The organism is Neisseria sp. Marseille-Q1983, assembly GCF_018224585.1.
Taxonomy (GTDB): Bacteria; Pseudomonadota; Gammaproteobacteria; order Burkholderiales; family Neisseriaceae; genus Neisseria; species Neisseria polysaccharea.
Genome location: NZ_JAGTUI010000001.1, coordinates 85,720 through 126,714, shown reverse-complemented (window position 1 = coordinate 126,714; position 40,995 = coordinate 85,720). Strand labels below are relative to the sequence as shown.

General features: G+C 49.3%; 37 protein-coding genes and 3 pseudogenes. 18 read left to right on the top strand and 22 right to left on the bottom strand.

The annotated features are described in order from the left end of the window. Positions 1–167: 167 nt before the first annotated feature. From KEM39_RS00590 to KEM39_RS00575, 4 genes and pseudogenes are all read right to left on the bottom strand, one after another. Positions 168–663 (bottom strand): annotated as a pseudogene (locus KEM39_RS00590) (contact-dependent growth inhibition system immunity protein). Next, positions 664–840: a hypothetical protein gene (locus KEM39_RS00585; RefSeq protein ID WP_192886286.1), complete on the bottom strand. Its 177-nt coding sequence runs from the start codon at positions 838–840 to the stop codon at positions 664–666. A gap of 27 nt (positions 841–867) precedes the next feature. Beyond that, the gene (trpD, locus tag KEM39_RS00580) at positions 868–1,896 is read right to left on the bottom strand and encodes an anthranilate phosphoribosyltransferase (RefSeq protein WP_118996910.1); all 1,029 of its coding nucleotides are present in this window, start codon (positions 1,894–1,896) and stop codon (positions 868–870) included. A gap of 64 nt (positions 1,897–1,960) precedes the next feature. Further along, positions 1,961–2,551: an aminodeoxychorismate/anthranilate synthase component II gene (locus KEM39_RS00575; protein ID WP_118996911.1), complete on the bottom strand. Its 591-nt coding sequence runs from the start codon at positions 2,549–2,551 to the stop codon at positions 1,961–1,963. A 420-nt stretch (positions 2,552–2,971) separates the two neighbouring features. Between KEM39_RS00575 and znuD the strand changes: the two genes are divergently transcribed. The 3 genes and pseudogenes from znuD to KEM39_RS00560 form a co-directional block, all read left to right on the top strand. Further along, positions 2,972–5,248, top strand: a complete 2,277-nt coding sequence (gene znuD / locus KEM39_RS00570) for a TonB-dependent zinc receptor ZnuD (RefSeq protein ID WP_211709460.1) — start codon at positions 2,972–2,974, stop codon at positions 5,246–5,248. Between the two features lie 256 nt (positions 5,249–5,504). After that, the gene (gene yecR / locus KEM39_RS00565; RefSeq protein WP_115177754.1) at positions 5,505–5,960 is read left to right on the top strand and encodes a YecR family lipoprotein; all 456 of its coding nucleotides are present in this window, start codon (positions 5,505–5,507) and stop codon (positions 5,958–5,960) included. A 92-nt stretch (positions 5,961–6,052) separates the two neighbouring features. Next, positions 6,053–6,331: pseudogene (locus KEM39_RS00560) on the top strand (transposase); the annotation flags it as partial. 130 nt (positions 6,332–6,461) lie between these two features. On the opposite strand, the gene KEM39_RS00555 reads toward KEM39_RS00560, so the two are convergent. Beyond that, on the bottom strand, positions 6,462–7,202 hold the full coding sequence (locus KEM39_RS00555) for a phosphatidylserine decarboxylase (RefSeq protein ID WP_118858579.1): 741 nt from the start codon (positions 7,200–7,202) through the stop codon (positions 6,462–6,464). Positions 7,203–7,354: 152 nt separating this feature from the next. Here KEM39_RS00555 and uvrA point away from each other — a divergent pair, with 152 nt between their 5' ends. The 5 genes and pseudogenes from uvrA to KEM39_RS00530 form a co-directional block, all read left to right on the top strand. Continuing rightward, positions 7,355–10,204: an excinuclease ABC subunit UvrA gene (uvrA, locus tag KEM39_RS00550; protein ID WP_118996912.1), complete on the top strand. Its 2,850-nt coding sequence runs from the start codon at positions 7,355–7,357 to the stop codon at positions 10,202–10,204. 17 nt (positions 10,205–10,221) lie between these two features. Continuing rightward, positions 10,222–10,863 carry an Eco29kI family restriction endonuclease gene (locus KEM39_RS00545; protein WP_118996913.1) on the top strand — a complete coding sequence of 214 codons (642 nt, stop codon included), beginning with the start codon at positions 10,222–10,224 and terminating at the stop codon, positions 10,861–10,863. Positions 10,864–10,866: 3 nt separating this feature from the next. After that, on the top strand, positions 10,867–12,000 hold the full coding sequence (locus KEM39_RS00540) for a DNA cytosine methyltransferase (RefSeq protein WP_118996914.1): 1,134 nt from the start codon (positions 10,867–10,869) through the stop codon (positions 11,998–12,000). 106 nt (positions 12,001–12,106) lie between these two features. Beyond that, a complete protein-coding gene (locus KEM39_RS00535; RefSeq protein ID WP_240002715.1) occupies positions 12,107–12,640 on the top strand; it encodes an REP-associated tyrosine transposase in 534 nt (177 codons plus the stop codon). Between the two features lie 106 nt (positions 12,641–12,746). Next, a pseudogene (locus KEM39_RS00530) lies at positions 12,747–12,866 on the top strand (IS5/IS1182 family transposase); the annotation flags it as partial. 112 nt (positions 12,867–12,978) lie between these two features. Here KEM39_RS00530 and sucD read toward each other — a convergent pair. The 16 genes from sucD to metF all read right to left on the bottom strand — a co-directional run bounded on the left by sucD (position 12,979) and on the right by metF (position 32,732). Beyond that, positions 12,979–13,869, bottom strand: a complete 891-nt coding sequence (sucD, locus tag KEM39_RS00525) for a succinate--CoA ligase subunit alpha (RefSeq protein ID WP_118996917.1) — start codon at positions 13,867–13,869, stop codon at positions 12,979–12,981. Between the two features lie 10 nt (positions 13,870–13,879). After that, positions 13,880–15,094, bottom strand: coding sequence for an ADP-forming succinate--CoA ligase subunit beta (sucC, locus tag KEM39_RS00520; RefSeq protein ID WP_418029809.1), 1,215 nt, complete (start codon positions 15,092–15,094; stop codon positions 13,880–13,882). 20 nt (positions 15,095–15,114) lie between these two features. Continuing rightward, positions 15,115–15,405 (bottom strand): hypothetical protein, encoded by a 291-nt coding sequence (locus KEM39_RS00515; protein ID WP_108043609.1) that lies wholly within the window; start codon positions 15,403–15,405, stop codon positions 15,115–15,117. Between the two features lie 124 nt (positions 15,406–15,529). Next, positions 15,530–16,963, bottom strand: a complete 1,434-nt coding sequence (gene lpdA, locus KEM39_RS00510; RefSeq protein WP_118996918.1) for a dihydrolipoyl dehydrogenase — start codon at positions 16,961–16,963, stop codon at positions 15,530–15,532. Positions 16,964–17,223: 260 nt separating this feature from the next. Continuing rightward, positions 17,224–18,408 (bottom strand): 2-oxoglutarate dehydrogenase complex dihydrolipoyllysine-residue succinyltransferase, encoded by a 1,185-nt coding sequence (gene odhB / locus KEM39_RS00505; protein ID WP_118996919.1) that lies wholly within the window; start codon positions 18,406–18,408, stop codon positions 17,224–17,226. A gap of 99 nt (positions 18,409–18,507) precedes the next feature. Continuing rightward, a complete protein-coding gene (locus KEM39_RS00500; protein ID WP_118996920.1) occupies positions 18,508–21,336 on the bottom strand; it encodes a 2-oxoglutarate dehydrogenase E1 component in 2,829 nt (942 codons plus the stop codon). A 204-nt stretch (positions 21,337–21,540) separates the two neighbouring features. Next, positions 21,541–22,824 carry a citrate synthase gene (gltA, locus tag KEM39_RS00495; RefSeq protein ID WP_118996921.1) on the bottom strand — a complete coding sequence of 428 codons (1,284 nt, stop codon included), beginning with the start codon at positions 22,822–22,824 and terminating at the stop codon, positions 21,541–21,543. 111 nt (positions 22,825–22,935) lie between these two features. Then, positions 22,936–23,184 carry a succinate dehydrogenase assembly factor 2 gene (locus KEM39_RS00490; protein ID WP_002213764.1) on the bottom strand — a complete coding sequence of 83 codons (249 nt, stop codon included), beginning with the start codon at positions 23,182–23,184 and terminating at the stop codon, positions 22,936–22,938. A gap of 3 nt (positions 23,185–23,187) precedes the next feature. Continuing rightward, positions 23,188–23,895, bottom strand: a complete 708-nt coding sequence (locus KEM39_RS00485; protein WP_002241462.1) for a succinate dehydrogenase iron-sulfur subunit — start codon at positions 23,893–23,895, stop codon at positions 23,188–23,190. Positions 23,896–24,014: 119 nt separating this feature from the next. Continuing rightward, positions 24,015–25,778, bottom strand: coding sequence for a succinate dehydrogenase flavoprotein subunit (gene sdhA / locus KEM39_RS00480; protein WP_025457932.1), 1,764 nt, complete (start codon positions 25,776–25,778; stop codon positions 24,015–24,017). 2 nt (positions 25,779–25,780) lie between these two features. Continuing rightward, on the bottom strand, positions 25,781–26,122 hold the full coding sequence (sdhD, locus tag KEM39_RS00475; RefSeq protein ID WP_118996923.1) for a succinate dehydrogenase, hydrophobic membrane anchor protein: 342 nt from the start codon (positions 26,120–26,122) through the stop codon (positions 25,781–25,783). Next, entirely contained in the window at positions 26,116–26,493 is a 378-nt protein-coding gene (gene sdhC, locus KEM39_RS00470) for a succinate dehydrogenase, cytochrome b556 subunit (protein WP_014581112.1), read from the bottom strand. Before sdhC ends, sdhD begins: the two co-directional genes overlap by 7 nt. Positions 26,494–26,775: 282 nt before the next feature. Then, positions 26,776–28,179, bottom strand: coding sequence for a dihydrolipoyl dehydrogenase (locus tag KEM39_RS00465; RefSeq protein ID WP_118996924.1), 1,404 nt, complete (start codon positions 28,177–28,179; stop codon positions 26,776–26,778). 248 nt (positions 28,180–28,427) lie between these two features. After that, positions 28,428–29,165: a redoxin family protein gene (locus tag KEM39_RS00460; protein ID WP_002221128.1), complete on the bottom strand. Its 738-nt coding sequence runs from the start codon at positions 29,163–29,165 to the stop codon at positions 28,428–28,430. 276 nt (positions 29,166–29,441) lie between these two features. Continuing rightward, entirely contained in the window at positions 29,442–31,718 is a 2,277-nt protein-coding gene (gene metE / locus KEM39_RS00455; protein WP_118996925.1) for a 5-methyltetrahydropteroyltriglutamate--homocysteine S-methyltransferase, read from the bottom strand. A gap of 135 nt (positions 31,719–31,853) precedes the next feature. Next, complete coding sequence (gene metF / locus KEM39_RS00450; RefSeq protein ID WP_111727101.1) at positions 31,854–32,732, bottom strand: methylenetetrahydrofolate reductase; 879 nt, start codon at positions 32,730–32,732, stop codon at positions 31,854–31,856. A 198-nt stretch (positions 32,733–32,930) separates the two neighbouring features. On the opposite strand from metF, the gene KEM39_RS00445 reads away from it, so the two are divergent. Further along, a complete protein-coding gene (locus KEM39_RS00445) occupies positions 32,931–33,206 on the top strand; it encodes a type B 50S ribosomal protein L31 (protein ID WP_019271952.1) in 276 nt (91 codons plus the stop codon). After that, entirely contained in the window at positions 33,206–33,331 is a 126-nt protein-coding gene (gene ykgO, locus KEM39_RS00440; RefSeq protein WP_002213788.1) for a type B 50S ribosomal protein L36, read from the top strand. The genes KEM39_RS00445 and ykgO overlap by 1 nt, the downstream gene beginning before the upstream one ends. A 106-nt stretch (positions 33,332–33,437) precedes the next feature. Here ykgO and KEM39_RS00435 read toward each other — a convergent pair whose 3' ends face one another. Beyond that, positions 33,438–33,638: a protein MIGRI gene (locus KEM39_RS00435; RefSeq protein ID WP_211709459.1), complete on the bottom strand. Its 201-nt coding sequence runs from the start codon at positions 33,636–33,638 to the stop codon at positions 33,438–33,440. Between the two features lie 146 nt (positions 33,639–33,784). Here KEM39_RS00435 and metX point away from each other — a divergent pair, with 146 nt between their 5' ends. From metX to KEM39_RS00395, 8 genes are all read left to right on the top strand, one after another. Continuing rightward, positions 33,785–34,924, top strand: coding sequence for a homoserine O-succinyltransferase MetX (metX, locus tag KEM39_RS00430; RefSeq protein ID WP_211709458.1), 1,140 nt, complete (start codon positions 33,785–33,787; stop codon positions 34,922–34,924). After that, the gene (metW, locus tag KEM39_RS00425) at positions 34,921–35,502 is read left to right on the top strand and encodes a methionine biosynthesis protein MetW (protein WP_115118814.1); all 582 of its coding nucleotides are present in this window, start codon (positions 34,921–34,923) and stop codon (positions 35,500–35,502) included. The genes metX and metW overlap by 4 nt, the downstream gene beginning before the upstream one ends. A gap of 578 nt (positions 35,503–36,080) precedes the next feature. Beyond that, positions 36,081–37,289, top strand: coding sequence for a replication initiation factor domain-containing protein (locus KEM39_RS00420; RefSeq protein ID WP_211709457.1), 1,209 nt, complete (start codon positions 36,081–36,083; stop codon positions 37,287–37,289). A gap of 20 nt (positions 37,290–37,309) precedes the next feature. Further along, positions 37,310–37,621: a hypothetical protein gene (locus KEM39_RS00415; RefSeq protein WP_002212531.1), complete on the top strand. Its 312-nt coding sequence runs from the start codon at positions 37,310–37,312 to the stop codon at positions 37,619–37,621. A gap of 3 nt (positions 37,622–37,624) precedes the next feature. Next, positions 37,625–37,825 carry a hypothetical protein gene (locus KEM39_RS00410; protein WP_002212530.1) on the top strand — a complete coding sequence of 67 codons (201 nt, stop codon included), beginning with the start codon at positions 37,625–37,627 and terminating at the stop codon, positions 37,823–37,825. Between the two features lie 238 nt (positions 37,826–38,063). Beyond that, positions 38,064–38,294 (top strand): hypothetical protein, encoded by a 231-nt coding sequence (locus KEM39_RS00405; RefSeq protein WP_211709456.1) that lies wholly within the window; start codon positions 38,064–38,066, stop codon positions 38,292–38,294. 27 nt (positions 38,295–38,321) lie between these two features. Then, entirely contained in the window at positions 38,322–38,624 is a 303-nt protein-coding gene (locus KEM39_RS00400; protein ID WP_211709455.1) for a hypothetical protein, read from the top strand. Positions 38,625–38,972: 348 nt separating this feature from the next. Beyond that, positions 38,973–40,598, top strand: coding sequence for an IgG-binding virulence factor TspB family protein (locus KEM39_RS00395; RefSeq protein WP_211709454.1), 1,626 nt, complete (start codon positions 38,973–38,975; stop codon positions 40,596–40,598). Positions 40,599–40,995 lie beyond the last annotated feature (397 nt).

The following is a 40,995-nucleotide window of genomic DNA, read 5'->3' as shown; positions in this document are numbered from 1 at the left end:
ATCGATACTCATCAAGTATGATATCTTTATTTGCATTAAATTTATTTCTGATAGCAGCTGATGGTATGAGGTAGTACCGATAATTCCAAATTGCCATTTTTATTTACTCCTATATTTATTATCTAATGAAACCAATTCCCGGCTTTCAGACGACCTTTTATCAAATATTATCGGCAGCGGCTCAATGCCAACTTTAAACCTGCTCCGATTTCTTCAGGGCTGTTATCCAATGATAAAATTACATCGTCTGCATCAATGGCATCCCACGCTTCCAGCTTGACATGGCGGCTCGGGCTGATTTTCAGGCAGCCGTTGTGCAGCCAAATATCCACGCTCATCATGTTTTTAAATAGGGCGCGTCTGGTTTTATAGCCCAAGTTCCCGCATAGCTTGGCAACCCAATCCTCATAGCGTTGCCGAATTTTTTCGGTATCAAAAAAATCTTGGTCTTCTGGACTGTCATAAACGAAAGTCCTGCTGTTTGCCAACGCTTGCAAGACCGTCGTGCCTAAAGTTTCATTGTCGGTATCCAATGGCAGGATATGGGGGGGGATATAGGTGGTCTGGAGCATATCGCCCAAATCCTGACCATGTTTGAACAATCAAGGCTCTTTCATTTGCCTTATAGCCAGCCCAATAATCTTGTTCTTGATTGAAAGTCATTTATTCGATCTCCGTAATTTCGACTGTAATGTTTTGACTTTTGCCATACTCTACCACGCGTTGCAACTGCCATCTTTGCTCCTTTACAGCCCCAAAAGTTTTTATATAAATAAATTGCCCTCCCCATTCTTTTGCCTCCTGAAACACAAATGCCGTCTGAAGCCTTTCAGACGGCATTTGTTGCTTTATATTCATTCTGTCTGCTTAGGCAAATTGCCGTGTAAAACCGACAAACTCCTCTTTTTTCGATTTAGCCCTGCCTGAATCGATGGCTTCCCGTGCGGCAGATATGCCGTCTGAAAGCGAAGCAGCGATATTTCCGGCATACAGGGCGGCGGCGGTATTAAGCAATACGATATCGCGCGCCGCCCCTTCTCTTCCTTCCAATACCTCGTTCATTTTCAACAAAGATTCCTGAGTATTGGCAACTTTGATTTCATCCAAATTGCGGCGGGTTTCGATACCGAAATCTTCTGGGCGGATGTCGTATTCGCTGATTTTTCCGTCTTTGAGTTCGGCAACGCGCGTTTTGCCCGTCAGTGTAATTTCATCCAAACCGCCCTCCCCGCAAACAACCAAAACGTGTTTGGAACCAAGTTGTTGCAATACTCTGGAAAGAATACCGCACAAATCGGTGTGGAACACGCCCAAAAGTTGGTTTGGCGCGCCCGCAGGATTGGTCAATGGGCCCAATATATTGAAAATACTTCGGAAACCGAGCGAACGGCGCACCGGGGCGACATAGCGCATGGCACTGTGGTGATTGGGCGCGAACATAAACCCGATGCCGGTCTGCCTGATACTTTGGGCAATCTGTTCGGGAGTCAGGTTGAGGTTTGCGCCCATTTGCTCCATCACGTCAGCCGCACCGCTGGAGGAAGAGACCGACCGGCCTCCGTGTTTGGCAACCTTCGCGCCTGCCGCTGCGGCAACAAACATCGAAGTTGTCGAAATATTGAAGGTTTTCGCACCATCCCCGCCCGTACCGACGATATCGACCAGCCCGTCCGCATCCTCCAGCGGCACTTTTGTCGCAAACTCGCGCATCACGGCGGCGGCGGCGGTGATCTCGGAAACGGTTTCAACCTTGATACGCAATCCTGTCAAAATGGCCGCTATCTGCTCCGGCGGAACCTGTCCACTCATAATCTGACGCATCAAGTCGGTCATTTCATCGTAAAACAACTCGTTATTGCTGATTAATCGTTCGATGGCCTGTTGCGGTGTAATCATTTTTTTGTCCTCCGTTCAATATTCGGACGAAAATGCCGTCTGAAGGGCTTCAGACGGCATCGCGTCAGATTTTTTGCGGTTTGAAGTTTTGAAATTCGATTAAAAAATTGTTCAACATATCATGTCCGTGTTCGGTCAAGAGGGCTTCGGGGTGAAACTGCACGCCCTCGACGGCATATTCCTTATGGCGCACACCCATAATCTCGCCGTCTTCCGTCCAAGCCGTGATTTCCAAGCAATCCGGCAACGTGCCGCGTTCGATAACGAGGCTGTGATAACGCGTACAGGTAACCGGATTGGGCAAACCCTTAAACATACCCTTGCCCGAATGGTACACGGGCGACACCTTGCCGTGCATCAGCGTTTTAGCGCGGACTATCCTGCCGCCGAACGCCTCGCCTATCGTCTGATGCCCGAGGCACACGCCCATAATCGGCAGCCGGCCGGCAAAATGGCGCATCGCCGCCACGGAAATCCCCGCTTCTTTGGGCGAACACGGACCGGGCCCGATAACGAGATATTGCGGATTCAAGGCCTCGATTTCCTCCAACGTAATATCATCGTTGCGGCGCACGGCGACTTCCTGCCCCAATTCTGCGAAATACTGGACGATGTTGTAAGTAAAACTGTCGTAATTGTCGATAAACAAAAGCATTTTATGATTAACCTATTGATTTATAATTTGTTTATTATTAACTGTATTTCCGATACCCACATCCATAACCCTTATATCTTAGCGTGCCCGATGCGCCCTCGTGAATCTGGCGCAGAGCCTCGCGTTCTGACGAGTACGCCATTTTGCCACCTTTTCGACCGTTCGGGAACGTGCCGTTTTTATGCACTCATAAATTTTGGTTATCCCGCAGCCGAACATAATGGGCAAACATAGCGGAATCTGCGTCAACATCAACCGCGCCCCCGAATGACGGCGGATACAAATGAACACCGCCCAATGCCGCAACCGTTTCATTTGAAAAACTTTTGCCTATGCCCTCTGAGTATTCTCAAAATCTTATGATATAATGAATGTAATGTTATATAATAACAGACTTTTGAAATGCGACGAGAAGCCAAAATGGCACAAACTACACTCAAACCCATTGTTTTATCAATTCTTTTAATCAACACACCCCTCCTCGCCCAAGCGCATGAAACTGAGCAATCGGTGGGCTTGGAAACGGTCAGCGTCGTCGGCAAAAGCCGTCCGCGCGCCACTTCGGGGCTGCTGCACACTTCGACCGCCTCCGACAAAATCATCTCCGGCGATACCTTGCGCCAAAAAGCCGTCAACTTGGGCGACGCTTTGGACGGCGTTCCGGGCATCCACGCTTCGCAATACGGCGGCGGCGCGTCCGCTCCCGTCATTCGTGGTCAAACAGGCAGGCGGATTAAGGTTTTGAACCATCACGGCGAAACGGGCGATATGGCGGATTTTTCGCCCGATCACGCCATTATGGTAGATACCGCCTTGTCGCAACAGGTTGAAATCCTGCGCGGGCCGGTTACGCTCTTGTACAGCTCGGGCAATGTGGCGGGGCTGGTCGATGTTGCCGATGGCAAAATCCCCGAAAAAATGCCTGAAAACGGCGTATCGGGCGAACTCGGATTGCGTTTGAGCAGCGGCAATCTGGAAAAACTCACGTCCGGCGGCATCAATATCGGTTTGGGCAAAAACTTTGTATTGCACACGGAAGGGCTGTACCGCAAATCGGGGGATTACGCCGTACCGCGTTACCGCAATCTGAAACGCCTGCCCGACAGCCACGCCGATTCGCAAACGGGCAGCATCGGGCTGTCTTGGGTGGGCGAAAAAGGCTTTATCGGCGCAGCATACAGCGACCGCCGAGACCAATACGGCCTGCCTGCCCACAGCCACGAATACGATGGTTGCCACGCCGACATCATCTGGCAAAAGAGCTTGATTAACAAAGGCTATTTGCGGCTTTATCCGCACTTGTTGACCGAAGAAGACGTTGATTACGACAATCCGGGCTTGAGCTGTGGTTTCCACGACGACGATAATGCACACGCACACACCCACAGCGGCAGACCGTGGATAGACCTGCGCAACAAACGCTACGAACTCCGCGCCGAATGGAAGCAGCCGCTCCCCGGTTTTGAAGCCCTGCGCGTGCACCTGAACCGCAACGACTACCGCCACGACGAAAAAGCAGGCGATGCAGTAGAAAACTTCTTCAACAACAAAACACACAACGCCCGCATCGAGTTGCGCCACCAACCCATAGGCCGTCTGAAAGGCAGCTGGGGCGTGCAATATTTACAACAAAAATCCAGTGCTTTATCTGCCACATCCGAAGCGGTCAAACAACCGATGCTGCTTGACAACAAAGTGCAACATTACAGCTTTTTCGGTGTAGAACAGGCAAACTGGGACAACTTCACGCTAGAAGGCGGCGTACGCATGGAAAAACAAAAAGCCTCCATCCAGTACGACAAAGCATTGATTGATCGGGAAAACTACTACAACCACCCCCTGCCCGACCTCGGCGCGCACCGCCAAACCGCCCGCTCGTTCGCACTTTCGGGCAACTGGTATTTCACGCCGCAACACAAACTCAGCCTGACCGCCTCCCATCAGGAACGTCTGCCGTCAACGCAAGAACTGTACGCACACGGCAAACACGTCGCCACCAACACCTTTGAAATTGGCAACAAACACCTCAAAAAAGAGCGTTCCAACAACATCGAACTCGCGCTGGGCTACGAAGGCGACCGCTGGCAATACAATCTGGCGCTCTACCGCAACCGCTTCGGCAACTACATTTACGCCCAAACCTTAAACGACGGACGCGGCCCCAAATCCATTGAAGACGACAGCGAAATGAAGCTCGTGCGCTACAACCAATCCGGTGCGGACTTTTACGGCGCGGAAGGCGAAATCTACTTCAAACCGACACCGCGCTACCGCATCGGCGTTTCCGGCGACTATGTACGAGGCCGTCTGAAAAACCTGCCTTCCCTACCCGGCAGAGAAGATGCCTACGGCAACCGTCCTTTCATTGCACAGGATAACCAAAACGCCCCCCGCGTTCCGGCTGCGCGCCTCGGCTTCCACCTGAAAGCCTCGCTGACCGACCGCATCGATGCCAATTTGGACTACTACCGCGTGTTCGCCCAAAACAAACTCGCCCGCTACGAAACACGCACGCCCGGACACCATATGCTCAACCTCGGCGCAAACTACCGCCGCAATACGCGCTATGGCGAGTGGAATTGGTACGTCAAAGCCGACAACCTGCTCAACCAATCCGTTTACGCCCACAGCAGCTTCCTCTCTGATACGCCGCAAATGGGCCGCAGCTTTACCGGCGGCGTAAACGTGAAGTTTTAAAAGCGGAAACGCAGGCAGCCTGAAAAACACCCGTAGGTCGGATACTTGTATCCGACACCAAAAGTTTCCTTGAAATCAAAATGTCGGATTCGAGAATCCGACCTACTGCTGCTAATCTACGTCGGCTCCAAACAAAAAGCCATGTTTTAAGCCGTCCGATATGAATTAATCTTGACGTATTTTTTTTTTTTTTTACTATAATTAATAAATAAGCTGCTTTGTTATTTTTTCGTTTATAAATTCAGAAGGAATAAAATTGAAACCTTATTTGTTGATTGTAGTATGTTTTTTAACCGGATGCGGTGTGCGTTCCGTGCGACTGCCCGAATGGCAGGCAATTGATGGCAGCCGCACTGATGGTACGGTTACTTTGGCTTATGAGCAAAATTTCCGCTCCCGCTTAATACCCCGCATAGGACAAGATAACGAGGTGGCGAAAACTCGTTGCCGAGTTTGGGGTTACAACAGTGCTGAGGCGTTTGGCGGTTCAACACGAAGCTGCGTGGCAACTCCCGCACGCGCCAATGCCAAAGTGCCGTGTCTGATTTGGCGATTTGAAAAACGCTATCAATGTACCAACCATGTCAGCGATAAAGTGCAACACACACCAGTGCAATACACGCCAATGCAACAGCAGCCCATTCAAAACAACATCACGATTGAATTAAGTCCCACCAACGTACCGCAAGTTAAAACGAAACAAACCAAATAGGCAACCTGAAAACCCATTTCAGGCTGCCTGAGACCTTTGTAAAATTCCCCAAAATCCCCTAAAGTCCCACCAAGACATTTAGGGGATTTTCCATGAGCACCTTCTTCCGGCAAACCGCCCAAGCCATGATTGCCAAACATATCGACCGCTTCCCACTATTGAAGTTGGATCAAGTGATTGATTGGCAGCCGATCGAACAGTACCTGAATCGTCAAAGAACCCGTTACCTCCGAGACCACCGCGGCCGTCCCGCCTATCCCCTGTTGTCCATGTTCAAAGCCGTCCTGCCCGGACAATGGCACAGCCTCTCCGATCCCAAACTCGAACACAGCCTCATCACCCGCATCGACTTCAACCTGTTTTGCCGTTTTTAGGCAAACAAAAAAGGTTTTCAGACGGCAGTCTGAAAACCTTTTTCTTACTTTAAATCAATTTTAAAACCAGCAATTAATCTTTCAACACATCTTGCACAGCCGCTTGAATCTTGGCAGCAGCTTCGATTTAGTGCTGTTCAGCAGATTGGTTTGCCGCTGTTTCAACCGGAGCAGTTTGTAAAGCAGGCTCAGATTCAGGCTCGGATTCGATTTGCGGCGCAGTCAGCGGCAAACGCGCCAATACAGTTTTTACGCCGGTAACTTTATCGCCAATCGCCACTTGCGCCTGCGCATCGACAGGCAGATACATATCCACGCGCGAACCGAAGCGGATAAAGCCATAGCGTTCGCCGCGAGACAGTTTTGCACCTGCTTGGGTGTAGCACAAAATACGGCGCGCCACCAAACCGGCCACTTGAACAAAAGTAATTTCACGACCTGAAGCCGTAGTCGCCAAAACCGCATTACGTTCGTTTTCCGTGCTGGCTTTGTCCAAATCCGCATTCACGAATTTGCCTTTGTTATAGACCACTTTTGTTACCGTACAATCGGCAGGCGATTTTTGCGAATGCACGTTGAACACGTTCATAAAAATACTGATTTTCAAAGCATCGACATCACGATACGGATCGCGTGCGCGCTCGACCACCACGATACGGCCGTCAACCGGGCTCAACACCGCTTCAGGATTTTGCGGAATCTCACGCGCAGGGTCGCGGAAAAACTGCAAAGCAAATACGGTAAACACCCAAAACGGCAAAGACCACCAGCCGCAGCACATCGACACCAGCAGGCTCAAAGCCAAACCGCCGCCGATAATCGGCCAGCCCTCACGGGCGATAATCGGGTGGGGGTAAAGACGGTTCATTTGTCATCCTTTTATTCAAGCGGGTTAAAATTGCCGACATTATAGCGGAATCTGCCGTACTCCGCTGGCAAATGCCGTCTGAATCCTGCTTAAGACGTTATTTGATAAAGTGCTACAATAGCCGTTTCCTTCTTTTTCAGACGGCATTCACCATGTGCAACCATCATCCCCAACATTCGCACGACAACGACACCATCCGCATCCGCGGCGCGCGCACGCATAATTTGAAAAACATCGATTTGGACATTCCGCGCCACAAGCTCGTGGTCATAACAGGATTGTCGGGCAGCGGCAAGTCGTCGCTGGCGTTTGACACGCTGTATGCCGAAGGGCAACGGCGTTATGTCGAGAGCCTTTCCGCCTATGCGCGGCAGTTTTTGCAGATGATGGACAAACCCGATGTCGATTTGATCGAAGGCCTCTCGCCTGCGATTTCCATCGAGCAGAAATCCACCAGCCACAACCCGCGTTCCACCGTCGGCACGGTTACGGAAATCCACGACTACCTGCGCCTTTTGTACGCCCGCGTCGGCACGCCGTATTGCCCCGAACACAAGCTGCCGCTATCCAGCCAAACCGTGTCGCAGATGGTCGATGCCGTGTTGAAGCTGCCGGAAGGCACGCGCGTGATGATTCTTGCACCGGCGGTGCGCGAGCGTAAGGGCGAGTTTGTCGATTTCTTTGCCGACTTGCAGGCGCAGGGTTTTGCGCGGGTGCGCGTGGACGGCGAAGTCTATCAGTTGGACGAAGTGCCGAAGCTGGAAAAAAACATCAAACACAATATCGACGTGGTCATCGATCGCGTGAAAGTGAAGGCGGACATCAAGCAGCGGCTGGCGGAAAGTTTTGAAACCGCGCTGCGCCACGGCAACGAGCGCGCGCTGGCGATGGAAATGGACAGCGGCGAAGAACATTGGTTTTCCGCGCGTTTCGCCTGCCCCGTGTGTTCGTACAGCCTGCCTGAATTAGAGCCACGCCTCTTTTCGTTCAACAATCCGATGGGTTCCTGCCCGACTTGCGACGGCTTGGGCAACACCAATTTCTTCGACCCCGAAAAAGTGGTCGCCCACCCCGAATTGTCATTGGCAACGGGCGCGATTGACGGCTGGGACAAACGCAACCAGTTCTATTTCCAAATGATTCAGTCGCTGGCGCGGCATTACGGTTTCGACGTGCAGGCTGCTTGGGAAACGCTACCTGAAAAAGTCAAAAAAGTCGTGTTGCACGGCTCGGGCAAAGAAGTCATTGATTTTACTTACCTGTCCGAACGCGGCACCACCTTCAACCGCAGCCATGCCTTTGAAGGCATCATCCCCAATCTTGAACGCCGCTACCGCGAAACCGACAGCGAAACCGTGCGCGAAAAACTGCGTGAATACCAGAACCACCGCGCCTGCCCAAGCTGCGGCGGCGCACGTTTGCGCAAAGAAGCCCGCTACGTTTACGTCAGCGGCGAACCGTTACACGAAGTCTCCGCCTGGCCGCTGACCAAAACCCACCAATTCTTTGAAACGCTGGATTTGGACGGCAACAAAAAACAAATCGCCGAAAAAATCCTCAAAGAAATCACCGAGCGGCTCGGCTTCCTGATTAACGTCGGGCTGGATTACCTGAATTTAAGCCGCTCCGCCGAAACCCTATCCGGCGGCGAAGCCCAGCGCATCCGCCTCGCCAGCCAAATCGGCAGCGGCCTGACCGGCGTAATGTATGTGTTGGACGAGCCCTCCATCGGCCTGCACCAGCGCGACAACGACCGCCTGCTCGCCACCCTCAAACGCCTGCGCGACTTGGGCAACAGCGTGATTGTGGTCGAACACGACGAAGACGCCATCCGCGAAGCCGATTTCGTCGTCGATATGGGCCCGGGCGCGGGCGAACACGGTGGCAACGTACTGATTGCCGACACCCCCGAAAACGTCGCCAAATGCGAAAACTCCGTTACCGGACAATACCTCAGCGGCAAAAAATCCATTGCCGTGCCGTCTGAACGCACGCCCATCAATCCCGACCGAATGCTCGTCCTCAAAGGCGCGCGCGGCAACAACCTCAAAAACGTTACCCTCGAACTGCCGCTCGGATTGATTACCTGCATCACCGGCGTATCCGGCAGCGGCAAGTCCACCCTGATTAACGACACCCTCGCCAAAATCACCGCCCGCGAACTCAACCGCGCCCAAGAAGAACCCGCCCCATACGACGACATCCAAGGTTTGCAACACCTTGATAAAGTGATTAATGTCGATCAATCCCCCATCGGCCGCACCCCGCGTTCCAACCCCGCCACCTACACCGGCCTGTTCACCCCCATCCGCGAACTCTTCGCCGGCGTCCCCCTCTCGCGCGAACGCGGCTACAACGTCGGCAGATTCTCCTTCAACGTCAAAGGCGGCCGCTGCGAAGCCTGCCAAGGCGACGGCGTCATCAAAGTCGAAATGCACTTCCTGCCCGACGTGTACGTCCCCTGCGAAGTCTGCCACGGCAAACGCTACAACCGCGAAACGCTCGAAATCCAATACAAAGGCAAAAACATCAGCCAAGTCCTCGACATGACCGTCGAAGAAGCCCGCGAATTTTTCGACGCCGTCCCCGCCGTATCGCGCAAACTGCAAACCCTCATGGACGTAGGCCTGGGCTACATCCGCCTCGGCCAGTCCGCCACCACCCTCTCCGGCGGCGAAGCCCAGCGCGTCAAACTCGCCCTCGAACTCTCCAAACGCGACACGGGGCGGACTTTATACATATTGGACGAACCCACCACCGGCCTGCACTTCGCCGACATCGCACTGCTGCTGGAAGTGATAGGCCGTCTGAAAGGCAAAGGCAACTCGATTGTGATTATCGAGCATAATCTGGACGTGATTAAAACTGCGGATTGGATTGTGGACTTGGGGCCGGAAGGCGGCGATGGCGGGGGGAGGATTATTGCTTCAGGTAGCCCCGAGCAGGTGGCGAAGGTTAAGGGGAGTTATACCGGGAAGTATTTGAAAGTGGTTTTGAAGTAAACGGAAGGATATAAAAAATGAACAATAATTTTGACCGCAGCAAGCATATCTATCATAACGAAGCCTTTGTGGAACTGGTTAAAGATGCCATACGCTTTTTTCACGGTACGCCCGTTCATACACTTCCCCCACCCGAACAGTTCAAAGGCGCAGGGGTTTATGCGATTTACTATATCGGTAGCAATCCATTGTACAAACAATATGCGGACTGGAACAGATTATCCTACAATGCGCCAATTTATGTCGGCAAGGCCGTCCCCAAAGGCTGGCGGCAAGCAAGAAATTCTGATAATACGTTAAACCAATCAACCGAACTGTTCCACCGGTTAAAAGAACACGGTAGGAGTATTGCCGCTGTTTCTGATTTAAATCCTTCTGATTTCATGTGCAGATTTGTTATCTTTGAAGGTGACGGTTCTGACATGATAGGCACAATCGAAGCCGCCCTGATTAAATTACACAAACCTCTATGGAACTCTTGTGTCGATGGTTTCGGAAACCACGACCCCGGAAAAGGCCGTTACGAACAAGCCAAATCGGATTGGGATATCCTTCATAGCGGGCGGGTTTGGGCGGATAGGCTGAACGGCATACCGAATAACTATGAGTCCATACTTGAAAACATCAACACACATTTAGAGATAATAAAGAGAAAATAAGCTATGAAGTCTTTGGAAATTTTTTCCGGTGCTGGTGGTTTGGCAAAAGGCCTTGAACTTGCAGGATTCCAACATGCATCTTTTATTGAACTCAATAAAGATGCATGCAATTCTTTGAGAAGCAACTTTAACCCCAAGCTTGTTTATCAGGGAGATGTGGCGGATTTTGATCTTTCCAGTCAGGAAGGCATAGAAGTCATTGCAGGCGGTCCTCCTTGCCAACCCTTTTCATTGGGCGGGAAACACCTTGCCCATGAAGACAGAAGGGATATGTTTCCTCATGCAGTCAGATATGTGGAGTATTATCGCCCCAAGGCTTTTATCTTTGAGAATGTAAAAGGACTTTTAAGAAAATCATTCGCTGATTATTTTGAATATATCCTGCTTCGGCTTACTTATCCGAATCTTGGTATTTTTCAGAATGAAGATTGGAAAGGCCATCTGGCTCGGCTGAAAGAGATTAAATTCAACTTATATGAAGGAATCAAATATAAGGTTTCATATCAATTGTTGAATGCAGCTGATTACGGAGTACCACAAAAACGCGAACGTGTGGTTATCGTAGGTATCCGGGCCGATTTGGATATTGATTGGAAATTCCCAAAAGAAACGCATTCCGAAGACAGGTTGAATTGGGAAAAGTATGTAACGGGGGAATACTGGGGAAAACACAACGAACCCAAAAGATTCAATAAAGATATTGCTGAAAAGTTACAAAAAAAATACGGTATATTTGAACCGGAAAAAAAACCTTGGCAAACGGTAAGGGATACCTTGTCCGACATCCCGCATCCTTTGGGGAATCATAAAATTACAGGACATGAATATAGGGATGGCGCAAGAATTTATCCCGGACACACGGGAAGCGGGATAGACGAACCGTCCAAAACCATTAAAGCAGGTGGGCATGGCGTTCCCGGCGGAGAAAATATGATTCGCTATGATGATGGAACAGTCAGATACTTTACCAGCTATGAAGCCAAACTTCTTCAAACATTCCCTGAAGAATTTGTCATTTCCGGGGCTTGGGGAGAAGCAATGCGGCAAATCGGCAATGCTGTTCCTGTCAAATTGTCGGAAATTTTAGGCAAACATCTGATGGGGGTATTGTCGGAGAAAAACAGCCTGCACAACTAATCCGTCCAATGCGTGTGTGCGGTACGCACGCACGCGGTTGCTTGATTGACGGTTTGCCGTTTCAACTTTTAACTTCGTTGAAGCTAGCGCTTTCACACGGCCTCCAATGCCGTCTGAAAACATCAGCTTCAACAAAGTTAAAAACTTAAACAACAAACTATTCCTTCTTCAACACACGAACTATAAACAAAAATCCTATGGCGCGTTATCGCAGAAACTTCATTGCCGGCGGCACATTCTTTTTCACCGTCAAACTCGCCGCCCCAAAATCGCGTCTGCTTGTCGAACATATCGGCTTCGCGGGCAGCATATATGGATGTACAAACAATATCCCTTTGAAACCGTCGCCGTATGCGTGCTGCCGAACCACATTCACACCATTTGGACGCTGCTACCCGACGATGCGGATTATTCCCTACTCCGGCGGCTGATTAAAACCAAATTCTCCGCATATTCCCCTCATACTAAAAACTTATCCGCCGGCAAACAGCGGCGGAACGAACGCGGTATTTGGCAACGGCGTTTTTACGAACACACCGTGCGCGACGAAACGGATTTGCAGCATCGTGCGGACTACATCCATTCCAATCCTATCAAACAAAGAATGTCGCATGCTAAAACAGAATCCTGCAAAAAATAATATCAGTCTTTTCAAATGCGATACTTATCATTCCCTGACTTCAAAAAAATATGTGCAACCTAACTTACGGGTTTGCTCCCGTTTGACCGATAAATATTCTGACTGCCTCAAAGGGCAAAAATATAGTGGATTAAATTTAAATCAGGACAAGGCGACGAAGCTGCAGACAGTACAGATAGTACGGCAAGGCGAGGCAACGCTGTACTGGTTTAAATTTAATCCACTATAATGTGGGTATGTTGAGGCTGCCTCTTTTTTGAAACAACAAAAAAATGCCGTCTGAAACCCGATTTCCAGTTTCAGACGGCATTTGATGTTCAATCAGTTGTCAAACCTGATTATGCCAAACCTTTTGCTTTCAACACTTCCAGCATGGTAGTGCCCAACTCGGCAGGGCTGCGGGTGTAGGCGATGCCGGCTTTTTCGAAAGCGGCGAATTTTTCCTCGGCAGTACCTTTACCGCCGGAGATAATCGCACCGGCGTGACCCATACGTTTGCCTTTAGGAGCGGTAACACCAGCAATGTAACCTACAACAGGTTTGGTTACGTTGGATTGGATGTATTCGGCTGCTTCTTCTTCCGCAGTACCGCCGATTTCACCAATCATAATGATGGCGTCGGTATCTGGGTCTTCTTGGAAGAGTTTCAGTGCGTCGATTTGGTTCATACCAGGAATCGGGTCGCCGCCGATACCGATACAGGTTGATTGACCCAAGCCCAGTTTGGTAGTTTGTGCCACGGCTTCGTAAGTCAATGTACCGGAACGAGAAATAATACCGATGCGGCCCTGAGTGTGGATGTGACCCGGCATAATACCGATTTTGCACTCGCCCGGAGTAATCACGCCCGGGCAGTTAGGGCCGACCAAGCGGGTACCGTTGCCGTTGGTTTCCAAGTAGCGTTTGGCTTTGAGCATGTCCAAAGTAGGCACGCCTTCGGTAATCACAACGATCAAGCCTACGCCTGAATCAACCGCTTCAATGATAGAGTCCAAAACAAACGGAGCGGGAACGTAAATTACAGATGCGTCCGCGCCGGTTTCTTTAACGGCTTCTTTCATGGTGTTGAACACAGGCAGGTTCAGGTGGGTTTGACCGCCTTTGCCCGGGGTAACGCCGCCAATGACTTTAGTGCCGTAAGCCAGAGCTTGTTCGGAGTGGAAAGTACCGTTTTTACCGGTGAAACCTTGAACCAATACTTTGGTGTCTTTATTAATCAATACGCTCATTCTTTTCTCCTTAGGCGTTTACGGCTGCAACAATTTTTTCGGCTGCGTCATTCAGGCCGTCGGCGGAAGTCAGTTTCAGACCTGATTCGTTCAGGATTTTCGCGCCGAGTTCGGCGTTGTTACCTTCCAAACGAACAACGACAGGAACGTTGACGTTGATTTCTTTAACGGCTGCCACGATGGCTTCCGCAATCATGTCGCAACGGACGATACCGCCGAAGATGTTGATTAATACGCCTTTAACGGATTTGTCTTCCAAAATCAGTTTGAACGCTTCAACCACGCGGTCTTTGGTTGCGCCGCCACCAACGTCCAAGAAGTTGGCAGGTTGGCCGCCTTTGAGTTTGATGATGTCCATAGTAGCCATCGCCAAACCGGCACCATTAACCATACAGCCGATGTTGCCTTCCAAGGCAACATAGTTCAGGTCGAATTCGGAAGCTTTCAGCTCACGTTCGTTTTCTTGAGATTTGTCGCGCAATTCGGCGATTTTCGGCAGGCGGTAGAGCGCGTTGCTGTCGATGCCGATTTTGCCGTCCACGCAAGCCAGTGCGCCGTTTTCGCGAACTGCCAATGGGTTTACTTCAAACAGGGCGAAGTCGTTGTCGACAAACGCTTTGTACGCACCGGTCATCAGTTTGACGAACTCGTTGATTTGTTTGTCTTTCAAGCCCAGTTGGAACGCCACTTCGCGCGCTTGGCAAGGTTGCAGGCCGACCAGCGGATCAACGGTTACTTTGAAGATTTTTTCAGGAGTTTCGGCAGCAACTTTTTCAATTTCCACGCCGCCTTCGGTAGAAGCCATGAATGTAATGCGGCGGGTAGAACGGTCAACCACTGCGCCCAAGTACAGCTCGGTTTGAACCGGATACATGTCTTCGCAAACCAAAACGCTGTTGACAGGTTGACCGTTGGCATCGGTTTGGTAAGTTACCAAGTTGGTGCCAATCAGGCTTTCAGCCACTTCTTTGGCTTCTTCGCGGCTTTTGACGACTTTTACGCCGCCTGCTTTACCGCGACCGCCGGCGTGTACTTGTGCTTTGACAACGGCGAATTTGCCGCCCAATTTGTCGTAAGCGGCTGCGGCTTCTTCGCCGTTGTGCGCCAAAATACCGCCTTGTACGGGCAAACCGTAGCTAGCCAGCAGTTCTTTAGCCTGATACTCGTGTAGATTCATGGATTTCTCCTTAAGGTGAGTGGGTCTTAGGAATCGCCCTGCGGACAATCCTATATTTTCAGACGGCACTATTGTTTACTGAAAGGCAGCCACATCCGCGCCAACAAATACATAACTGCACCGCCGACTCCGAGAATAAAAAAGACGATGCCTTTTTTACGCGAATTCGGGCAGAGCAGATAAACGGCAAGGCTGAAACTGATAAACAACAATGCCACGCGCCAAACCAATTCTTTATCTTTGAAACGGTTGAGCGTATAAGTTTCGGTCATCATCACATACATCTGCCATAATGCGGCCATACACATGCTGATGATGCCCATCGGTATAAAGAAAATACCGACTATTTCTTTGTTCATAATGAATGTAAATGCTGTTTGTTTGCCTGACGGAATTATAAATCAGAAAACGAAGCTCTCGGAACATTCAATTTGTCGAAGGTCTTAAGGCCGTCTGAAAAGTTTCAGACGGCCTTAATGTCTATCAACCGTGCAAAGCGCGTTTGTCGGCCGCCAATGCAGCTTCGTGAACCACTTCGGACAAAGTTGGGTGTGCATGGATGATGCGGGCGATGTCTTCGCTGCTGGCGAAGAATTCGAGCGCAGTCACGCCTTCGGTAACCAATTCGCTGACAACCGGGCCGATCATGTGTACGCCCAAGATACGGTCGGTTTTGGCATCTGCCAACACTTTAACCGTACCTTTGGCTTTGCCCATGGCCAATGCACGACCGTTTGCACCGAAACCGGAAGTACCTTTTTTGTACTCCACGCCCTCGGCTTTGAGCTGCTCTTCGGTTTTACCCACCCAAGCGATTTCAGGGTCGGTGTAAATCACGAACGGTACGTTGTTGAAGTCGATATGCGGTTTTTGACCGGCAATGCGCTCGGCAACGGCAACGCCTTCGTCGCTGGCTTTGTGTGCCAACATCGGGCCGCGAACTACGTCGCCGATTGCCCATACGTTAGGCAGGTTGGTACGGCATTCGCCATCTACCTTAATAAAGCCACGCTCGTCTTTTTCCAAGCCTACGGCTTCGGCGTTCAGGCCTTTGGTGTTTGGAATACGGCCGATGGCAACGATCAGTTTGTCGAATACTTCGGTTTTGGCTTCGCCGGCAGCAGTTTCGTAAGCAACGGAAACGCCTTTGCCTTCAGATTTGATGTCGCCGATTTTCACGCCCAATTCAATGCTCAAACCTTGCTCTTTGGTGAAGTATTTGAAGGCTTCTTTTGCGATTTGTTGGTCGGCGGTAGCCAGGAAGGTCGGCGCGGCTTCAAGAATGGTAACTTCTGCACCCACGCGGTTCCATACGGAACCCATTTCCAAACCAATCACACCGGAACCGATCACGCCGAGTTTGGCAGGTACTTCGGTCAGGTTCAATGCGCCTTCGTTGTCCAATACGTTCACATTGTCGATAGCGACTTGTGGCAGCGGACGCGGTACGGAACCGGTCGCTACGATGACGTGTTTGGCTTCGATAACGGTTTTCTCGCCTTTGTTATCGACTTCGATTTGGTAAGCATCGCCATTTTTACCGGCAAAGGAAGCAGTACCGAACAGGCTGGTTACTTTGTTTTTTTGGAACAGGAATTTCACGCCGCCGGTCAGTTTGGTTACGATGGCATCTTTGCGCTCAATCATTTTGGCCGCGTCGAATTTTACGTCGCCGACAGTGATACCGTGTTCGGCAAAATCGTGTTGCGCAGCGTGGAAATGTTCGCTGGATTGTAACAGGGCTTTAGAAGGGATACAGCCTACGTTCAAGCAAGTACCGCCCAATGCAGGGGCATTGCCTGCTTTGTTAACGCCTGCGTCAACACAAGCGGTTTTGAAACCCAGTTGCGCGGCACGGATGGCGGCAACGTATCCGCCCGGGCCTGCACCAATCACTACTACATCATATTGAGACATCGTGTCATCCTTTGCTTTTAGCAGTATCTCAAAATAAAAACGATACTTTTCGTTTCTTTTTTTATTTTGAATGACTGCGTTTTGATGGTTTTAAGAAAAAGCCGTCTGAAAGTCCATATCTGCCGATTCATTCGAATCAAATGTTTCAGACGGCCTCAATCGTTCGTTGAGCCTATTGTAGCACGATACTACATTACGCTACATCTAAATAAAAATTCAGACGGCCTTTTCATTAATAAATAAAAGGCCGTCTGAAACGATTACAGATCCAACAACAGGCGGGCCGGGTCTTCCAACGCGTCTTTAATGGCTACCAAGGTCAATACAGCTTCGCGGCCATCAATGATACGGTGGTCGTAAGACAGAGCCAGATACATCATTGGACGGACAACAACTTGGCCGTTTTCAACCACAGCGCGCTCTTTAGTGGCGTGCATACCCAAAATCGCAGATTGAGGCGGGTTGATAATCGGGGTGGACATCATAGAACCGAAAGTACCGCCGTTGGTAATACTGAATGTACCGCCGGTCAGATCTTCGATAGCGATTTTGCCGTCTTTGGCTTTTTTCGCGTAATCAACAATTGCTTGTTCGATGTCGGCAATGCTCATTTGGTCGGCATCGCGCAGGATTGGTACAACCAAACCGCGTGGGCTGCCAATTGCGATACCGATGTCGAAGTAGCCGTGGTACACGATGTCTTTGCCGTCAACGGAAGCATTTACAACCGGGTATTTTTTCAGGGCGGCAACAGCGGCTTTAACGAAGAAGGACATAAAGCCCAGTTTCACGCCGTGTTCTTTCTCGAATTTTTCTTTGTACTTCGCACGCAAGTCCATGATTGGTTTCATGTTGACTTCGTTGAATGTAGTCAGAATGGCGTTTTCTTGTTGAGAAGCCAGGAGGCGTTCCGCAACACGGGCACGCAGGCGGCTCATTGGTACGCGTTCTTCAGGACGTGCGCTGGCAGGAAGTGCAACAGCAGGAGCAGCGGCTGCGGCAGGTTTGGCAGCGGCATTTTGTACGTCTTCTTTCAATACGCGACCGTCACGGCCGGAACCTTGCAATGCGTTCACGTCAACACCAGTCTCGGCAGCCAGTTTGGCGGCAGCAGGCATAGCGGCGTTGTTTTGTGCAGCAGCAGGAGCGGCGGCGGCTGGGGCAGCTTCGGCAGGCGCGGCGGCTGGGGCTTCAGCAGCGGCAGTAGCAGCTGTATCGATGCGTGCCAAAACTTGATCGGCAACAACGGTTTCACCGTCTTGCGCTACGATTTCGACCAATACGCCGGCTTGTGGAGAAGGTACTTCCAAAACCACTTTGTCAGTTTCGATATCGATCAGGATTTCGTCACGGGCAACTGCTTCGCCAACTTTTTTCTTCCATTCCAAGAGCGTGCCTTCAGATACGCTTTCAGACAGCATAGGTACTTTTACATCAATAATCATTTTGTGTCTCCAATGGCCCTTTCAAACGGCCTGTTGTGTGTTTTTCATTCTGCATATGGGCATTCCGCCTGAGCAGCCTCAGACGGAATGCCGCCAGGCTTACAACGCCAAAGCGTCTTCAACCAATTGTTTCAATTGGGCAATGTGTTTGCTTGAGTAGCCCACTGCAGGCGATGCGCTGCTTGGACGGCCGGCATAAGACAATTTTTGCCCTTCGCTGATAACGTTTTCGATGCGGTGGCGGATTTGGTAGAACGCGCCTTGGTTTTTCGGCTCTTCTTGCGCCCAAACCACAGATTTTGCGTTCGGATATTTCGCCAGTTCGGCTTTAACCTCGTCGTATGGGAACGGATACAGCTGCTCAACGCGGACGATGGCAACATCATCTTCCAGTTTACGCTCGGCACGGCCGGTTTCCAAGTCATAGTAAACCTGACCGGCACACAATACCACGCGTTTCACGCTGTCGTTGCTTGCGCGTTCTGCGGTATCGCCGATAACCGGACGGAAAGTCGAACCTTCGGTGAAGTTTTCCAGCGGGCTCATTGCACCTTTGAAGCGCAACAGGCGTTTGGACATGAAAATCACCAGCGGTTTGCGGTATGAACCCAAGACTTGACGTTGCAAGAGGTGGAACATTTGCGACGCTTCAGACGGCATGATGACTTGCATATTGTTCTCGGAACACAGTTGCAACCAACGTTCTACGCGTGCAGAAGAGTGCTCGGGGCCTTGACCGTCGTAACCGTGCGGCAGGATGGTGGTCAGACCGCACAAGCGACCCCATTTGGTTTCGCCTGAAGACAGGAATTGGTCAATAGTCACTTGCGCGCCGTTGGCGAAGTCACCGAATTGAGCTTCCCAAATGGTGAGCTTGTCAGGAGCGGAGCAGGCAAAGCCGTACTCGAACGCCATCACAGCTTCTTCGTTCAAAATGGAGTCGATAACCAGGAACTCGCCCATGCCTTCGCCCATATGGCGCAGAGGAACATAAGTACCGTCGTCCCATTTTTCACGGTTTTGATCATGCAGTACTGCATGACGGTGTGAGAATGTACCGCGGCCGGAGTCCTCACCGGAGATACGCACGCCATGACCTTTGGTCAGCAGGCTTGCGTATGCCAAGGTTTCGGCCATACCCCAGTCGATAGCTTGTTTGCCGGATGCCATTGCTTTACGCGCTTCAATCACACGTTTTGCAGTCGGATGCAGGGCAAAGCCTTCCGGTACGGCGGTAAACTTCTCGGTAAGACGCTCAATATCCGCAGCAGGCAAACCAGTTTCGATGTGTTCGCGCCAATCTTTGCCTTGGTATTTGCTCCAGTCGATTTGTGTACGTTGGAAGTTGCTCAAAGTTGTTTGTTCAACATGTTCTCCTTTGTCCAAAGCATCACGGTAGGCTTGGATGTAAGCGTCAGCCTCTGCTTGAGTTACCACGCCTTCGGCAATCAGTTGTTCGGTGTACAAAGCACGCGCACCCGGGTGTTGCGATACTTTTTTGTACATCATCGGTTGGGTCAAGGTCGGATCATCGCCCTCGTTGTGGCCCCATTTACGGTAGCAGACAACGTCGATCACGATGTCTTTATGGAATTTTTTGCGGTAATCCAAAGCGGCTTGGATGGCAAAGCAAACGCGTTCAGGATCATCGCCGTTCACATGGATAACCGGAGCGGAAACCATTTTCGCGATATCGGTACAGTGTACGGTTGAACGGGTATCGCGGATATCGGAAGTGGTAAAGCCGATTTGGTTGTTGATCACGATGTGAACCGTACCGCCGGTGGTATAACCGCGTGTTTTAGACAGGTTGAATGTTGCTTGGTTAACACCTAAACCGATAAATGCGGAATCGCCGTGAATCAATACCGGCAAGACTTTATCGCGACCGTTTTCGCCCAAACGTTTTTGTTTGGCGCGCGCAGAACCTTCCACCACCGGGTTGACGATTTCCAAGTGTGACGGGTTGAACGCCAAAGAAACATGCATCGGGCCGTGCGGGGTAGCAATATCGGAGCTGAAGCCCATATGGTATTTCACGTCGCCGCTGGGCAGTTTGATTTCGGCACGACCTTCAAATTCGGCAAACAAATCGCCGGGTTTTTTGCCCAAAATGTTCACCAAAACATTCAGACGGCCACGGTGCGCCATACCGATGATGACTTCTTCCACGCCGTCTTTACCGGCGTTTTGAATCAGGTAGTTCAAACCGGCAATCGCGCTTTCGCCGCCTTCGACACCGAAACGTTTCTGACCGACATATTTGGTATGCAGATAACGTTCCAAAGTCTCGGCAGCAGTCATCTCTTTCAAGATACGGCGTTTTTGATCGGCATTGTAATGCGGTGTGGACAATACGCTTTCAAAATAATTGCGTACCCAGCGGCGCTCTTCGGTATTGGGAATATAGATATATTCCAATGCGATGTGGCCACAGTAGGTTTGTTTGAGGTTGCTGATGATTTGGGACAAAGGCAGTTTGCCGCGATTGGCAAAATCGCCCTCGCCCATATTGAATTGAAGCGCCATATCGGCATCAGACAGACCGTGGAATTTCGGATCGAGGGCTTCAATATCGCGCGGGGGGATACGTTTGAGCGGATCAAGTTGGGCTGCACCCACGCCTTGGATACGATAGGCAGAAATCAGCCGTAAAACGCTGACTTGCTTTTTCAGCATTGCCTCATCCGCACTGCCCGCAACGGCAGATGCGATTTTCTTTTTCGCCAAAGAAACAAATGATTCGCGAATCGGTGTGTGTGCGACATCGACAGCAACCGTCCCCGGCTGTTTACTCAAATCGGTGAAATACTGCTTCCATTTTTCATTAACCGCATCGGGGTTTTCCAAAAAAGCCTCGTACAATTCCTCAATGTAAGGTGCGTTCGAACCGAACAGGTAAGAGAAATTGAGTTTTTCGTCCATCATGGCGTGCGCTCTTTTCTTTAAAATATAAACAAAGGGTAGAAGTCCGCGTCCTGACGGCTGAACTGATGCCGTCTGAAAAGACATTTTATTCTACCCTATTTTAAACTAGATTGCTTGTATTGATTTCATCCGACTACAATCAAATGTGTACAGAAAGCAATCCGATTCTCTAATATTGCCTGTTTGACAATATATTAATGTATGTTACCTCTCGCCTGCCGGCACATAATCGCGGCGTTCCGAACCGGTATAAAGCTGGCGCGGGCGACCGATTTTCAGCGAAGGATCGCTAATCATCTCGTGCCAGTGCGAAATCCAGCCCACGCTGCGCGACAGGGCGAAGATAACGGTAAACATTTCGGTCGGGATACCCAGCGCGGACAGGACGATGCCGGAATAGAAATCGACATTGGGGTACAGTTTGCGTTCGATAAAGAACGGGTCTTTCAGCGCAATCTGTTCCAATTCCATCGCCAGCTTGAATTTCGGACTGTCTTCCAAGCCCAATTCCTTCAAAACTTCATAGCAGGTTTCGCGCATAATGCTGGCGCGCGGATCCATATTGCGGTACACGCGGTGTCCGAAGCCCATCAGACGGTATTTGCGTTGTTTCACGCCTTCCATATATTCGGCAACACGGGACACATCTCCGATTTCATCCAACATTTTCAACACGGCTTCGTTAGCACCGCCATGGGACGCACCCCACAGACAGGCGATACCGGCAGCGATACAGGCAAATGGGTTTGCACCCGAAGACCCTGCCAAACGGACGGTTGAAGTTGAGGCGTTTTGCTCGTGGTCGGCATGTAAAATAAAGATGCGGTCGAGCGCGCGTGCCAAAACAGGATTGGGTTTGTAGTCTTCACACGGTGTGGCGAACATCATATGAAGGAAGTTTTCAGAGTAAGAGAGATTATTTTTCGGATAATTGAACGGCAAACCGTTAGAATAGCGGTAACACATTGCCGCGATTGTCGGAATTTTGGAAATCAGACGGTAAATTGCGATTTTTCGGTGTTCGGGATTGGTAATATCCAGACTGTCTTGATAGAACGCAGACAGTGCGCCGACCACGCCGACCATCATCGCCATCGGATGCGCGTCACGTCGGAAACCACGGAAGAACCAAGTCAGCTGTTCATGTACCATCGTATGGCGGCTGACAGTGGTATCAAATTCTTTTTTCTGCTCAGCTGTAGGCAGTTCGCCGTAAATCAACAGATAGCAAACTTCCAAATAATCGGATTTTTCGGCCAGCTGCTCGATAGGATAACCACGGTAATACAACAGACCTTCATCACCATCAATATAAGTGATTTTGGATTCGCAACTTGCAGTTGACACGAATCCGGGGTCGAATGAAAACAGACCTGTATTTTTTGTCAGCCCCCGAATGTCAACCACATCGTGCCCGATGCTGGCTTCCAATACCGGCAAATCCAAGCCTGCCTGACCCGGTACGTTGAGTTTGATTGATTTGGACATATTATCGCTCCTTTGCAAGTTGTAACCCACGTTGCTGCATCCGCAGCACGTTCTTTGCCTTCAGACGGCCTTTGCATTTTGAAATCTGCCCGCAGGCAGATTTCAGATGTCTCATGCCCGTCTGATTTTTTCAAGCATCGGGATAAGGTGCCCTTTGTCCGTTTCCGAATGCCCGTTAATCAAGGCAAGCAATTCTTGATCTTGAAATTCAAGGATTTCGGAAAACTCGGACAGCTCTTTATCGCTCAAATGCTCGAATTCTTTTTCCATAAACCTGCCGAAGATTAAATCTAATTCCAACAATCCCCGGCGGGTTTGAAAACGGATTTTCCGTTTGGCAATATCGTCAAAAACCATCATTTCTTAAACGGCTCGTTTCAACATAATCTCTTTAATCTTACCGATGGCTCGGGTCGGATTCAAGTGTTTAGGACATACGTCTACGCAGTTCATAATGGTGTGGCAACGGAACAAACGGTATGGGTCATTCAGATTATCCAAACGCTCATTAGTGATGGTATCACGGCTATCCGCAATGAAACGGTAAGCATTCAGCAAACCGGATGGGCCGACGAATTTATCAGGGTTCCACCAAAATGACGGGCAGGCAGTAGAACAGCAGGCGCACAAAATACATTCGTACAAGCCGTCCAACTCTTTGCGCTCTTCCTGAGTTTGCAGACGCTCTTTGTCCGCATCAATCGGATTGTCGTTAACGACATAAGGTTTGATGGAATGGTATTGTTTGAAGAACTGGGTCATATCCACAATCAGGTCGCGGATAACAGGCAGACCTGGCAGGGGACGGATTTTAACCGGCTGTTTCAAGCCACGCAGATCGGTCAGACACGCCAAGCCGTTTTTGCCGTTAATGTTCATACCGTCAGAACCGCAAATCCCTTCGCGGCAGGAGCGGCGGAAAGACAAGGTATCGTCTTGTGCTTTCAGGCGTACCAAAGCGTCCAAAAGTTTCACGTCGGTCGGCTCCAATTCCAACTCGTAACGCTGCATATAAGGCTTGGCATCAACATCCGGGTTGTAACGGTAAATTTCAAAACTCATTTTTTCCATGAGAAGTGTTCCTTTTCTCATCAACTGCCCAATGATTTTGTATTATAAATTCAAGCAGTTCAATGTGGGTATGGTTAGATTTCAGACGGCCTCTAAGACAGATGCCGTCTGAAAATGCATCAATAAACGCGCTTGGCCGGTTTGATGTATTCCACGCTCAAAGGCTTGGTATGTACCGGTTTGTAAGACAAAGTATTAGTATCTGAATGATACAGGGTATGTTTCATCCAGTTTTCGTCATCGCGCTCAGGATGGTCGTCTGAAGCGTGTGCGCCACGCGATTCTTTACGCGCTTCGGCGGACACCAAAGTCGCTTTCGCTACTTCAATCAGATTATCCAATTCCAAAGCTTCGATACGCGCAGTATTCCACACTTTGCTCTTGTCTTTGATTTCAGTACGTTTCACGCGCTCGGCAATCGCCATGATTTCTTGAACGCCTTTACTCAGAATCTCATCAGTACGGAACACGCCGGCGTGCAGTTGGACGGAGCGTTGCAGCTCGCGACGCAGCGCATCAACGTTTTCGCCATCGGTTTGATTGTCCAAACGTTCGATACGTTGGCGGGTCAGCTCACCCGCATCGGCAGGTAGAGGTTTCCAACCGCTTTGCTCTTTGATGAATTTAATCATGCTGTCGCCGGCAGCTTTACCGAATACCACCAAGTCAAGCAGGGAGTTGGTACCCAAACGGTTCGCACCGTGTACGGAAGCACAAGCGCACTCGCCAGCAGCATACAAACCTTTCACTGGCACTTCATATTCGTCGCCTTGCGGCACAACGACTTCGCCGTGGTAGTTGGTCGGAATACCGCCCATCATGTAGTGGGTAGTCGGCACGACGGGAATCGGGTCTTTAATCGGGTCGATACCGGCAAACTGAATGGAAATCTCGCGGATGCCCGGCAGTTTTTCCATAATTTTTTCGGCACCGATATGGTCGATTTTCAGCAATACATGGTCTTTGTTTTTGCCGCAACCGCGACCTTCGTAGATCTCCATCGCCATCGCACGGGAAACCACGTCGCGTGAAGCCAAGTCTTTTACCGTCGGTGCATAGCGTTCCATAAAACGCTCGCCGTCGGCATTCAACAGAATACCGCCCTCACCGCGCACACCTTCAGTAATCAACACGCCTGCACCGGCTACACCGGTCGGGTGGAATTGCCAGAATTCCATATCTTCCAACGGAATACCCGCACGCGCACAAATACCCAAACCGTCGCCGGTGTTCATATAGGCATTGGTAGAGGACGCATAAATACGGCCGCCTCCGCCGGTAGCAAACATCACAGCTTTAGCGTGGAAAATATAAACCTCGCCGGTTTCCATTTCCATGGCGGTAACACCGACGACATCACCATTCTCATCACGAATCAAATCTTGCGCTGTCCATTCCACAAAGAATTGCGTATTGGCACGGACGTTTTGTTGGTACAACGTATGCAACATCGCATGACCGGTACGGTCGGCAACCGCACATGCACGTTCTACCGCACGTTTACCGTGTTCGGCAGTATGTCCGCCGAAAGGGCGTTGGTAGATTTTGCCACTTTCCACACGGTCAAAAGGCATACCCATGTGTTCCAACTCAATTACGGCTTCAGGCGCTGCGCGACACATAAACTCAATCGCATCTTGGTCGCCCAACCAGTCGGAACCTTTCACGGTATCGTACATGTGCCAGTCCCAACGGTCCTCCTGCACATTACCCAGAGAGGCGGAAATACCGCCCTGCGCCGCTACGGTATGCGAACGGGTCGGGAACACTTTAGACAAAACGGCACAATTCAGACCAGATTTGGATAATTGGAGGGCTGCGCGTAAACCTGCACCACCACCGCCGACAATCACGGCATCAAACTTGCGAACAGGAAAACCCATACTTACCCCCAAATCACTTTAACTGAATACACGAGACAGCCGACCAGCCAAACGATGGTGGCAACCTGCAAAAACAAACGCACGCCGAAGGGTTTGATATAGTCCATCCACAAATCGCGGATACCCACCCAAGCGTGCAAGAATACGGCGATGAAGCTCACTTGGGTGAACACTTTCACCCAAACTTGATCGAAAAATGCCTGCCATGCCGAATATTCTTTAGGCAGAGCAAATAGAACCACTAAAAGTGCAACGGTATAAATCAACATAATAACCGCAGTCGCACGTTGCATCGCCCAATCGCGCAAACCGTAATGGGCACCGGTCAATTTACGTTCTACCATAACAATGCTCCCAAAACGACAGTCAAAACCAATGCAGAAGCAAATACGGCTTTAGCGGTATTACGCGCAGTATTCAACTCAAGGCCTTTGTGTGCATCCAAAAATAAAAAGCGGATACCGGCAAGAGAATGGTGCAGATAAGCCCACAATACACCGATCAAAACCAGCTTGACCAAAGGATGGGAAACAATGGCACGGTAAGTTTCAAATGCAGACTCTTGACTCAGGGTACCGGACAGGAAATACAGCAGGAAAGGCAGCATAATAAACAGCCCGACCCCGCTGATGCGGTGAAGGATGGAAACTATCCCGGGTATCGGCAGACGGATATTCGGCAAATCCAGATAAACAGGACGCGGTTTGACAGACATAGTCAATTCCTCTGTAGTTATATATCGACTCAAAAACCGTAAACCCATTGCTACACTGGGTTACATAAACGTTAATTTACCTGTTTTATCCCATTTTGAACAGTGTATTTTAAAAACAAACTGATAGATTTTGACAAACACGCGTGAAAACAGCAGATTAAAAGAAAGATTTTTAGTTTTGCCCCCTTCCCGACACGGTATCAGCATCCGACCTCCAACCCCATCCCCAAAAATAAAATGCCGTCTGAAAAAATTTCAGACGGCATTGTTTTGCCATATCGGTCAGGCTTTCAATTTCGCATCGGCATCGCGCAACGCGGTACGCAGACCTTCCTCGATAACGGGATGGTAGAACGGCATATCCAGCATTTGCGGAACGGTCATCTTCATTTGATGTGCCCAAGCCAACAGGTGCGCCAAATGTTCGGCGGCAGGGCCTACGATTTCCGCACCGATGAAGCGGCCGGTGGCTTTTTCGGCATACAGGCGCATATGGCCTTTGTTTACCAGCATCACGCGGCTGCGGCCTTGGTTTTTGAACGATACTTCGCCGATGACAAATTCGTCGGCTTGGTATTGCGCGGCAACCTGCGCGTATTTCAAACCGACAAAGCCGATTTGCGGACTGGTGAACACTACGCCGATGGTGCTGCGGCGCAAACCGCCGCCGATATTCGGGTAGCGGCCTGCGTTATCGCCGGCAATCTTGCCTTGGTCGGCGGCTTCATGCAGCAGGGGCAGTTGGTTGGACGCGTCGCCCGCAATAAAGATATGCGGAATACTGGTCTGCATAGTCAGCGGATCGGCAACGGGTACGCCGCGCGCATCTTTTTCGATATTGATATTTTCCAAACCGATATTGTCAACGTTCGGACGGCGGCCTACGGCTGCCAGCATATATTCAGCAACAAATACGCCTTTTTCGCCGTCTTGCTCCCAATGGACTTCTACATTGCCGTCTGCATCGAGTTTGACCTCGGTTTTAGCATCCAAATGCAGTTTCAATTCTTCGCCGAACACGGCTTTCGCCTCGTCTGAAACGACGGGGTCGGAAATGCCGCCGATAATTCCGCCCAAACCGAAAATTTCAACTTTCACGCCCAAACGGTGCAATGCCTGACCCAGTTCCAAACCGATAACACCCGGTCCGAACACGGCAACGCGCTTAGGCAGCGTATCCCATGAAAAAACGTCGTCGTTGATAATCAAACGGTCGCCCAAAGACTGCCACTGCGGCAGGATGACGGGACGCGAACCGGTAGCAATCACGAAACTTTTTGCCGTGATTTGGGTATGGTCGTCGATTTGGACGGTATGCTCGTCGATAAATTTAGCCGAACCCATGATGCGTTTGTCGGCAGGCCATTCTTCCACATCGGCAACGACAAAGCCGACAAAACGGTCGCGCTCGGATTTAACGCGCTGCATCACTTCTTCGCCATTGACGATGATACTGTCTTTGTCCAAATGCACGCCGAACGGGTCGGTATGCAATGCGTGGTGGCGCGCTTCTGCGGCGGCAATCAAGAGTTTGGAAGGCATACAGCCCACGCGCGCGCAGGTCGTGCCGAACACATTGTTTTCAATCAGGTAAACATTATCCGAATGTAAACGGGCATTGCGGAACGCGCCCATACCGGCAGTACCGCCGCCGATTACGACGACATCTGCTTGAATTTTTTTCATAATCTTTGTCCTTCCGTTTTCGTCTGAAACACTGCCGACACGGAATATATCGGCTTCAGACGGCATTTAAATATTTTCCCAATCAAAAACATTATTCAGATAAATAAAAACAAAATTTCGATTGAGTGCAACAATATCCAAATCTTCTTATAAATATAGAGTTATTCGGAGCGGTAGTGTAGAACCGCCCGAATAACTCTATCCGGTATATTAGACAGTTTAATCAAACTGCCTTAAGCAAACAGCTATCAGTTTTTAGCCAAGTAAGCTTCCAAATCTTCGCTGCCGCCGATGTATTTACCGCCAATGAAGACTTGAGGAGCAGTCATCTTGCCGGTAATGGCGCGAACGGAAGTAACGGTTGCATCTTTGCCCAATACGATTTCTTCGTAAGACAAACCTTTGTCTTGCAAAGCTTGTTTGGCTTTAGCGCAGAATTGGCAACCTGGTTTAGTGAAAATTGCCACAGACTCTTGAGCTTTCCAATCAGGAGCAACGAATTTCAGCATAGTATCTGCATCGGATACTTTGAAAGGATCGCCCGGTTCTTCAGGTTCGATGAACATTTTTTCAACCACGCCGTCGTTAACCAGCATGGAGTAACGCCAAGAGCGTTTGCCGAAGCCCAAGTCTTCTTTACCGACCAACATACCCATGCCTTCGGTAAATTCGCCGTTGCCGTCAGGAATCATGTAGATGTTGTCGGATTCTTCTTCGGCCGCCCAAGCGTTCATTACGAAAGTATCGTTTACAGATACGCAGTAGATTGCATCAACGCCGTTTTCTTTGAACGCGCCGAACAATTCATTGTAACGTGGCAGGTGAGAAGAAGAGCAAGTTGGAGTAAATGCGCCGGGCAGGGAGAATACGACTACTTTTTTGCCTTTGAACAAATCATCGGTAGACACATCTTTCCAAGTGTCGCCGACGCGGGTGCGGAATACTACGGAAGGTACTTTTTGACCGGTACGATCTTGCAAAGCCATTTTGAGCTCCTTAATAGATAGGTTTAAGAAATGATTGTGAATCGCTGGGCATTCTACCCCATACAAAATGATTTGTATAATTTATAGTTCAAATAATATTAATTATTCAAAACTATTAATCACCAACCTCGACCAACTTCTTGCAGTATATAAAGCCATGCCTAAAAAAAACAAGTCTTATTTGAGAAAAATTCTTAGAAACTCCCCTACGCTCATTTGAAAACAGAAATGCCGTCTGTAAAGTATTCAGACGGCATCCAATCACGTTATCCCTGCTTATTTAGCCAGTTCGGCACGCAGTTTGTGGGTTACGTTCATCATCACTTGGAGTTGTTCCAGAGTTTCTTTCCAGCCACGGGTTTTCAGGCCGCAGTCAGGATTCACCCACAGACGCTCAACCGGAACAACCTCGATGGCTTTGCGCAACAGGTGCTCAACTTCAGCTTCAGTCGGTACGCGTGGGCTGTGGATGTCGTAAACACCTGGACCGATGTCGTTCGGGTATTTGAATTCGCCGAACGCAGTCAAGAGTTCCATATCGGAACGTGAAGTTTCGATGGTGATGACGTCTGCGTCCATAGCGGCGATGGCAGGCAGGATGTCGTTGAACTCAGAGTAGCACATATGAGTGTGGATTTGGGTGCTGTCTTCGCAACCGGTAGAAGACAGGCGGAAGGATTCGCCCGCCCAGTTCAGGTAGGCATCCCAATCGGCACGTTTCAAAGGCAGACCTTCGCGGATGGCAGGTTCGTCAATTTGGATGACTTTAATGCCGGCTTTTTCCAGATCCAATACTTCGTCGTTCAGAGCCAGTGCGATTTGTTTGCACACGGTAGAGCGAGGAATATCGTTGCGGACAAAAGACCATTGCAGAATGGTTACAGGGCCGGTCAACATGCCTTTCATCGGGCGTTTGGTCAGGCTTTGTGCGTAAGTAGACCAAGCTACGGTCATGGCTTCAGGACGGCTTACGTCACCAAAGATGATAGGTGGTTTAACGCAGCGAGAACCGTAGCTTTGTACCCAGCCGTATTGGGTGAATGCAAAACCGCTCAACAGTTCGCCGAAGTATTCGACCATGTCGTTACGCTCGGCTTCGCCGTGTACCAGTACGTCCAAGTCCAGTTTTTCTTGCTCTTCAACCACCAAGGCGATTTCTTTTTTCATCGCGGCTTCGTAATCGGCGGCAGATAGTTCGCCTTTTTTGAAGGCTGCGCGTGCTTGGCGGATTTCGGTAGTTTGCGGGAAAGAACCGATGTTGGTCGTCGGCAGCAGAGGCAGGTTCAACCATGCTTGTTGCGCTTTGATACGGTCGGCAAATGGAGATTTGCGTTGGTCCGCGTTGGCAGGCAAATCGGCAAGGCGTTTGGCAACGTCTGCACGGTGGATTTCACCGCTGTTGGCACGGGAGTCGGCGGCAGCTTGGCTGGCGGCCAGTTCTTCGGTAACAGAATCACGGCCTTCATTCAATGCGGCTTTCAGAACGCGCAATTCTTGGGTTTTTTGCAGTGTGAATGCCAACCAAGAGTACAGGTCGGGTTTGTTGGCTTTCAGTTTTTCTTCAACTGACAAGTCAAACGGAGTGTGCAGCAGCGAGCAAGAGCTGGAAATCCACAAACGCTCGCCCAGTTTGGCTTGCAGAGGCTCGACAGTTTCCAAAACTTTGTTCAGGTTGGCGCGCCAGATGTTTCGGCCGTCAATCACGCCGGCAGACAGGACTTTGTCGTAGTCGGCAAATGCATCCAGTTGCTCGGGCGCGCGTACCAAGTCGATGTGCAGGCCGTCAACAGGCAGGGCTTTCAGCAATGCGGCGTGTTCGGCAACAGAACCGAAGTAAGTGCCCAACAGGATTTTGGCGTTGACTTTGCTCAAAGTAGCGTAAACGTCTTTGTAGGCTTCTACCCATTCTTTAGGCAGATCGACAGTCAAAGCAGGCTCGTCGATTTGAATCCACTCGGCACCGGCTTCAACCAAAGCAGTCAGGATTTCAACGTAAACAGGCAACAGTTTAGGTAACAGGCTCAGACGGTCGAATTCAACGGCGCCTTTTTCTTTACCAACCCACAGGAAAGTCAACGGACCCACAACGGTCGGTTTGGCTTTCAAGCCGAGGGCTTGGGCTTCTTTCAGTTGTTGGACGTAATGTTTGGCGTTCGCTTTGAATTCGGTATCGGCGTGGAATTCAGGCACCAGGTAGTGGTAGTTGGTGTCGAACCATTTGGTCATTTCGATGGCGAATTGGTCTTTGTTGCCGCGCGCCAGTTGGAAGAATTGTTCCAAAGACAGGTTTTGGCTGTCGAAGCCGAAGCGAGCGGGAATCGCGCCGGTGGCGACTTGCAGGTCGAGAATGTGGTCGTAGAAAGTGAAATCGCCTACGGCAACGTAATCGGCGTTAGCGGCAGCTTCGTGTTTCCAGTTTTTCTCGCGCAAGTCTTTAGCAACAGCCAGCAATTCTTGCTCGCTGATTTCTTTGCGCCAGTATTTTTCTTGTGCGAATTTCAATTCGCGGAAGGCGCCGACACGCGGGAAGCCTGAGAAATGTAATGTTGTCATGTTGAACTCTCCAGTTGGATTTTGTAAGGACCGGTTCAATCCGAATCGGCCGGTATTGTAAATCAGAATGGCTCGGATGGGGCGGCGTTTTGCTTTTCAGACGGCCTCGGATGCCGTCTGAAGCCGTTTTCGGCTTTAAGGGCGCACACCTAAAATATGGCAGATGGCGTAAGTCAGCTCGCTGCGGTTAAGCGTATAGAAGTGGAAATCTTTCACGCCTTCCCGGGACAGGACTTTGACCATATCGATGGCGATACTTGCCGCCACCAGATTGCGCGTGCCTTGGTCGTCGTCCAAACCTTCATACATTTGCGACAGCCAGCTTGGGATTTTGACGTTGGTAACCTGCGCCATTTTACCGAGCTGCTTGAAGTTGGTAACAGGCAGGATGCCGGGAACGATTTCCACATCAATGCCCAACATCACGCAGCGGTCGCGGAAGCGCAGGTAGCGTTCCACATCAAAGAAAAATTGAGTGATGACGTGGTTCGCGCCCGCATCGATTTTGCGTTTCAGATTAATCAGGTCGGCTTGTGCGGATTTCGCTTCGGGATGTACTTCGGGGTATGCTGCTACAGAGATGTCGAAGTCGGCAACGGAGCGTAATAGCTTAACCAAGTCTTCGGCATAAAACGGTTTTTTCTCGTAACCGGCCGGCTCGTCTCCGCGCAGGGCGACAACTCGGCGGATGCCGCTGTCCCAATAATCTTTGGCAATTTGGCGCAATTCGTCGGGAGAAGCGTCGATACCGGTCAGGTGTGGGGCTGCTTCCAAGCCGGTTTCTTGCTTAATGCGTTTGACAATACCGTGTGTACGGTCGCGTTCGCCGGAGTTGGCACCGTAGGTTACGGATACGAACTTGGGATGCAGGGTTTGCAGACGGTGGATAGAGTCCCACAGCATAGTTTCCATTTGCTCGTTTTTCGGCGGAAAAAATTCAAACGAAACGTTGATGTCGCCTTTCAAATCAGAAAGGCTGTTATTTAACGCATTGATTTCTTTTGCGTAATTCATGGCTGCGTACCTTTTATTATCTTTTATATGATATTTCAGGCAACATAATAAAGTTGCGTCAAACATGAGTCAATTTCAAAATTTTCAGATTTATCATGAAAATTTCTAATATATCACAAAACAGTTAAATTTCCTTGTACAACCCTTCTAAATTATGCTAGAATTTGTTATGTTATAACACTCTAAGCAAGGCAATATATGAAACCGAATATTCATCCTGACAATTATCGAACCGTTCTTTTTTTCGACAGCAGCGCCAATGAAGGCTGGCTGATTCGTTCTTGCGCCGAAACACACGGAAAAACGATGGTTTGGACAGACGGCAAAGAATATCCGCTCTTTTCCTTAGATACTTCCTCTTCCTCACATCCCGTCTATACCGGCAAACAGCGTAACGTCAATACTGAAGGCCGTGCCAGCAAATTCAACCAACGTTTCCAATCCGTAATGTCATCGTTTAGAAAGGACAAATAATGCAGGTTCTGTCTTCACTCAAAACCGCCAAACAACGCCACCGCGACTGCCAAATCGTCAGGCGCAGGGGCAAAGTTTACGTCATCTGTAAAAGCAATCCGCGTTTTAAAGCCCGACAACGCTGACCCCCTGCCCTTCCTGCTTCGGTTGTAAAGTCCCTCCTGCCGCAAGCCCCTTTTCAAAAAATGCCGTCTGAAACAGAAAAATACGTTTCAGACGGCATTTTTTCCGTCAATACGAATCCAGAATGTGTTTGAAATACAGCATAAACAGATACCAAAACAGCGTCGCGGCAGCTGCACCGAGCAGTACCCATGCGCTGATTTTGGCGACTTCGCGCAGGGCGCGTTTCTGCCTGCGGCTGAAGAGGCGGTTGATAATCAGCGCGGCAAGTGCGAAAAAGAAAAAAATACGGAAAAGTCTGCCTATCATATCGGGAAGCGGGAAGCCGTCTAAAAAGTATGGTTCGTGTGCGGCGGATGAGGGTCAAACGCGTCAGGCTGCTTGTCCGACCGTGTCAAAAAGTCATGCCGTTTGCGATATAATAACGCTTTTCGCCGCATTTGTTGGAACAGGATATGAGTCAAAATGCCTCGGTGGGCATTGTAACGCCCCAAAAAATTCCGTTTGAGATGCCGCTGGTTTTGGAAAACGGTAAAACTTTGCCGCGTTTCGATCTGATGATTGAAACCTACGGCGAGCTGAATGCCGAAAAAAACAATGCGGTTTTAATCTGCCACGCGCTGTCGGGCAACCATCACGTTGCAGGCAGGTATTCGGCGGAGGATAAATATGCCGGCTGGTGGGACAATATGGTCGGTCCCGGAAAACCGATTGATACGGAACGTTTTTTCGTGGTCGGGCTGAACAATCTGGGCGGTTGCGACGGCAGCAGCGGACCTTTGTCGATTAATCCTGAAACGGGCAGGGAATACGGCGCGGATTTTCCGGTGGTTACAGTGAAGGACTGGGTAAAATCCCAAGCCGCGCTTGCCGACTATCTCGGCATCGGGCAATGGGCGGCGGTTGTCGGCGGCAGCTTGGGCGGTATGCAGGCTTTGCAGTGGACGATTTCCTATCCCGAGCGCGTGCGCCACGCCTTAGTGATTGCGTCCGCGCCGAAACTGTCCACGCAAAATATCGCGTTCAACGATGTGGCGCGTCAGGCGATTTTGACCGATCCCGATTTCAACGAAGGACATTACCGCAGCCGCAACACCGTTCCTGCACGCGGTTTGCGGATTGCCCGTATGATGGGGCACATTACCTATCTTGCCGAAGACGGTTTGGGCAAAAAATTCGGACGCGATTTGCGTTCCGACGGCTATCAATACGGTTATGGCGTTGAATTTGAAGTAGAATCCTATCTCCGCTATCAGGGCGACAAATTCGTCGGGCGGTTTGACGCCAACACCTATTTACTGATGACCAAGGCTTTGGACTATTTCGATCCGGCGGCGGATTTCGGCAACAGCCTGACCCGCGCCGTGCAGGATGTGCAGGCAAAATTCTTTGTCGCCAGCTTCAGCACCGACTGGCGTTTCGCGCCCGAACGTTCGCACGAACTGGTCAAGGCACTGATTGCCGCACAAAAATCCGTGCAGTATATCGAAGTCAAGTCCGCACACGGGCACGATGCCTTTTTAATGGAAGACGAAGCCTATATGCGCGCCGTAGCGGCTTATATGAATAATGTGGATAAGGATTGCCGATCATGAACTTGCGCGATGATTTGCAACTGATTTACGACCGTATACCCGAAGGCAGCCGCGTCTTGGACTTGGGCTGCGGCGACGGCGAACTGCTTGCCGCCTTGGTCGAACACAAAAAATGCAGCGGCTACGGCATCGAAATCGACACCGGCAGCGTGATTGCCGCGATGTCGCGCGGCGTAAATGTTATCCAAGCCGATTTGGAAGAAGGTTTAACCGCATTCAACGATCAAAGTTTTGATGTGATTGTTTTGAGCCAGACCATCCAAGCGATGCAGAATACCGAAAAAATCCTGCGCTGCCTGATGCGCGTCGCCAAACAGGCAATCGTCAGCTTCCCGAATTTCGGCTACTGGCGCAACCGCGTCCAAATCGCACTCGGCGGACATATGCCGGTTTCCGAACGTATGCCCTACCATTGGTACGACACGCCCAATATCCATTGGTGCACGCTCAAAGACTTTGATTTGTTGTGCGCCAAAAACAACATCCGCGTGCTTGAGCGCGCCGTGATGACGGGCAACAGACAGGTCAAACATTTCCCCAACCTTTTGGGCAGCCTTGCATTTTACCGCGTCGGGTAAGACAGGTTGAGAACCTTGTCGGCATTAACAGGTTCTTCGGTTCTATTAACAACAGGCCGTCTGAAAAATGAAACGGTAGGTTTTCAGACGGCCTCTTTAATACTGGAAACAATAGAATGAAAAACAAAACCTTATATATTGCGTCCCATCAAAGGGGCGCATTACTTTTCTTAACATTCCCCTTTGACAGCCAAGTGAAAGGGGCTTTTTTATGTCAGCAGAAAATGTAATATTCTCTTGTTCTTATTGGAGAATTTTCAAAAAATCAGATGATTCTTGTGTTGTGTGTTTTTATCAGTTCAGACATGGAGAACCGCATAAACTCGTTGACCAATTAACTGTTGCAAGGCTTTATCAGGCGTTCGATTATATTGATTTGGTTTGTTCTGATTATCCGGTAATTATCACGACAGACGGTTGTCGTTTTTCTTTTTGATCTTTAAAAATTTGTCAGGGTTTGGCTTTCGGCCGTTGACCGTCGTACGCGCTTTAGCGCGGAAGACGGGAAACGGCTGAAAGCCCCCCCCTGACTAACAGGGGGGGAGCGAAATAAAAAAACCCTAAAGGTACTGAACAAAATGAGTGAAGCAGAATATTTTTCCCATTTCATATCGGACGGAAAGGGAAAGCTTTTAGAAATTCCGCAGCGAAGAGGTAAGCAAGACGGGGTTTTTATTGATTGGTTGTCATTCACACTGCACGAAGATTCCTTGCTGAAAGTTTCCGGATGCCCATTAGTTTCCGATGCCGAATATATGTTTGTTTTAAGCAAAAAATTGGAGGAAATATTAGGGTTTGGAATAACAAGCCGATGCAAATCGAAGGGCAATAAATTTTATGATTCGATGTTTAGGCTGGGGTCGGAAGAAGTTGATTATGGCGAAGTTCATTATGGAGGTCAGCGAAATACGGTTTTAGTCGAATTGAAAGGTGTAGGTTGCAACATTGCAAATCACGGTTGGGAATTGAGGCTTAAGCAGTTTTTGGAAGATTCGTTAAGGCCGAGGATAACGCGGGTAGATTTGGCACTTGATTTTTTTGATGGGGAGTACACGCCGGAACAGGCACTTTTGGATCACGATAACGGTTTTTTTGACAACAGCAACATGAGGCCTAAGTCTGAAATGATTGGAACGGCTTGGCGGAGAGAGGACGGAAGCGGCAAGACTTTTTATGTCGGACGCAAAAAAAATTCCAAGTTTGTCCGCGTTTATGAGAAAGGCAGGCAGCTTGGCGATAAAGAAAGCAAATGGGTAAGGTTCGAAATTCAGTTTAATCACGGAGACATGGAAATACCTTTGGATATTCTGATAAATCAAGGTTCTTATTTTTCAGGCGCTTTCCCGATTTGTCAGAAATTTAAAAATATGCCGTATCCCGAAAGGTTTGATTACCGTAAAAAAGTGGCTAATTTAACCTTTCAGCATAAATTGCGTTATGCAAGAAATGCTGTAGGCAAACTGATTAATTTCATGTCTGATATGGGTTTTGATAGTGATGAAATTGTCAGATATCTGAAGGCAGATTTGGGGTATCCCAAAGGGCTAGAACCTGAAAAATATTCGTTGGCCGGATTGAAGGAATCTTTGAAATTCGGCTTTATACACGAACAACCGGATGTAGATTTAGAAATTGAATTGGAAGAACTCGGAATTATCAAATTTAAGCAATCAGATAAATTCGATCCGGATAGAAGGCTTTTCGATCCACATCACGATGCAGAAAGTGAGAGGCAATATCAGCTTTGTCTCGACAGAATGTATGATCTTCATGCAAATCAAATTTAACTTAAAAAGGAAAAATGAATATGTTTAATCAAACTCAAACTGTAACTTATCCTGCAACTTTTTTGGGAGCCAAAAAATTCAAAGGCGAAATTGATGGCTCTAACATCGACACTTGTTCCGTATTGGTTGCAACACCTTTACCGGCACAGTCGGGAAATGCTGTCGGATTTACGGCAGCTCAAATGAAATTCGGTGACAGTAAGAATTTCTCAAAATTGGAGAATCTCAAATACCCGTGCGAAGTTATGGTAACGGTTGAAATGACTTCGACAGGTAAAGGCATGGTTCCTTCATTAATTGATTTTCAGGTGGCCGAAAAGCCGAAAGGTTGATTTATGAAATTTGAAGAACGTTTCATAGTTCAAGACTTGGAAACGCATGACTTTATTTATCCCGATCCTTTCGGTGATGTGGGGTTTACTCAAAATATTAAATCCGCAGGCCAATTTGAAAGTTACGAAGATGCGTTAAATTCGGGCATAAATGAAATAGGCGGAGGATTCCAAATATTTCAGTTTTTCGTTAAATCGGAATAAAAGTAAAACAGGCTCGGCGGGCGGTCTGTCAACCTTTCATAAAGCCCGCAACAAAGGAAAAACATCATGAAAATGAACCTTGCAACACTAATTATAGGCTGGGTGGTCTGTATGTTTCTTTTTCTTTTCGCCATTCTCTATTTTATCGGCTAAAAACAAGATTCGGGAAAGACTTCGCCCGGATGAAGCAAGTCAAGAAGTCGTCTTACTTTAAACATCAAAAAAAGGAAAAAAAGCGATGAACATCGTTAAAAAATATGCTGTAAAAGCATTGTTGGCAGCCGGTATCTTCACACCGGCTATTGTTATGGCAGATACCTTTGATGCGGCCGCAATTGGTCAGCAAGTTGCAACCGTAATCATGGGTTTCGTGGCAATGGTTTCCGCTGTGGGTATGGCGGCAATTACCGTGATTCTTGCAATCCAAGGCTTCAAAATGGCTTGGAGCATGATTAAATCTGTCAAATAACGGCAGTGAAGAAAGAGGGGCGCGTGAATGGGCTATCGTGTCGGCATAAATTGTTTTGATACAAGATTGCAGGCAGACGACTATTTATTGTCGTCCCTTCCCCCTACCGTTACCCAGGACGGAAAAATCATCAGGCCGGAAAGGGTGGGCGATAAATGGATTTTGAACGGAAATCCGGTCATGTTGTCTTATCCGAAATGTTCCAATTTTGAGCAGATAAAACAGGGTTCTTATGTAGGTTCGACCGTTCTAATTCTGTTTGTAGTCATTTACGGTTTCAGGCTGATAATTAATTTTTTAAAAGACATGGTCAAGGTTGGGACTGATTGATGATTATTGATTTTTGGTTTCTTCTCGGGTTTTTTCTTGCTTTGTCTGTTGCTTTGATATTTATATGACGTGTTTTAAAATTCCTAATTTCTGTAACTGTTACGAAAGTTAGGATTATGTTTATTTCAGAATACCATTTAATTCAGTTTCAAATTGGTTCACATATTTATAGGGACTTACCTCAAGCGTTGATTTATTACAGGGAATTGATGAGAAAAGGTGTTTTTAAAGCTCCTTTTTCTTTTGATATTTTTAGGAATTTCTTCCACAGATATGATAGAGATTTTATAGAAATTCAGTTCTCTGATGCTTCAACTTTGCTAATTAAATTAGATGAAGCTAAATGTTATGTATCGCATCCAAGAACTAAGTTTTTTAAAGATTATCCTATGTTGTAGTCTATTTATATCAGTTAAAGCCTTTGCTGAGGGCCCTGTTGCGCGTTTTGAACGAGTTGAAGTCTATGATGATGGTAGATATTTAGGCATTAGGGGAATTAATAATAGTACCCCCTATCAACATGGTAGAGTTTGGCAGGGCGTTTTTGATAGAAATACAAGTCAGTATGCGACATTCGATGCACAAGATTTGCGTGTTAGACATGTTAATACTGGGGCATTTTCATCTTCTAAAGTTGCAGCAACCGTTAAAACAACTGTCTCCCGCGCCGGAGTCTTGGCAGGCGTTGGCGCATTAGTCCGCCAAGGCGCAAAACTGGGCAAGAGAGCGGTTCCCTATGTCGGAACCGCCCTTTTAGCATATGACATTTACGAAACCTTTAAAGAGGACATTCAGTCTCAAGGTTATCAATACGATCCCGAAACCGACAAATTTTTAAAATACTATCCAGCTCAAAATTGCATTTGGTACAGGGTGGGAAATTATCCCAATGAGCAGCTGGTATATGATTCTTGTTATGGCGTTGACAGCTCAATAATGGCTAAATATTACAGCGGAGATACATCAAATCGGGAAGTTAAGGAATTGATGGAGTCGCGCATGGAGTCATTGGCCCGTCTGTTTTGGGAAAGAGAAAAGAAAAGAAGAGATTCATTTTGGAATAAATTTGTTTTTAGTCATTGTGAATTCAACTGGAACGGCGGAGATTGTTCAGTTCATCAGGGAGATGATTATAGGTCAGGTATTTCATTTTCTTTAAGACTAAATCAAAAATATAAGGAAGAAATGGCCGCACAAAATCTGGAACAGATTTTAGCGGCAAAAGTCGATGCCAATCCCGACAGATACATCAAAGCAACAGGTTTCCCGGGATACAAGCAAGATATCGAAGTCGCACCCGGAACAAAAGTGAATATGGGACCTGTTACGGATAGAAATGGGAACCCCGTTCAAGTTGTCGCAACATTCGGCAGGGACGCTCAAGGCAACAATACGGTGGATGTTCAGGTAACTCCGCGCCCTGACCTAACTCCCGGAAGTGCGGAAGCTCCCAATGTCCGCCCGTTGCCTGATACATCACCGTCAACGAACCCATCAAACAACCCAAACCCAAACGATAACCCCGGCACGCGCCCCAATCCCGAACCTGCACCGGACACAAATCCCGATCCAAACTTGCAGCCCGGCACAAGTCCCGGCACGCCTTTTGTTCCGGGCACATCACCGGCAAACGGCAGGGACGGAAAGGACGGACAAGACGGCGGTCTTCTGTGCCGTTTCTTCCCGAAAATCCTGGCATGCGACCAGCTTCCGGAGCCGTCAGCAGATCCCGATCCGCAGCTCCCGAATGAGACCGTAAACGTTGAGTTTGAGAAATCCGGAATCTTTCAAGATTCCGCACAGTGTCCCGCCCCCGTCACGTTCACGATCACGGTGCTTGATTCAAGCCGACAGTTCGCGTTCAGCTTCGAGAACGCATGCACCATAGCCGAAAGGCTGAGGTACATGCTCCTCGCCCTTGCATGGGCGGTTGCCGCCTTTTTCTGCATTCGCACAGTATCTCGTGAAGTCTAGCAGGCGCAGCACCGTCGGGCTTCAGTAATCTTTGCCAAGGCAGGGGGAGGACGTCCAGAAAGATTTGTAAAGGCGGGTTTTTGCCTTTACGAATCTTTTTGGATACCCCTTGCCGCCCTGCCGAAAAAATACACTGCTGCCGCAGAGCAGGTGGTAAGGCGCGCGCTTTTTGCGCCGTCCCCCTGCTCCCGCGGCGTCGCAAGTGAGACTGGGGGGCGCGGGGGGCTAGTCCCCCGCAAAGCTTTCAGCTTCGGAAACTTGAGCCAAAGCCAGGGCGAACCGCCAGAGCTGGGCGAAGCCAGGGCGCATCACCGGAGAGCTGGGCGAAGCCAGGGCGAACCGCCGGAGAGCTGGGCGAAGCCAGGCGCATCGCCGGAGAGCTGGGCGAAGCCAGGGC

Excerpts from the sequence above, each read along its gene's own strand:
- metE (WP_118996925.1), bottom strand. The coding sequence starts at position 31,718 with ATGACAACATTACATTTCTCAGGCTTCCCGCGTGTCGGCGCCTTCCGC.
- KEM39_RS00410 (WP_002212530.1), top strand. The coding sequence starts at position 37,625 with ATGAAATTTGAAGAACGTTTCATAGTTCAAGACTTGGAAACGCATGAC.
- metX (WP_211709458.1), top strand. The coding sequence starts at position 33,785 with ATGAGTCAAAATGCCTCGGTGGGCATTGTAACGCCCCAAAAAATTCCG.
- KEM39_RS00545 (WP_118996913.1), top strand. The coding sequence starts at position 10,222 with ATGAACAATAATTTTGACCGCAGCAAGCATATCTATCATAACGAAGCC.
- metF (WP_111727101.1), bottom strand. The coding sequence starts at position 32,732 with ATGAATTACGCAAAAGAAATCAATGCGTTAAATAACAGCCTTTCTGAT.
- KEM39_RS00415 (WP_002212531.1), top strand. The coding sequence starts at position 37,310 with ATGTTTAATCAAACTCAAACTGTAACTTATCCTGCAACTTTTTTGGGA.
- sdhA (WP_025457932.1), bottom strand. The coding sequence starts at position 25,778 with ATGGGTTTTCCTGTTCGCAAGTTTGATGCCGTGATTGTCGGCGGTGGT.
- KEM39_RS00490 (WP_002213764.1), bottom strand. The coding sequence starts at position 23,184 with ATGATGGTTTTTGACGATATTGCCAAACGGAAAATCCGTTTTCAAACC.
- odhB (WP_118996919.1), bottom strand. The coding sequence starts at position 18,408 with ATGATTATTGATGTAAAAGTACCTATGCTGTCTGAAAGCGTATCTGAA.
- ykgO (WP_002213788.1), top strand. The coding sequence starts at position 33,206 with ATGCAGGTTCTGTCTTCACTCAAAACCGCCAAACAACGCCACCGCGAC.
- KEM39_RS00405 (WP_211709456.1), top strand. The coding sequence starts at position 38,064 with ATGAACATCGTTAAAAAATATGCTGTAAAAGCATTGTTGGCAGCCGGT.
- sucD (WP_118996917.1), bottom strand. The coding sequence starts at position 13,869 with ATGAGCGTATTGATTAATAAAGACACCAAAGTATTGGTTCAAGGTTTC.
- lpdA (WP_118996918.1), bottom strand. The coding sequence starts at position 16,963 with ATGTCTCAATATGATGTAGTAGTGATTGGTGCAGGCCCGGGCGGATAC.
- KEM39_RS00395 (WP_211709454.1), top strand. The coding sequence starts at position 38,973 with ATGTATCGCATCCAAGAACTAAGTTTTTTAAAGATTATCCTATGTTGT.
- gltA (WP_118996921.1), bottom strand. The coding sequence starts at position 22,824 with ATGTCCAAATCAATCAAACTCAACGTACCGGGTCAGGCAGGCTTGGAT.
- KEM39_RS00465 (WP_118996924.1), bottom strand. The coding sequence starts at position 28,179 with ATGAAAAAAATTCAAGCAGATGTCGTCGTAATCGGCGGCGGTACTGCC.
- sdhD (WP_118996923.1), bottom strand. The coding sequence starts at position 26,122 with ATGGTAGAACGTAAATTGACCGGTGCCCATTACGGTTTGCGCGATTGG.
- trpD (WP_118996910.1), bottom strand. The coding sequence starts at position 1,896 with ATGATTACACCGCAACAGGCCATCGAACGATTAATCAGCAATAACGAG.
- KEM39_RS00535 (WP_240002715.1), top strand. The coding sequence starts at position 12,107 with ATGCCGTCTGAAAACATCAGCTTCAACAAAGTTAAAAACTTAAACAAC.
- KEM39_RS00500 (WP_118996920.1), bottom strand. The coding sequence starts at position 21,336 with ATGATGGACGAAAAACTCAATTTCTCTTACCTGTTCGGTTCGAACGCA.
- sdhC (WP_014581112.1), bottom strand. The coding sequence starts at position 26,493 with ATGTCTGTCAAACCGCGTCCTGTTTATCTGGATTTGCCGAATATCCGT.
- KEM39_RS00420 (WP_211709457.1), top strand. The coding sequence starts at position 36,081 with ATGAGTGAAGCAGAATATTTTTCCCATTTCATATCGGACGGAAAGGGA.
- KEM39_RS00460 (WP_002221128.1), bottom strand. The coding sequence starts at position 29,165 with ATGGCTTTGCAAGATCGTACCGGTCAAAAAGTACCTTCCGTAGTATTC.
- KEM39_RS00435 (WP_211709459.1), bottom strand. The coding sequence starts at position 33,638 with ATGATAGGCAGACTTTTCCGTATTTTTTTCTTTTTCGCACTTGCCGCG.
- KEM39_RS00445 (WP_019271952.1), top strand. The coding sequence starts at position 32,931 with ATGAAACCGAATATTCATCCTGACAATTATCGAACCGTTCTTTTTTTC.
- KEM39_RS00585 (WP_192886286.1), bottom strand. The coding sequence starts at position 840 with ATGCCGTCTGAAAGGCTTCAGACGGCATTTGTGTTTCAGGAGGCAAAA.
- znuD (WP_211709460.1), top strand. The coding sequence starts at position 2,972 with ATGGCACAAACTACACTCAAACCCATTGTTTTATCAATTCTTTTAATC.
- uvrA (WP_118996912.1), top strand. The coding sequence starts at position 7,355 with ATGTGCAACCATCATCCCCAACATTCGCACGACAACGACACCATCCGC.
- metW (WP_115118814.1), top strand. The coding sequence starts at position 34,921 with ATGAACTTGCGCGATGATTTGCAACTGATTTACGACCGTATACCCGAA.
- KEM39_RS00400 (WP_211709455.1), top strand. The coding sequence starts at position 38,322 with ATGGGCTATCGTGTCGGCATAAATTGTTTTGATACAAGATTGCAGGCA.
- KEM39_RS00540 (WP_118996914.1), top strand. The coding sequence starts at position 10,867 with ATGAAGTCTTTGGAAATTTTTTCCGGTGCTGGTGGTTTGGCAAAAGGC.
- KEM39_RS00575 (WP_118996911.1), bottom strand. The coding sequence starts at position 2,551 with ATGCTTTTGTTTATCGACAATTACGACAGTTTTACTTACAACATCGTC.
- KEM39_RS00485 (WP_002241462.1), bottom strand. The coding sequence starts at position 23,895 with ATGGAAAAAATGAGTTTTGAAATTTACCGTTACAACCCGGATGTTGAT.
- KEM39_RS00555 (WP_118858579.1), bottom strand. The coding sequence starts at position 7,202 with ATGAACCGTCTTTACCCCCACCCGATTATCGCCCGTGAGGGCTGGCCG.
- KEM39_RS00515 (WP_108043609.1), bottom strand. The coding sequence starts at position 15,405 with ATGAACAAAGAAATAGTCGGTATTTTCTTTATACCGATGGGCATCATC.